Genomic DNA, 55235 nt, shown 5'->3' with positions numbered 1-55235 from the left:
TAGGTCTGGTGTGGAAGCGTGGCGACACGTGGAGCTGACAGATACTAATCGGTCGAGGACTTATCCAATATATTTCTTGACGTCATATTTTGAATAAATATGAAAATATTTCTATTTTGCATTATCTAGTTTTGAGAGAACCTTAATTCTTTCAATGGTATTTTATTAAAAATACCTTATAGTCTGGTGGCGATAGCGAAGAGGTCACACCCGTTCCCATGCCGAACACGGTCGTTAAGCTCTTTTGCGCCGATGGTAGTTGGGGGCTTCCCCCTGTGAGAGTAGGACGTTGCCAGGCATTATTATTCCACAGTAGCTCAGTGGTAGAGCTATCGGCTGTTAACCGATCGGTCGTAGGTTCGAGTCCTACCTGTGGAGCCAATATGGAGAGCTGTCCGAGCTGGCCGAAGGAGCACGATTGGAAATCGTGTAGGCGGCGTAAAACCGTCTCGAGGGTTCGAATCCCTCGCTCTCCGCCAGGTAGTTTTTTGATAATGGCCCGTTGGTCAAGCGGTTAAGACACCGCCCTTTCACGGCGGTATCACGGGTTCGATTCCCGTACGGGTCACCAATTATATGGAGGATTAGCTCAGCTGGGAGAGCACCTGCCTTACAAGCAGGGGGTCGGCGGTTCGATCCCGTCATCCTCCACCATATTTATCTTAATGTAACGACGCGGGGTGGAGCAACGAGCATAACATCGTTGAATGATCTTCGAGTAACATCGACGCATTAACTTCTATGAAATACGAGAAGAGGAAGATCTCTCTTCATTGGAATAACATCATCCGAATACTTTATAACGACGCGGGGTGGAGCAGTCTGGTAGCTCGTCGGGCTCATAACCCGAAGGTCGGTGGTTCAAATCCACCCCCCGCAATTACCATTAATGGTCCGGTAGTTCAGTTGGTTAGAATGCCTGCCTGTCACGCAGGAGGTCGCGGGTTCGAGTCCCGTCCGGACCGCCATTTAATTTTAAAAGTTGGCTCAGTAGCTCAGTCGGTAGAGCAATGGACTGAAAATCCATGTGTCGGCGGTTCGATTCCGTCCTGAGCCACCATTTACTATGCCGGCCTAGCTCAATTGGTAGAGCAACTGACTTGTAATCAGTAGGTTGGGGGTTCAAGTCCTCTGGCCGGCACTCTCGTGACTTGACCTAAAAAATACTGTTCACATATTGACTTTTACGAACATATTTTGTAATATAGGTATTGTGTTTTCGTGGAGGGGTAGCGAAGTGGCTAAACGCGGCGGACTGTAAATCCGCTCCCTCCGGGTTCGGCGGTTCGAATCCGTCCCCCTCCACCATTTATTTTAGGGGTATAGTTTAAAGGTAGAACAAAGGTCTCCAAAACCTTCGGTGTGGGTTCAATTCCTACTACCCCTGCCAAATTCATTAATATGTTGGCGATTGTGGCGAAGTGGTTAACGCACCGGATTGTGATTCCGGCACTCGTGGGTTCAATTCCCATCAGTCGCCCCATAAACATTATATTTTTTGCGTTGGGCTATCGCCAAGCGGTAAGGCAACGGATTTTGATTCCGTCATGCGTAGGTTCGAATCCTGCTAGCCCAGCCAACGCGGAAGTAGTTCAGTGGTAGAACACCACCTTGCCAAGGTGGGGGTCGCGAGTTCGAATCTCGTCTTCCGCTCCATTTTTTGTTTGGCGGCATAGCCAAGTGGTAAGGCACGGGTCTGCAAAACCCTTATCCCCCGGTTCGAATCCGGGTGCCGCCTCCATATATTTCTGCCGTGCCGGGGTGGTGGAATTGGCAGACACACAGGACTTAAAATCCTGCGGTAGGTGACTATCGTGCCGGTTCAAGTCCGGCCCTCGGCACTCTTTTAATTAAATTAATACAACTTTTGCGCCCTTAGCTCAGCTGGATAGAGTGTTTGACTACGAATCAAAAGGTCGGGAGTTCGAATCTCTCAGGGCGCGCCATTATTTGCCGGTGTGGCGGAATTGGCAGACGCGCACGACTCAAAATCGTGTTCCTTCTGGAGTGCCGGTTCGACCCCGGCCACCGGTACCATACATAGAATTAGGTTAAATTTAAAACAGATTATAAACTCAGAAGTGTTGATAAATCAATGTTTCTGAGTTTTTTGTTTTTTAGAGAATAAGTTAGAAACAGATAGAACGCGATTTTTTTTACACGAGATTTTACACATGGCTAATATTTTTTACACAAGTTTTTACACAAAGAAATATGCACCTTTTAATAGGATTAAAAAGTTAAACAAAATAGTAATAAGTGTTTAGCTTAAGGTCCTTTTAGCAATATAATCATAAATTTTATTTAAGAATTAGCAATGGCAATACAATAATAGCTTATCAAGTTAATATCACTTGATAAGCTTTGACCACATCTTTTTTGCTTCATTCACCTTAATCGTATAAACTTTCATACGTTTCATTTGTAATTTTCTCGTCTTCCTCTTCTGATTCTTCTAAAAGATGAATATACTTTTTATAAGTTGTCTCAATATCACTATGACCTAGACGCTTACTCACATAATGTAATCTTGTACCTTTGTGTATCAGTACACTACCGTGAGTATGTCTTAGTCCATGCACACCAATAAGCGGAAGAATGTTTAAGTAAAGTTAAACTTCTTTTAATAACTTATTCGCACGTTCATTTGTGATCACTTTGTACTTAGATTTTGAATTATAGAAGACCAAACGATGTTTATTGTCCGGTAGTGTTTTAAATAAATCTTTAAACACACTCATTGTTTTTATGTTGACGCTAATTATTCTGTCACAGTATGTTCCATTGGACCTCTTCTTGGTACGACCAAATCCCAATTTTTTTCTATTGCTATACCCCCAAGTTTTATTAACATTGATTTTGTTGTTATCAAAGTCAGTCTTCAAAAGTGAGACCAACAAGTTCTGCAAAACGTAAACCTGTTTCTAAACCTAATAATAATAGATAATACACTTTATCTTCATGAAGCCTCTTGAGTAATTCTTTATACACCAACTTGCTATCGTTATAGTTTAAGTGTTTTTCACTTTCAACCTTAGCAAGAACCGTGTAATATAAATTGGTTTTCAGAGTGAAATTACGAGGAATAATTTGTTCTTCTACCGCTTCCTGAACACATTCGCGTATATGGCCATGAAGCTTTTCGACGGTTTCTTTAGCCTTGTTTTCACCAAATTCATTCAGGAATTCCTGGTAAGAATTTTTAGTAATATCTTGCAGTGGTTTACTACCAAAATGTTCTTTAATTCGTTCATAGGTGTATTTATAATGTCTTAGTGTTACATCGGATAGACCTTTTTTGTATAACTGTACCCAGTTATCAAAATATTCATCAATTGGAGCATCCTTTAAATGAGGTACTATCCCCTTATTTAATTTTGCCTCAAGTTCTGTAGCAGCGGCTTTTGCCTCTGTTCTGTTTTTAAATCCACCTTTTCTAAATACCGTTGTTTCACCATTTACTGTGTGACTTACTGTGTATTGAAACGATTTCTTTCCTCTTTGTTGAATACTAGCCATTGTTTCATCTCCTCTTTTAACCCAATGTGAGAGCTTTACAGAATTCTACGTAATAGGTTGCTAATACAATTTTTGAATAAGTTTCCTGGTAGCTATTAGAAACTACTTCTAGGCATCTCTGAGTGTAAAATTTGCATTCAATTTCAGAGCTAATTGTACTTCTGCTTTCGTCTTAAACCCACTCTTTGTATATTCTTTTGTTTTGCCGTTTACTGTGTGACTAACTGTATATCCCCACGTTTCTCCTCTTTTTCGGAAAAACTCGCCATTTTCTAATCACCTCTATGGTTTATTTCTTTAAAATTTTACCCTTTCAAAGAATCAAGGTAAAATTTTCAATAGCATTTTTAATAGTTATGAATTTGCTCTTAAACTCATTTAGAGAATATTTGTTGAAAATGATCATCTAAAAACTTTGCCATCTTGGAGGCTTGAAATGACCACTTTTGCCCTTTTGATTCTGGGTAACGTACAAATCCTCCCTTTTTTACATCAAGAACTTTTCTGAATTTAGAAGGATAAAGAACATTTTCTTTGATCCACTCATGTTTGCGATTTATTCTCTTCTCAAGGTCTTCCATTGTCCACCAGGTACCTGTTAGTTGCTGCTGTTCTAATTCTTGTAATTCAACTCTAGAGATAAGAATATAATCTTCTGGAATTGGTATAATTAAATTTGCTGATAACTGTTGTTGCATTGAACTTCCTCCTCAAACTTAAGAAATAAAATTAGGAAAATAAAAAGCACCCCAGAACATCCTTAAGAATAGAATCTTAATGGAAAAATCTGGCGGTGCTTCCGCTCTTAAAATATTCTTTTAATTATAAGTACTTCAATTTCTATGTAATTGTCATTACAGAATTTTTTATAATTGCAAGTATTTCCCCTTTAAATTAATGCACCTAGTAGGTCTAATGAATAGAGGTTTCTAAACTAAGTGTTAATGCTAGATTAGCACGGATTTTTTGGATTGGATATTAAAAGCGAAAAAAAACTTTTTATTCATCCCAGTAGTTTTTGCTTAAAACTGAGTTATAAAGTGAATTACTAAATACAGATTAGCATGAACAAAATAGGATGGATATTGTAAGTGATAAAAATTCTAAAACTTTTTTTATTCATTCCATGTGAAGATTAATTTATAAAGTAAACTACTAAAATAAGAATATCATGAACTAAATGTGATGGATATTGTAAGTACAAAATTTGTTTTGTTCATTCTCATTCCAAGTAGTTTTTCATGTAAGGCTATTGAGAGATCAATAAACAATGGTAATACATTAGTTTTCCATATACAGGGCCAGATTGTGGATTAACCGTTATATTACGTAGTAGAAAAAAAGTGAAGTAACTGAAAGGATATGAAGAACAATAAAGAAAATTGTCCGCTTTGTAATGCTGATTTGCAAGGAGAATCTATACCGAAAGAACATCAAGATTCTTATAATGCTACACACTTTACTCGAAAAATTGGAATTTCAGATATTGAGAGAGACCGAATTGTGAAATGGAAATGCCCTGATTGTAAAGGAGAGTAGGCTATAAAATAGGTAATATACATTACATTAGATAACTACTGCGCGGTATTAATCCAATTTTCGATAATAGGGAATGATTCCTAAATAAAGGGACGGTTCCTTTTCAATTTTATGATGATATTGTACTATTTTTAGCTTTTTTTTGAGTATATAGTATTAATAGAAATAGGTGGTAAAATAAGTATAAAAGTTTAATTTAAAAATAAATACTGCGTATAGAAGAGGCGATCAAAATGGCAAAAGAACAAGATATTAAATTTTCAGAAGAGCAATTGGTAAGTTTATATGGTTTGTTATTTAAAATAGCTTATGTGGATGGTGAACTTGATAAAGATGAATTAAGAAGAATATTTGAAATGATAAATACAGAAGATTTTTCCGAAAGAGGAAAGCAGAAAGTTCAAAATTACCTAGTAGAGGAGCCTGAAGTTGAAGAAATCATTGCAAAGATAAAGGTTGACATAGAAGAAATGAAATACATTGCCTATCTTAATTGTATCGAAATTTCAATCTGCAATGATGAAGTCAACGGGCTACAGCAAGAGGTTCTAATTCGACTAAAAAACGAGTTTCATATTACGAATGAACAAGATAAAGAGATGAGGAAGTTTGCTCAAACTGCAAAGGATATTGCTGAAAGAGGGATTGACGATGAATATGCAAAAGATACATTGAAGTCAGGGGCTGCTGGATTAGGAGCTGTTGGGGTTCCAATTGCTGCAGTTTACTTTAGTGGCAGTGTCATTGGTTTAAGTGCAGCAGGAATTACAAGTGGTCTGGCAGCAGTAGGGTTAGGTTTTGGGATGATTCCTGGAATTGGGGTTGCTATCTTAGTAGGTTCAGTTATATTCATTGCCTTAACGAAGATCTTTGATGTAGGTGGTAAAAGGAAGAAGAAAAAAGCACAGCTAGAAAAAGAGAGAAGAGCGGAACAAGTAATTCGTAATTTACAAGAAACCATCAATTATTTATTTGAGAAAATTTTAGTATTAGAGGAAAAAGCAAAAGATGCAGAAGCAAATAAAGAAGCGATCAAAAAACTTCAAGATGTTGTTCAGAAGTTAAAGCAGATTCAGAATGCCAAGAAGAAAGTGGCTGTTTAATCATGTTAACGAATGAAGAATTACAGGATATCTCTGTTATTTTAAATGTGCAGCAACATCTAGTAAATCGTCTGAAAAAAAGTGTTGAGGTACTTGAACAATCTTTTTCGACAAATGAGGATACAGCTTTGGAAATAGAGTCGTTACAGCAATTGCTCGATGAAGTATTGGCAGATGTAGACTTACTTTCTGATGAAGACATAGATTTTGCCCAGAAGGAAGCAAAAAGTATCGATTTTATCTATGAAGCGAAACGTGCAGAGATTAAATCAAGTTTAGAAAAAATAGCTTACACGACTTGGAATGATTATGTGGCTCAATGCTATCAATATTCCTTTAAACAGGATATTGATCCATTTTTACCTTATGAAATGTTATTAAGTAAAAAAGATTTAGAAACCATTAAATCAGAGAGTTATGCTAATCAATATAAGTGGGATAAGTGGGATTATTTGTTTGTTGGATTAGCAGGCTTTATTGGCGCCCTTATTGACTTTTTTATAGTGGCAATTCCAAAAGATATGAATACAGGGGTCTATAAAGGACAAAAAGGTAGTCCGTTAACAAAATGGTTACAAGAGTTAAAATTACCTCCAGCGTTGCAAAAGTGGTTAGAGGAAGCAGCAAAGGTTCCATATGATCAGACGGGTGGTTCTCTTCATCGAATAGATACACCTGGACACGATCCGGTATTAGGGTTTGTTTTTGGAGTCATTGATCTAATAAGAGGAACATCCACATCTTTTAAAGATGGAAATATTATCATTGAAAAAGTTGGAGCAGGTATAAATCCATTAGAAGCATTGATCAAACAGTTTCTTCACTTATGTTCAGATGCTTTTACAAAAACAGGACTACCAGTACCTTTTGCCTCAATTTTTAAATTACAAGACATTGGTAGTTTCAAAAGGGCTAATGGCAAAACCGCAACAGTAAGTCAACTTACTACATGGATGTATTATCACGGTTATGATCTGCGACATTTCGTGACGATGAGTGCGACACCAGCCTCTATTGAAATAATTTTGAGATTATATATTATGATTCGCCAATTTGTTGAAAAAGATGATTGGAAATTTAAATTAGCCAACAATCCCAAATATCGTTTAATGTTATTGTCAGCTCATTCCATCGCCTGTGCGACCAATGTAGGAAAAGTATATTTACGAGCAGGAAACCCATTAGCAATTAATTATGCGGAGTGGTTAATGTTTATCCGGTATCTCGTGCCGTCATTGAAATATTGGCTATTTGATCGAGCAGAGCTAGAGCTAAATCATCTAGAAAAAGTAAATGATCAAATTTGGGATGAACTAGTAGAGAACTCAGATAACTTATTAAAAAAATGTGGGCTTGAACAAATGGAAATAGTGAGTTTAGGCTAGTAGAGGTAGAGAGATGGTTTAGAATTACGAAAACTCAACTCGTCTTGTCAAAATTTAAATATCTCCTTGCTAGTACCTTTTCTAGTAATACTAGTTTAAAGATGTAAGCAAATTAACAGTCTTCATTTTCAACAATCTGGACTATTGTTGAAGAAGATCAATTAATAAAAAAACAGTTTCAGCGCAGTACAAGAATACTGTTGAAAAATACCAATCTAAAAGACGATTATGTTCAAAGTGATCGTCTTTTCAAATTTGACAAAATACTGCGTAACAAAGAACTTCATCTTTGGGTGACTTTGTGAAAGAGTGTACTTAAGCTAAGGATCGGAATAGCTGAAGAGGCAATCAAACCACGATTAAAAAAATTTTATCAATTGGAAAGCCACTGTAGTGGCTTTCTGTTTTAGAACTAAACAAGATTCAAACAATTAATTGATAATAACTTTTCAAGGTCACTTAGTTCATCATCCCAAAAATCCAATTCTATTAAAATATCTTTACAGTAACAAAAATTCTCATCGTTTAAAATAATAGTAGCTACAGTAGCTGAATAATCTTTTTGCGGCAAACCTTGTCTAAGTAGAGATTTAAGACCATTAACTATCATATTCTTTCGCCTTGTACTCACATTAACGCCATGGTGATAATCTCTTAATTTGTCTGCAATCTTCTCAATAGAATCTTGAGCTTCATTTCCAATTAGAAATCTACACTGAACTAACCTTTCTGTATCATTTAAATATAATACATCAATGGTATTTTGGCCAATTTGATCGTTTGCTTTTAACCTGTAATTCCTCATGGTAATATGTGTTTTGGGGTCATCTCTACATGGATTAATTATATAGTCATTATTTGGATCGTGTTCACCTTTGTTAGTGTTACATCGTTTACAAGAAGGTAAAAGGTTATCCCAGTCAACTACTAGATTAGGATAATGCTTCTTAGGAAGAAAGTGCTCTACCTCCATATACTTACTTTCCTCTTTTATATTACATTACAGTAGCAGCACTTTTCTTTTGATAGGTCTAGCAATGCCTCTTTAATGAATTTTTTATTCCAAACATTTGAACCAGTAAGTTTAAATTCACTAACTAAAGTCGTAACCAATTGGTCAGTTAACTCGACAGGTTTTGGTGTTCTATTTAGTTTAATCATCCGTGTCACCACCAATAGTGGTTAGTTGAATTTCCAAAATTTTCTTTAAAGGATTCCTTGGGTGTAGCATTAAGTCCAGTATTTCATATGCTTTCTTTGCGCTGGCAATATCTTCCTTATTTAATGCTTCTTCAAACTCTCTTATAACCTTAATATAAGTGTCGGACCGTGTTTCTTGTAACCCCATTACATCTATTAGTATTTCTTCAACAGTCCATCCTTGATAGCCAAAACTGCTGCTTGGCAAGTCGCGTTTATACACTATATTTTCTTCATTTAATCCTAATGAGATTAGTTCATTAGGTTCCGCTACTTGAATCATATGTGGACTATGAGTACTAAGAATTATTTGTGCTTTAGGTACTACTTCTTTTAAAATTTGAATTAAACTTGCCTGCCATTGAGGATGAAGATGTAAATCTGCCTCGTCTATTAAAATTAAACCATCAAAATCATTTACCTTGATGCCAGGATTCTTAAATCTATATTCAATTTGTTTTATTAGACCTAGTAATAAAATTAATACTGATTTATACCCCGAAGATAAATATTCAAAATAAATATCCTTTTCAAAGGCCGATAATAATATTTCGTGTGTATGGTGGTAAATACAGGAAGGTATCTTGATTCAGTGGCTAATTTATATCTAGAAGGTAATGAGTTTTTGAAGTGAAATAAGTATGGGTGTCCTTCGCAGAAAAAAGGTGATGGATGGAATGAAGATAGATGGAGTTGAGCAAGAAGTTGAAGATTTTAAAGATGAAACTCCTGAAAATGTTTTGGTTTTGAACGTTGAAGGTGAGAAAAAAGAAGTTGAAGTCACACCTGCCGATAAACAATACTGAAAACCCCGTTGAAATTAAAATGACAGAGAACTTTGAAATTACTTCTCGTAAAGAAGGAAACTATTTATCTGGTAAAGGAGAATTCGATGGAGCTTGGGTGACTTTGAAAGCGAAAAAATTCAAGCAACCTGAGTTAGCGTCATATTCCAAAGCTTTAAAGGTTGTCGATAGTTATGGAAACTATGAAAAAGTAAATGAATGGATTTATCAATTTATCCAGAATTAGATGAAATGTATGAGTATTACATGACTTCCGATGGTGTGGAATATCATATTTGTGTATTTACAGCTACTGATTCGGATGATATAACAAAGGAAATTGTATTTTATTTTCCTAATGACATCGTAACACCTGAGACAGAAGCTTTGGTAAGAGCAATGGCTTCATCTGTGAAAGTAAAATAAAAAAACAGTCATCCAGGTATTATCCGGTGTTGGAAAGCTTGATAAGAGAAATGACTTTTGGAATTCGGAATAAAAACTTACTGTTAAGTACGAGCACTGCGGTTTTATCGTGGTGCTTTTTCGTCATTGGGTAAAAGGAAGGTGTCTATGCTATATAAGGGGGTGTAATTTGATGAAAAAAGAAGAAGGCTCGTATTATTCCAGTTATGCATTAGTGTTCGTTCCCCTATTTGAAGGGGCTCTTGCAACGGTATTTCCGAATTTCTCAAAGAATATCTTTCTCGTTCACTCATTATGCTAGTAAATATAGGTTGGCTGATCATCTCAAGGGTAAGGAAAAGTCATTTGTGGCAAAATTGGCGAATCATTTGTTTGCATTGTGTATCCTTTTATTCAATTGGAGATATTGGGGACAGCCTTTCTGGTTAGGGATCATACAGACAACTTAATAAAGCCGTTGAAATGGTGTATATAGAGGACAGCATTGGCACTGATACAATGTGTAATATCCCCCCACATTGAATTGGTGTTAGATACTAACACTTCACTTATTTTGTTCGGGAATTCAAACTTTATTCTTGTTAGAAAAAAGCAAAAAGGTAAGTAAAAAAGATCATTTACTGTTTATATTTATTTGTAAATATAAGCCAAATGGCTATGATATTGTTTAAACTAATACAAGAAAGAACGGAAAAAGTTTGTATTTTGCAGAGAATAAGTTCACATCGTTGCAATTAGGAAATGCGAGTTCTGTTGCCAGTATGATGTATCTTGAGCTAGCCATTGCTATTTTGGTTGCGTGGTTTTGGTTAAGTGAATGGACGACCACTTTTGCACTTATAGGGGGAATGATTGCCCTTTTAGGTGTTATCATCGTTAATGGATTAGGTAGGAAAAACCAAAAAACTAAAAAAAGAACTTCAGTGAAAACTGAAGTCATAACTATATGCTAAAGTTCAAATTTTAAGAATCGATCCTATCACAAGCTAGGGTCGATTTCTTTATTTATACTAAATCACCTTTCATAAAAATCAACCTTTATAACTGTTTGGTATAGAAAAAGTTAAAAGGGAAATGGTGTTAATAACAATAGATAGAAAGAAGGGGAAGTTGTTGGAGGTTTGGCATGGTGCAGAGGATTTGCCCATATATGGTTTTATCATAAGGGCTACTATTATTTATGTTTATATTTTTTTTGTGGTTAAAATACTAGGACAACGCTTAATGGTTGCATTTCACCCCATTGACTTTATCTTCGCAGTCATTATAGGGGACGTAGTAGGTGAACCTTTATCAAGTGGTGATATTGCACTCGGTGGACCATTAGCTGCAGCTTCTTTCATCGCAGGGTTACATCTTACGTTATCCTACTTGGCCCTAAAGAATGCAAGGGTTAGGCGTATTGTAGAAGCAGAGCCAATTATTATTATCAATAAAGGACATATATTAGTAGACGAATTACGTAAAGCCAAAATTACTGTAGAATCACTAATGATGGATTTACGGTTAAATCAAGCAAGCGATTTAACAGAAATTGATTACGCTATCCTTGAACCTAATGGACAAATTAGTGTTATAAAGAAGTCTAAATATGATTCACTAACACCTAGTGACTTGATGAAAGATCCCCCTGAAAAAGGATACCCGTCAGTATTAATATTAGAGGGAAAAATCAACAATTCAAATTTAGTTAAATTAGGCCATAGTATTGAATGGTTGCAATTTCAAGTAGAAAGACATGGACATGAGAGCATTAAAGATATCTTTTTATTAACGGTTGATGAAAGAAGCGAAAGGATTTTTGTTAGTGGAGAGAACAAGAAAGAGATAGTGTAGAGTAAGAACTTTTCAGGTAACGGGTACAGTTCTTAAAGAGAAATTGTTAATTAAATGGGTAAATAACATTGTAATTAACATACAAAAAAACTCGGAAAATCCGAGCGTTTTTCACTTTTTTAATTTTTTTGTTCCGTTAAAGCTCCCTTTAGTTTTAAGTTCAACCTTCACAATTTCACCGATTCTTATACAAAAAATCCGAAGGTTCGCTGCGAAAATATCGCAAAACCCTCGGATTGGAAACAAATCGTTAATTTACTTTAGAGACTAGATGGAAGAGAATGCCGAAGCAGCCACTAATCTTAAACTCTTGCTCCCGTTTATTGATATCGTACCTTTTCAACAAGATAAAAAACACTTAATAGAGTTAAGAGAGTATCTTCGTGATGTAGGTTTAGGATTGAACATTACAATAAGAAATGATATGGGTTCTTTTATGGGCAAAGTGACATCATTAGTTGAAAAAAATGAAGTACAACTGCAAATAGAATAAGTTCTTTTCTTATTCAGCGAAACCAGCTAATAGTTTGTCAACATTTTTCAATAAAAAGATTAATAACCTCATGATATACTGAATTTACACATGCTAAATAACCTTCCTTTCAAGTGTTTTTGGAAGGTTTTGTTGTATTTAGTTAGATATAGTTCCTAGGCTATATCTTGGAAAGTAGTTCTGCTTTTTAGTAAGGCATAAATCCAGTGTAAGAGCTTATTTACACAGGCAATAATGGCTACTCTGAAGGGTTTTCCTTCTTCGCGTTTCTTATCGTAAAACTCTCTTAGTCTTTTATTGCGTGCAATGATCTCATCAGTCGTTTTCTTTTTACGTGCATCCCGAATACCACTCTGAACAGCCATATACAAGGCATGACGTAGCCTACAAGAACCTCGTTTGGTAATTCGATTAACGGATGCAGTAAACTTACCAGAAGAGTAAACACTCGGATCTACTCCAGCGAATGCAACGAGTTTTTTGGCATCATTAAACCGATCTATCTCTCCAACTTCAGAAATAATCGTTGCCGCGATTTTTTCTCCGATTCCAGGGATAGATTGGAGTATTTCATATTCTTCAATTTCACTAGCGAGGGCATCTATTTCATCCACAATTTTTGAAAGATGCTCTTGGTATTGAAGAACAATACTAATCAACATTTCAAGATTAAAGATGTGACTTTGGTAAAGGTTGTTTTGAAACGGGTTACGAAGGGCTGCTTCTCTTAACTTTTGTGCCCTTTCGTTTGCCCATAGCTCTGAACGACTCATACATAACGAAGCTATTTTTTCAGTTAGTTCTTTTTCACCTACACTTAAAACAGCCTCAGAAGTTGGAAATGCCAGTAGTGTAAGCAATGATACTTTTGAATACAGACTTCCAAATACACCTCTATACTCAGGGAATACCTGATCTATGAGGGAATGAAGCTGCAACTTAGTCTTTGCTGATATTTCCGCGATGCTTTCCTGTTGTCTTGTTAGATTACGAAGGTTTAAGAGCTGTATTCCTCGTTTTTTATAAGGTTCTAATTCTTCTTTATAAAACAGTTCACAAAGATGATAAGCATCAACGGCATCTGTTTTTACCTTACGCAGACTTGAGCTTTTGGCTCTGTGTGAGATTAGTGGATTCACAATAATATATACATAGTTTTGCTCCTCTAAAAATTGAATAACGGGAGTATGGTAGTGACCAGTTGACTCCAAAACTACTGAAGGTTGGTTACCATTAGTCAATTTTTCAACTTCTTGAAGGAATACTAGTAAATTACCCAACCCTTCAAGATCATGTTTAATACTAAAACTCTTTCTGTATGGTTTGCCTTTATCTAAAAAAGCTTGAACCTGACTTTCCCCTTTTGAAACATCCAGACCAATGACTGGATTCATAAACTATCTCCTCCTAGAATGTAAATTAGTCGGTATCCCCTAAGGCTTCTTGTAATGTCATAGGTTCGCTTGTTAAACGGGATCCATGTCCCAACCAGCCTGAAACATGTTCATACAAGTAGGGGGAGAACAGTTTAGCTAACGGGATCGAGTCCCACGGGAGCTCCGTTCTACCCCGACTACCGATATGATAAAATCATATAAAAAGAGATCAATCAGAAATATCTGGCTAACCTTATATTACGAACGGTAGCTTATGTTGAATTAAGATAGATGTAAAACAACAGAATCATTTGCTGCGTAGTACAAAGATAATACGCATTCAAAACAACATCTATTTGTACTAACTTTGTGAAAGAATTTACTAAATAAGTAAACCAGCTAATAGTTTGTCAACATTTTTCAATAAAAAAATAAAAACATACATGATATACTAAAATTGCTTATGCCAAATAACCTTCCTCTCTACTGTAATTGGAAGGTTTTGTTGTATTTAGTTAGATATAGTCTCTAGGCTATATCTTGGAAAGTAGTTCTGCTTTTTAGTAAGGCGTAAATCCAATGTAAGAGTTTATTAACACATGCAATCACTGCTACTCTAAAGGGTTTTCCTTCTTCGCGTTTCTTATCGTAAAACTCTCTTAGTCTTTTATTGCGTGCGATGATCTCATCAGTCGTTTTCTTTTTACGAGCATCACGAATACCACTTTGAACAGCCATATACAAGGCGTGACGTAGCTTGCAAGAACCTCGTTTAGTAATTCGATTAACGGATGCAGTAAACTTACCAGAAGAGTAAACACTAGGATCGACTCCAGCAAATGCAACGAGTTTTTTGGCATCATTAAACCGATCTATCTCTCCAACTTCAGAAATAATCGTGGCAGCGATTTTTTCTCCGATTCCAGGGATCGATTGGAGTATTTCATATTCTTCAATTTCACTAGCGAGGGCATCTATTTCGTCGGCAATCTTTGAAAGATGCTCTTGGTATTGAAGAACAATGCTAATCAACATTTCAAGATTAAAGATGTGACTCTGGTAAAGGTTGTTCTGAAACGGGTTACGAAGGGCTGCTTCTCTTAACTTTTGTGCTCTTTCGTTTGCCCATACCTCTGAACGACTCATACATAGCGAAGCTATTTTTTCAGTTAGTTCTTTTTCACTCACATTTAAAACAGACTCAGAAGTTGGAAATGCCAATAGAGTAAGCAATGATACTTTTGAATACAGACTTCCAAATACGCCTCTATACTCAGGGAATACCTGATCTATTAGGGAATGGAGCTGTAACTTAGTCTTGGCTGATATTTCCGCAATACTTTCCTGTTGTCTTGTTAGATTGCGAAGGTTTAAGAGTTGTATTCCTCGTTTTTTATAAGGCTCTAACTCTTCTTTATAGAACAACTCACAAAGATGATAAGCATCAACTGCATCTGTTTTCACCTTCCGTAAACTTGAACTTTTGGCTCGATGTGAGATAAGAGGATTAACCATAATATAAACATAATTTTGTTCCTCCAAAAACTGAATAACGGGAGTATGGTAATGCCCAGTTGACTCTAAAACGACCGCAGGTTGATGACCACCAGCTGATTTTTCTACTTCTTGTAGAAATAGTAGTAAATTCCCCAACCCTTCAATAGTATGTTGAATACTAAAACTCTTACGATAAGATTTTCCCTTGTCCAAAAAAGCTTGAACCTGACTTTCTCCTTTTGAAACATCCAGACCAACGACTGGATTCATAATTGAATCTCCTCCTAGAAAATAAATTAGTCGGTAACCCCTAGAGCTGCTTGTAATGTCATAGGTTCGCTTGTTAAACGGGATCAATGTCCCAACCAGCCTGAAACATGTTCATACAAGTAGGGGGCGAACAGTTTAGCTAACGGGATCGAGTCCCACGGGTGCGACGTTCTACCCCGACTACCGTTATCATAAGACCATATAGAAAAAGGTCAACCAGAAAAATCTGGCTAACCTTATATTACGAACGGGTGCTTGAGTTTAATTAAGAGTAATTTAAACCAGGACAGACGTTGGTCCTGGTTTTTAGTGTAAATTGCTGACTAGTTTAGACTTGAACTTTTCGTTGCTCTTTAGCTTTAGCGTATATAGTAGAACGAGGAACACCTGTCATTCTCACAATGTCATTAACGCTCAAACCGTTGGATTCTCTTTCAGCATACAGCTGCAAAGCCTTCTTAACGTCCTTCTCAGCCTTCCCTTTCCCCTGTGCCTTGGCTCTATCGCGTCCTTCAGCTGTTCTCTCGGCAATCAAATCACGTTCAAACTCGGCAATGGCGCCTAGCATAGTAAACATAAGCTAAGAGTAGAAGGTAATTGGATTAAGATTTTTTACGTTTAGAAATCAAACCTATTTCAATGTATTAGAGATGATTAGGTTTGCAGAGAAAAAAGGCATAGTATAACACGATGCCTTTTTTATAATTCGGTAGGTTCTTCCTCTATGCTATTTGAAAAAAGGGGGAAATGGAAATGTATTAGTTTAATGTTATTTCGGTAATGGTATTTGTCGTTTTATTAATACACCGAAAGAAATGATGATTAAAACAAGAACTTTTATTAAAGATCCTTGATTTTCTATTTGTGATTAGCTTGATATTATTATTCATAATGGTCCTACTACGAGGTGGTTCTTGTGTGACGTCGCTGTCTCATATAAGAAGAACGTATCGGAACTTCTTTCATTTAGATAAGCGCTGGCAGTTTAGTGGGATTCGTTTAGCAGAGGATGTGTAATTTCTTTCTGGTTTATATATGAAACAAGAACACATTGAAAATCATTTCAATGTGTTCTATATGTTGTTTTTTACATGTTTGCAAATTATGGTGAATTTATACGCCGAACAAATGACAAAAATTGTAAATCTTGAATCTCTAGAATCTCTTTTCTTGATTAGTCAAATGACACTTTTAAAGTATAGGAGAAAAGGTGACAAGGTATTTTAGACGTAGATCCTTAAATGAACCTATATAAAACTAGTCTTAAAGTCTATGTAATAATTGATAGAATATTTTTAATAGTATAAAAGAACCTGAGGTCTACAAAGGCCGAATTAATGTACACGCCATTTAATCAGCTATTTCTAACTAGGAAAAAACAGGATATGCAACCAAATGACTATTTAACCTCTCATAAAAAATAGATTCCTTGATGAAATAACTAAACCTTTCTTTTAGGTCATCATACTCTATTTTTAAAAAAGGATCGTCTAGATAATAAAATAGCTACAGACTTTTTACATAGTCAGTCATTCGTGAAATATATTCCGAAAATGTGAAATACCTTGATAGAACTCCTTTTATTCTTCTTCCTTTCTACTTTCGATCCTCTTCCTTATACTAGGATAAACATCATTATGGAAGTAAATCTAACTGGGCAGTAAAACCTATAAATGGAAATAGAGGGAAAATTACGGAATATTATCTTACAAGACTACTAGTTTTAGAAAGAAAATAGCGGTATGCTTTTTTTGGGAACACCGCAAGATAAGATTCGCTAAAAAAGGAGGAATTGCTAGTGGCAAGTAGTAATGAAGGGATAAGCCTAACAAGGAGAGACTTTTTAAATCGGGTAGGAAAAGTGGGTGGTGCCGTTGCAGTTTTTGGAGCAATGGATACTCTTGGCCTTTTTGCTTCTCCAGTGTCAGCAAGTTCAAACTTTCAAGCACCTAAGAAGAGTGATCTAACCGGTAAGAAAATAGGCAAGAAGGTAGTGATTTTAGGGGCGGGCATTGCGGGATTGTGTGCAGCCTACGAGTTAAGTAAAGCAGGATATGACTGTCAAATTTTAGAGGCAAGAGATCGCTCTGGTGGGCGAAATTGGACCGTTCGTGGTGGGACAACGGAGACTGAAATCGGTGGTGTAGCACAAACGGCTCGCTTTGAAAAAGGGCAATATTTCAACGCAGGGCCTGCTAGGATTCCACAACACCATATCACCATAGATTATTGCAGAGAATTAGGCGTACCGTTAGAAGTTTTTACAAACACCAATGAAACAGCTTATTACTATCAGGAAAAAGTTGGTGCGCTTGCTAATAAAAAAATACGTAAACAAGAAATTAAAGCGGATATTCGTGGTCATGTATCCGAAATGTTAGCGAAAGCCGTTAATCAATCGGCATTGGACATGCCTTTATCTAGTGATGACGTTGAAAGGTTATTAGGTTATTTACAAAGAGAAGGAGATTTAAATGCTAGTTTCTCTTATACAGGGTCTGGTAGAAGGGGTTACAAAGAACTTCCAGGAGCAGGACTTACTCCAGGAACGCTCGATTCTATTAATTCCTTAAGTGATATTTTGAAATCTGAAATGGCAAATAACATCTCTTCAGAATATAGTTTTGATCAACAAGTACTCATGTTCCAGCCAGTAGGAGGAATGGACGCTATTCCGAAAGCTTTGGAAAGTCAATTACTTGGGAGAATAACGTTTGGTGCTGAAGTTCAGGAAATTAGACAAACGGGTGATGGTGTCCGAATTGTATATAAAGGTAAAGGCAATGGTGGGACAAAAGAAATTGCAGGGGATTATTGTATTTGTACAATCCCACTTCCCGTTCTTAAGAACATTCAAGCTGATTTCTCATCTGAAATGCAAAATGCTATTAAAAGCATTGGGTATGCTACGACAGGGAAAATCGGATTACAGTTCAAGAGTCGTTTCTGGGAAGATGAACGAATTTATGGTGGGATGACAACAACCAATATGGATATCTCACAAATTTGGTATCCGTCTTCTGGATATGGCACGAAGAAAGGCTTGCTTGTCGGCTATTATAACTTTGGAAGAAACGCCGTAACCTATGGGGATATGTCCTTGGCTAAGCGGGAAGCACAAGCCCTTGCACAAGGAGCAAAAATACATGACAAGTATCGTAGTGAGTTTGAAACTTCTTTCTCTTTAGCTTGGCATAAGATTAAGTATAACGAAGGTGGTTGGGCTTCTTATTCAGATTCTGATCGTAGAAACTACTATCCCATTTTAAATAAGCCTCAAGGGCGCATTTACTTAGCTGGAGAACATTTAAGTTATATGACGGGTTGGATGTCTGGTGCGTTTGAATCAGCTCGAATCGCTGTTAGCTCAATCCACGAAGAAGTGGTAAAGGGAAGTGATAGTGTCGCTTCAAAAGTCGGATAATTCATAATAATAGAATAAATAATAGAGGAGTGCAAAGTCAATGAAAAAAACAGCAAAAAAAATAGTCGTATCTGGATTGTTAGTATCTAGTTTAATGGTAGGGGCGACAGTAGGCGCAAGTAGTGAAAAAGCAGAGCTAATGAAAGGAAATGCTGTAAAGTTTTTTGGTAGTGCTGCATCATCCATTTCAAGTTCGGTAGCCATACCTCATAATTATAACACACTCTATTTTAGCGGGACTGTTCCGAGTGTTGTGGACCGTAATGGCGCTACCATTTATGAGCGCTATGGAGATACAGAAACTCAAGCCATTTCAATCTTGGAAAAATTTAAAGCAGATCTAGAGGGAAAAGGATTGTCCATGTCTGATATTACATATCTGCGTGTATACGTTGTACCAGATCCTGCATTAGACGGAAAAATTGATTATGATGGTTGGTTCAGAGCTTATGCTAAGTATTTTAATACAGATGAAAATTCTGTGAAAACAGCTCGTTCCACGGTTGGGGTAGAAGGGCTAGTACATTCTGATTGGTTAATTGAGATTGAAGCGGAAGTCGCTTATAAAGGCGGAAAGTAAGCCAATTGATGAAAAAAAAAGGAGGTACTGCTATGTTTCACAACATTGGAATTCCAGGGTTGGTGTTAATCTTAGTTATTGCTCTAGTTATTTTTGGGCCATCTAAACTGCCTGAAATCGGACGAGCCTTTGGTCGAACATTAACTGAATTCAAAAGCGCGACTAAAGAACTCGTATCAGGAGATTCAGAAGAAGAAACGAAACCAAAGGATGTAAAAAGCTAACAGAAGTGTTCTTTATAAGAAGGTGTAAACGACTGTTTACATCTTCTTATTCTTTAAAAAGGAAGTGATACTTATGGACACAACAGGAATGCAGTTAGAAGGTCACCTTGAGGAACTTAGAAAAAGGATTATTTTTGTATTAGTCACTTTTCTCATCTTAATGTGTATTGGATTTGTATTTGTTGAGGAGATTTATAACTGGATTATAAAAGCTGCAGATCAACCATTAACCATTTTAGGGCCAAGTGATATTCTTTGGATTTATTTTGTGCTAGCGGGTTCGTTTGCTATTATAGCGACAACGCCGATTGCTCTTTTTCAAATTTGGAAATTCATTAAACCAGCGATCTCAAAGGAAGAACAAAAAACAGTTGTTTTTTTTCTACCTTCTATATTAATCTGTTTTATCGTTGGAATTTCATTTGGCTATTTTGTTCTTTTTCCAAGCGTATTTGCATTTTTAAACACTTTAGCAACAGATCAACTTATTACGATGTACACGGCAGAGAAATACTTTAAATTTTTATTAAATTTAACGTTACCGATTGGATTCTTATTTGAGATGCCGATCGTAATTATGTTACTAACAAGATTAGGTATTTTAAATCCATTTATGCTTGCGAAAACGAGAAAAGTGGCTTATGTTATTTTAACTGTCGTGGCAACACTTGTAACACCACCCGATTTCATTTCAGCCATTATTGTCATGGCCCCCTTAATTCTCTTATATGAATTAAGTATATCGATTTCAAAGGTGGTTTATAAAAAACGATTAGTCCTATTAAAAGAAGCAAGTTAAGGGGTTATCCCAAAAGGTCTGTTTATCTCTTAAAGAAAATTTTATATTTTGAACCTTTTTATATCTTTTTCTAATTCTTCCGTTATATTGTTAAGCATAGTAATCGCTGAAGATATTTCTTGCATGGATACCGTTTGCTCTTCGATTGAAGCTGCAACTTGTTGGGTACTTCCTGATGTTTGTTGAGTAATAAGCGCTATGTTTTCAATTAATTTAACCATAATATGTGACTGATAATTTACCTCTATTACAGTACTTGTTACTTCTTGAGTTTGAAGTGATACTGTCTGAATGCCTTTGACGATATCTTCAAATGATTCACCTGTATTATGGACCATAAGGATACCTTTTTCTACTGTTTCTTTTCCATTGAAAGAATAGCGTTTTTTGTTTCATTTTGCATTTCTCTAATCAGCTCTTGAATATTTCCATATTCGATTCTAGATTGTTCAGCTAGCTTCAGGACTTCATCTGCAACCACTGAAAAAACCTTTTCCATGCTCACCTGCTCGAGCTGCTTCAATTGCTGCGTTTAAAGCTAATAAATTTGTTTGATCAGTAATTTGAGTAATGATTCCAATAATATTGCCAATTTATTGGATTTATCACCGAGTCTATTTATTAAACTTGATGTTTCTCTCACAGAATTTTGAATTTCTTTCATCTGCTCAATGATTTCTGTGAATATTTGTACACCACTATCAGCTGTTGTAGCTGATGAAGTACAGAAACTTGCGGAACAATCTCAACCATCTACAAAGAGTATCGCAGAGCTAATCTCATTCATTTAAAATGGTACAGAAGAATCAGCAAAGGTTATGGATGAAGTAGTAACAAATGCAGATGACTAATAACCTAATCACCAGTTATACTTAATAAGCCAAATGTGTATATACTCACCAACACCCCATGTGTTGCCACATACACTCTGGACATGTAGAATGAGGGAACATTATTTATTGGTAAAATGATCGCTGCATGGTTGCAAAAAAATGACCCGTAGAGGTTTTCTACGGGTTTTTCTTCTGAAATATAACTCAAAACCCTAAGGTATCTAAGGGAAATCACCCAATTAATTTGTCACAAAAACAACCACAAAAATTTGAAAAAAGTATTGACTTGACCAATGTTCTATCCAAATGACTATATAGTGATGTATTGATGGAGCTAACTTCATAAAATTTTGTTTGCAATTTTTCGTACTTACGGTAAGATATTATACATCATAGGTATTTAATAATCGTGTGGACAATTACATAACTAGCATTGACTTCTTAGAATAAAATACTTTAGTGACGGGCCTTTGGCGGAATTGGCAGACGCGCACGACTCAAAATCGTGTTCCTTCTGGAGTGCCGGTTCGACCCCGGCCACCGGTATTTATAAAAAGAAATAAACGCTATTATATCAACGTTTCTTACACTATGTAAGGAGCGTTTTTTGTTTTCTCTCAAATACTATTCTCACAAAAATATTTGTGTACTCAAAATCGTGTGCGTACCTGTCTAATAATAAGGAGGGATTAGAGAATGGTAAGAGAACAAATGAATTAACGAATGAGGAATTATCCAGTTATTAACATATCAAAAAGTTGTAAAGGAAATTGATTTCAAAGCAGCCTTATCTTTATTCGTAGATGGTTCTGAAATAAGGAATCTTAGACTACAAACGAGTCAATATTATAAAAATGAGTTGTCGGTGTTTTATAAAATACTTAGGGAACAAGACATTGATCCATCATCAGGTAATATAACTAAAGACCATATTAAAATAAATGTTATCCTTTATATGAAAAAAAGTGAATTGCAGACAGTAACAATTAACACTCGTTTGCGAGCCGTAAGAGCATTTTTTAATTTTCTTCATCGTGAAAGATACATCAAAAATAATCCACTGAGTGATATTAAATTACTCAAAGACCGTAGAAAGGTAGTTGAAACATTTACAAAGGAACAACTTCATGTGTTATTTAATCAACCGAATTTGCGTTCTTTTGTTGGAGTAAGGGATTATACTTTTATGCTATTGCTACTTGAAACAGGTATACGGGTGAGCGAATTAGAGGGAGTTTGTGTACAGGATATACTATGGAATGAGTCAAAACTCCACATAAGGAATACAAAGACATATAAAGAGCGTTTAGTACCTATACAATCAAAGATGAAAACTCAATTACAGAAATACATTCAACTACGTGGAGTAATGGAAACGGATGCTCTATTTGTAACTCTTGATGGTAAACAAAAGTCAAAAAGACAATTCCAAAACAGAGTAACTTTTTATGGGAAACAAGCAGGTATTAAAGGAGTTAGATGCTCTTGCCACACATTTAGACATACTTTTGCTAAACTAAGCGTTAAGAACGGAGCAGGTATATTTGAACAACAGCAGATACTTGGACATACCTCAATGGAAATGGTAAGGGTGTACATCAATTTGTTTAGCGACGATGTAATGGAGAAACATAAAATATTTTCGCCATTAGTGAATCTAAGTGTTAAAATGTAAAGACTTACGGATGCCACTCCGTTGCTCGCTCCTTCCTATGACAATCAAAGAATTGACTGTAAAAAGCTCTTTCACTATTTGTGGAAGAGCTTTTATCATTCATAGTATAAATTGAACGGTAATTTATGCATTAAAACAGGTCATTTTTTACAAACGTGTCGGAATTTCCGCACTGAATTTAAGCATCAAGAGTATTCAGAAGTTATGCATTAAAAAAAAGCAGAGATTACCGAGTATAAAACAAGAGTAAGGAAGCTCATCGGATTAGGAGCACCGAAACAAAAGGCATACGAATGGGGAAATTCAAGGAAGAAATATATGGTCCGAATGGTGTATAGTATGTGAGGCTTGGGACACGAAATTAAACGTAATGAACAAAATAGAATTTATTATCAAAATGTTTATGATACCTATATAGTCATATACATTTAATGAAAGATAACTCATATTCCGTTAACTTTAAATATTGTGAGGGTAGCAAAGGTATTGAGTAGATTCAAAAGGTTAATATCGATAGGAAAGGAGCATCCTATGATACAGAATAATAAAAAATTTCATTTATTAAATACACTACCAACCTATCGATTTACGCTGTTAACGAAAATGATTGTACTAATCTGTGCGTTAATTATTCTTATGCTAGTCTTTTTAGGAATGTATACAAATACAAAGTACTCGGAAACATTGGTCGAGCAAATTGGGATTCGAGCTCTTAATGTTGCCCAATCTGTATCGGAAATACCTGAGGTCAAAGAAGCATTTTTTACCGAACATCCATCTGAAATTATTCAGCCGATTGCTGAAGCGATACGAATAAAAACCGAGTCTGAGTTTATCGTTGTTGGAAATCGAGAAGGGGTACGCTATTCACATCCGCTTAATGGGCGAATAGGGAAAATAATGGTCGGTGATGATAATGAACGTGCGTTATATTTAGGAGAATCATATGTATCAGAAGCGACTGGTTCACTTGGCCCATCTATTCGAGGGAAAGTACCTGTTTTCTCAAACGATGGAGAGATCATTGGTGTTGTTTCAGTAGGATTTTTAATTAATGATATTGAAATGACGATTGGAACTTATGTGACTGAAATTTGGTATTGGATTATCATATGTATCCTTATAGGAATCATTGGAGCAACGTTAATCTCACTTCATGTTAAAAATTCTATCTTAGGCCTTGAGCCTGATGAAATTGGACGACTTTTTCAAGAGAGAGAAGCGATCTTTCAGTCAATCCATGAAGGTATTATCGCTGTCGATAAAAAAGGTCGTGTTACAATGTGTAATCAAAATGCAGCTAAAGTATTGAACATAGATGAGGAGAAAGTCAAAGGTAAAAATATAAAGGATTTAGTAGCTCATACACAAATTATGGAGGTGCTGGAAACAGGACAAGCCCAATATAATCAGGAGTTATGGGTAAATAACGAGCTATTTATCTTAAATCGTGTTCCTGTATACTATGATCAACAATTAAGGGGGGCTGTTTCGACTTTTCGAAATCGAACTGAAATAGAGAAGCTTGCTGATGAAATGTCTAAGGTAAAACAATATTCCGAAGCCCTCCGTGTGCAAACACATGAATTTTCAAATAAATTATATACGATCTCAGGTTTATTGCAATTAGATAAAACCAAAGAGGCCATCGGATTTATCAACAAAGAAAGCAAAAAGCAACAGGAGTGGATTCATTTTTTAATTCATAGTGTGGGAGATTCATATGTGAGTGCGGCTTTATTAGGAAAGCTAAACCGAGCTCATGAACTTGGGATTAAAATGACGATCAATTCTAATAGTGAACTTATTTCGCCACTAACGGAACAACAAAGAGAAGGATTAGTAACGATACTTGGAAATTTATTAGAAAATGCATGTGATGCCGTTAAAGAGTCAGAAAATGAGCCGCATATTACGATCTTTTTTACTGACATAGGTCATGAGATTCTCTTTGAAATTGAAGATAGTGGATTAGGTATCTCTGATGGGGATCTACAAAAGTTTTTTACAAAAGGTTTTACGACAAAAAAAGGTTCACATCGGGGAATAGGGCTGGCTTTAGTTCAGCAAATTTTAAAAGAACTAGACGGTTATTTAACACTAGAATCAAGTGATCTTGGTGGTACTTGTTTTATTTTAACGATTCCTAAAGTGAAGGAACTGGAGGAGGGTAACAATGATAAACAAGCTATATAACGTGTTAATTATTGAGGATGATTTTCGTGTAGCAAATATTAATAAACAGTTTGTAGAAAAGGTTGAAGGCTTTCAAGTTGTTGGAATTGCTAAAACAGGTAATGAAGCACGTACCTATCTTGAAGAGGCTGGTGTGTTACCAAATCTTATTTTATTAGATGTTTATATTCCTGATGTAGAAGGATTGGATCTGATGTGGGATATCCGTAAAAGGTATCATAGTATTGACATAATTATGATTACAGCCGCCAAAGAAGTAGAAACGATTGAACAGACGTTACGCGGTGGAATTCTTGATTATATTATAAAACCAATCAATTTTAATCGGCTTAAGCAAACGCTTGAAAGTTATATAGAAAAACAGAATCGCTTTGAAAGTAAACAAGAAATGACACAAGTGGAACTTGATACTTTGAGAGGAATAACAGCAACAGTTGTAGAAAAAGGTCAAAAAGCTTCTGTACTTCCAAAAGGTATTGATCGACTAACTCTTGAAAAGATCGTTTCTGTGCTGCGAGAAAGTTACAAAGAAGGATTTACTGCGGTGGAAGTCGGAAAAGAAATAGGGGCGAGTCGATCTACGGCGAGGCGCTATTTAGAGTATTTGGTGGCAATCGAACAAGTAAAAGCGGAGTTAATCTATGGTGATGTAGGTAGGCCTGAGCGTCGTTATGTTATAACGTGAACATTATAAGCAAAACGAACTTTTTTGACAGTATTCAATTTATTTCCATATACTTTCAATCTTTACTCCCTCTATGGTAATTTGTTATTGTACTTTGTATCGTACACTAATAGAGAGGTGTGTTAAAGAATGGAAATCCATAATTTAATCGATTCAAAACAGTACTTCGTAGATCAAACAAAAATGAATTATTATGTGGTTTATGAAAAGTTTGAAAACATTCAAGCTATTTTCAAAGACAACAAAGTTGAAGAAAATAATCGAAGAACGGAAGAAATCATCCATATATTCTACGGTAATGATAAAGCGAATTCCCTACGTAGTATATACAGTTATCTGCTCGATCTAAAGAAGAGCTCGATTAATGATACACTTAAGACCATACAAGAACAGCATAAAGAAATATTTAAGTAATAGAAGGATGTAGAATTGGGAGTAGAATAATCTACTTCCAATTTCTTTTATGCTATATAAATGACTTATTTTGACTTCCGTTTCTTTTTTTTAGGATGAAGTCGGAAATGATACAATTTGCATTCAAGTTTAATAACAATCTAGAAAATAAGTTGGAGCGTAACAAGGGCTTGTTTGATCAGTACCTTTAAACAAAAAAAACTTCTCTTGAGTTCTATTTAACTCAAGAGAAGTTTTTTTATATCCCAATAATTCCAATAAAGATTGCAACTGCCAATAATACTAAACTAAAACCCCAAACCCATAGTAGTGAGTAACGAATATGTTTACCCATCTCACATCCTGCTAAGCCAAGTGCTAACCAAAGTGCTGGTGAAAATGGGCTTACAAATGTTCCAATAATATTTCCGATAATCATTGCATAAGCAGCTGAGTACGTATCAACACCATAACTTGTAACAATTTGTTCTACTACTGGTAGTAACGCGAAATAATAGGCATCAGTGTTTAAAATTAATTCAAATGGGACACCGAGTGCACCAATAATAAGGTGTAAATAAGGGATAATAAAAGTTGGTAATATTTTTACCATATCAACAGCAATCGAATCTAGCATTCCAGTACCGCTTAATATTCCTAAAAAAGATCCTGCAGCTAGGATAATACTAGCCATAAGAAGGGCGTTAGATGCATGTGCTTTTATACGATCCATTTGATCACTAACTTTAGGGTAATTTAAAGGTAGAGCGATACTGAGAGCAATCATAAATACAAACCCAGCGGGGATAATTCCCCATACTAACATTACGATCATCCCTAATGTTAATAATAAGTTAACCCATAGTAGCTTTGGTCGTGCTAAGGACTGATCTTTTTCTTGCAAATGTGAATCTTGTACAGTTAGTTCTTTGGCAGCAGCAACCTGCAAATAAACGTCTTTTGTTTCAGTTTGTTTAGCAATACGGCGTTTTTCACGTAATCCTAAAATAAATGCCATCCCTACTAATAAAACAAGTCCAATAATTTGTAATGGAATCAATGGTCTCCATAATTCTGTTGGATCGGTACCGAGTACAGCAGCAGTACGTCCAAGTGGTCCAGCCCATGGAAGCATATTTAAGATACTTGCACTCGTTCCTACTAATAAAAGAAGTAAGTATGGGCTCATGTTTAAGCGTTTATATAATGGCAGTAATGCTGGTATTGTTATGAGGAACGTTGATGCCCCTGAACCATCTAGATGTGCAATTGCGGCAATGATTACCGTCCCAACAGCTACGGCGATCACATTCCCTTTAGAAATGGTAATCATTTTGTTAATAATAGGATCGAATAGTCCTACATCTGACATAATCCCAAAAAAGAGAATAGCGAAAATAAACATAATAACAACATTGATAACTCGATCTATCCCTTCGCTAAAAAAGCCACCAATTTCAGCAATCCCAAAACCTGCTACTAGAGCACCTAATATGGGGACTAGAACTAACCCAATGATCGGAGAAATACGTCCCTTCAGAAGTAGTATGACTATCGTTAAAATTGTTATAAATCCAATGATGCTTAGCATAAATTTCTTCCCCTTTCTTATGAAAAAACGTAAAAAGAAGGAAATAAGAAAACGATTACCTGATGAATGAAACGCTTTCAATAGTAATCAAAAAGTATTCCTCTTTTTCGAAGTCTCTAATATATTTAATAACTTACCATACCAAAATAGGGGGAGATAGTTTATTAAAATAAGTTAAATATTGTTTAAAAAAGTAATATTGTTCATTTTGTTTTCCTGTTATGAAGTTGGAGTTTTTGATAGATTTACAGAAAAAGTGGAGGTTCAAAAGGGTAGAGAATGTTAGAAAACGATAAAAGAAGTTAGTACAATGAAAAATTCGGAAAGATTGTTAATAGTTGAACTAGTAGAAATCTTGTTCAATTGTTGCTAAAAAAAGAGTTGCTCATGGAACAATGTGAACAGCTAGAAGTAAAGTAGCCATACGCTAATGGCCATAAGATACAAAAAACCACGTAGTTCCTACGTGGTTTTTAACTGTTGTGCGCCCAGCATGGCTGCAATCTTTAGGGTGAAAGTCCCGAGCCGTGAAGGCAGAAGTAACGGTTAGCTTAACGCAAGGATTTCCATGGTGACGTGGAATCTGAAGGAAGCGAGCAGCAAACTTCCGGTCTGAGGAACACGAACTTCATATAAGGCTAGGTGTACTTGGGTGAGACTACAACACAAGTCAAAGTCCTTACTGTCAAAGGGTATATAGAGTAAATGAAGCAAGGACATGGGGAGGAAGAATGTGCGCTTACCCTGGGAGGTCTGACAGAGAAGCGATATTCTTATCGTAAGCGGACGTATGAAACATCCGTTGAACTGTCAGAACTCAGCAGAAGCCATAGTACCAGTAAAGCTTGGAAGGGCTGAACCCAAAGGAGTGTGAAATACCCTCAATGTTTATCGTCACTCAAAGAAACAGATGTCTACAAAGAGCTCCATATGGAATAAACAGTGAACCCAGTTGAAAACCGTAGAAGTGTTGAGAGTGGATGATAAGCAAGGAGACAGAAAAGCATAACGGTCAATGAAAGAATACTCATTGACCGTCTGACTTTGGGAACGGCCGTATACGGACCTGTACGTCAGTCTGTCTAACAATTATTAATAATTTTTGTTTTTTTGCATGAAAATGGATGTCTTTTGTCGAATCTCTATATCAAAGGAGATGAGTGTGTATGCCTTATATCGAAGGTGAAGATAGACATCAAATTTATTTACTGTCAAATACGTTGGACGACTTTGTAGATGAAGAAAATCCTGTCCTAGTTATCGATGCTTACGTCGGGGTTATGAGTTACCTTTCAAATGGAATGGAAAACAAAATGGGAAAGAGTATAGGCGTTACACTTGTACAAGCTTCGATATTTGCGGACAAAAAGAGTCCTGCACCTCTGCCAAAGGAGGAAGAGCGATAACTAGATTAAAAGACGAGGAAGTGATCGAACAGATTACGGAAAAAACATGTAGTCAAAGTGATATTTATAAGCAAAGAGCTGCGATAGTTGAGCATCCTTTTGGGACGATGAAACGTCACTGGGGCTATACATACTTTTTAACACGAGGGTTGGCATCAGTAGGTACTGAGACCAATCTAATTTGTCTTGCCTATAATTTCAAGAGAGTGATTAAAATAAAGGGAGTAAAGGAGCTCATACGTCTCATCAGAGACCGAACTCGTACAAAATTTCTATGCACAATGTTTATTCGAGTAAAATTGTATAAATCCCGCTTTACAGCTTGCATAAACAACCAATTGTTAGACAGACTGACGTGCAGCTTTCATCGCATACGGCGTTCCATCTTATCTATGTTTTATTAATCAATAAGTTCCAAATTACTCATTTTACGAAGTTTGTTTACCTTCTCTATCTCAATTGGTTTGAGATGGAGAATTTTTTTAGAGTGCTAATCGTCTCGTGTTGGGTTACGTGAACTAATCTGTGAATTTCCTTGTGAAGAATACATAGGTTATTAAATTTGTCTCTTTCTCCAAGACTTAGCGGTATTTTGTGATGACAGTGAGCTTCATTTGCATGAAGAAAATTACTTGTTAGCTGCTTTTCTATGCTCCCGATGTGCTTTAGAGTTAGTCTTGACTAGAAAAGAAGATATTTAAGAGTTATGAACCTGGTAATTTGATTCACTTTGCATTCCATTCAATAAAAGAAACCTCTGAATGTCGTGCGTTAAATCGCTATATAGGAGGGAGAATAGGAGATAACGAAGTGTTTATGAAAAAGGAATTGAAAGACTTTATTAAAGATAGGGGAATTCAATTAATTGGTTATTGTGATGTGAAGCAACATCTACCAGCCAGTCCATATTTGAAGGATAACGAAAATACTGTAATAGATGAAAAGTAATCTAGATAGTAAGCATTATTATGAACTTCACCAACAAAAAATGTGTTGCCACATGAACTCTCGATACACTGAGTTTTGTGCGTTTATGGAGATAAATAATCAGCAGATGTCTCGAGAACCGTCTACCGGTTCTCGAGACATCTGCTTTTTTTAATGCGATTAATGATCGATTCTTAAGAGTTAGTCGTTAAAATCTATAATTTCAGTAAGTTAACACTAATCATTAATCGGTTTACTAAAGGCATTAATTAATTCATCGTATTTCTCTTTTGAAAGATTTTTCAAGCGATGCAGTTTATTTTGATCTCTGATTTTATTTGATACGCTCGTGTACCTAGTTCGAGTATAGAGGACATTAGATGACAAAGTTAGAAAAGGAAATTTTTTGTGCTAGAATAGTTATGGTAATTGAGGACAAATGAATTTTAGTTAGTTAATTAGGAGCTAAGGCGATTATGTTGCCTTATGTATTAGACTATTACGAAGGGAGTTACAAAAAGTGAACACCACAATACAGTTGTATTTTGATAACCTGAAATCAACAGATAAAGACCTCCAATATGAAGCCTACCAACAAATTATGTTAGCAACTGAAGAAAAGGTAGACTGGGCTTATGATGTTTGGGGACAACTGAAAGAGGATTTAATAGATGCAGACCCTCACAACAGGTCAAGAGCTGCTCAATTTCTTTGTGGTTTGGCGAAAAGTGATCCTGAGAAAAGGATATTGAGCGATTTTTCAGCTGTTTGGGAAGTGACAATGGACAAGAAGTTTGTTACGGCTAGACATAGTCTACAATCAACCTGGAAAGTGGGACTAGCTGGTCCAGAGCAAAAAGAAATGGTTGTACATAAGCTTGTTGACCGGTTTAATCAATGTGCTAATGAAAAAAATCACACCTTGTTTCGTTATGATATCATTCAAGGTCTTAGGAACTTATTTGATCAACTAAAAGACGATGAAATTAAAAACAAAACCTTAGATTTAATTGATCAAGAAGAAGACAGCAAGTATAAAAAGAAGTACGCAGCTGTATGGAAGAAGGCGTAAAGGAAGAGATCGAACAAGATCCTTTCAATACATAACGAATAAATAACAAGGATTCTGAGGAAAATACTACTATAAATATTTAAGAGAGAGTGAAGATTTATGGAAGAAAAACTTTATGAAAAACTTGGTGGGGAAGAAGCAATTGCAAAAGTTGTGGACTATTTTTACTCAGAATTGGTTCTCAGGGATGATACAGTTAATCAGTTTTTTGAAAATACAGATATGGAAAAACAAAAACAACATCAAACAAAATTTATTAGTTTTGCGTTAGGTGGCCCTAATCAATATACTGGACAATCTATGGGAAAAGTGCACAAGGGAATGAACCTGCAGCCAGCCCATTTCGACGCTATTGTAAAACATCTTCATGATGCTCTTGCTCACTTTGAAGTAAATGAAGCGGATATAGACAACGCCTTAAGCAAAGTCGCTTCACTAAGAGACGATATATTATATAAGTAACTGCGTAATTAGTAACTGTAGTTAAACGAACGGTCCGTAATCATCTTTAAAGAGCTGAGGTATATCCCTCAGCTCTTTTTTAATGCTATTACCTTTTTGAGAAGGCATTATATTTATAAATTTGTTAAATGGTAGGAGTTTAGAAGGTTACATGCTTGTGATTAGGTGATGTTCATTTACTAGCTACGGGTTACGGGTGCCACGTTTTAATATTGTTTTTTTGAGTTGTGTTTTGATACTTCCACTGACGGACATAACTGGTAACTGAGATAGAAAAGGAGGGAATACCTTGAAAGACGATAAAGATTTAAACAAGACGAATCAAACTGAAGATACCCTGACGAACAGACAAGGACATCCCGTAACCAATAATCAGAATGTCCGTACAGTTGGGAATCGCGGTCCAACTACGTTAGAAAACTATGACTTTTTAGAGAAGATTAGTCATTTTGATCGTGAGCGTATTCCAGAGCGAGTCGTTCATGCACGTGGTGCTGGGGCACATGGTTATTTTGAGGCGTATGGGACAGTTGGAGAAGAACCAGTGTCTAAGTATACAAGGGCGAAACTATTTCAAGAAAAAGGCAAGCAAACGCCGGTTTTTGTTCGTTTTTCTTCTGTTGTACATGGTGGACATTCGCCAGAGACATTACGTGATCCAAGAGGGTTTGCGGTTAAGTTTTACACAGAGGATGGGAACTGGGATTTAGTTGGTAATAACTTGAAGATATTCTTTATTCGCGATCCATTAAAATTCCCAGATCTTGTACATGCCTTTAAACCAGATCCTGTAACGAACATCCAAGATGGCGAACGTATTTTTGATTTTGTATCCAATTCACCTGAAGCCACACATATGGTTACTTTCTTGTTCTCGCCTTGGGGTATTCCAGCGAACTACCGAATGATGCAAGGTTCGGGAGTTAATACATATAAATGGGTAAACAAAGAAGGGAAAGGAGTTCTTGTTAAGTACCATTGGGAACCAAAGCAAGGAATTCGTAACTTGACTCAAGAGGAAGCAGATGAAATTCAAGCAAAGAATTTTAACCATGCTACTCAGGATTTATATGAGGCCATTGAAAAAGGTGAATATCCAGAGTGGGAGCTTTTTGTGCAAATTTTAAGCGATGATGATCATCCGGAATTAGACTTTGATCCACTTGATCCGACTAAGCTTTGGTATAAGGAAGTTGTTCCTTGGCAGCCAGTTGGAAAAATGGTTTTAAATAAAAACCCAGAAGATTACTTTGCAGAAGTCGAACAAGCTGCGTTTGGAACAGGGGTACTGGTTGATGGTTTAGATTTTTCAGATGATAAATTATTACAAGGAAGAACGTTTTCTTATTCTGATACACAGCGCTATCGTGTTGGCTCTAATTATCTACAACTACCAATTAACTCACCGAAAAAAAATGTTGCAACTAATCAACGTGGTGGGCAAATGGAATATCAAGTAGACAAGGGCCCACATCAAAATCCACATGTGAACTATGAGCCTTCAACATTGGGTGGCTTGAAAGAAGCGAAAAACCCTGGAAAAGAGCATACGCCGTATGTTGAGGGAGAACTTAAGCGTGAGACTATTGATCGGACCAATAATTTTGGTCAAGCAGGAGAGACGTATCGCAGATTTTCTGATTTTGAGCGTGAAGAGTTAATTAAAAACTTAGTTAATGCATTGGCTCCATGTGCGAAGGTAATTAAAGATCAAATGGTTGAGAACTTTACTAATGCTGATCCTGAGTATGGCAAGCGAGTCAAGGAAGGTTTAGCTGCAAAAAAGAAAGAAATGGAATCAGGTCCAATAGGATCAACGAAAACGGAAGAAGCTGTTCAACAGGCTCAAGATATCAGTCATCCATCAGATCCATATTAAAAAACATCCCCAAAACAACGCATCGATACTTATTGATGCGTTGTTTAAGTTGAGCTTACCAAGTTTAGTGGTTATATTGTGTTTTGTGTATATATTTGAGATCTTGTGCAATTATTAATGACTTTATTGCAATTAATTAAAATCTCATGCAATTAGTTACTTTTGCTCTCTCTTCCAATCTTCCTGGTTGTTAATATTGATAAATTCTCTTTGATTATCAGGAAATTGGACCCATTTTACATTTACTTGTTGTAAAAGAGGTCTCATGCTTTTTTTGTTCTGAGAGAGAATCTCCTGCGCAACAGGCAAGCAGCGTTTATGATAAAGAGCGAGCAATGGTTGTTCTTTTTCTCCGGCTATTGGTATAATCGCATCAACAGTGAAATTGTCTGTGTAATTGATTAGCGAACGAACGAGTTTTGATGTAACAAAGGGAATGTCAGCTGCTAAGACAAAGAACCAATCGGCATCTTCAATCGATTCAAGCGCATGAGTTAAAGCATGTAGGGGTCCATTGTGTTTTTGTTCTTCGATTAGAATTGAAGCTACACTGTCGTCAAAAGAAGAGGCAAGTAGCTCATTGGTTACAATATAAATGGATGAAATGCTACTACTATTATTAAGGGCATTTACACTGTGTTGATAAAAGGGTAGGCCTTTATAAAGCTCAAACATCTTTGCTTTCCCATAGCGCAAAGACTGTCCTCCTGCTAAAATAACCCCAACTACTCTCATTTTTTTACTAACTCCTCTACAAAATGGGGGAGGGTAGGTAGAATAAGCTTGTTGATAGCAAGTTTAACGGCATTTGTTGAACCTGGTAGAGCATAAATCGCCGTTGTACCAATATTTCCAGCAACCGCGCGGCTGAATAACGCTTTTGGCCCGATTTCCTCGTAACTTAACATCCGAAAAAGTTCGCCAAATCCATCCATTTTTTTATTTAACAATTCTGTTATAGCTTCATATGTAACATCTCTTGGAGAGAAACCAGTTCCACCATTTAAGATGATTGTTTGTATGGTTGAATCAGCAACCCAATCTTTTATAATTGTTTGAATCAGTGGGAGTTCATCAATTACCACTTTATAATCGATTATTTGATGATTTTTAGATTCAAGTAGGGATTTAATCGTTTGTCCACTGCGATCGTTTTCAAAATTTCTAGTATCAGAAATCGTTAATATTGCAATATTTACACAATTGGAATTAGTTAAATGATGCATACTATTAATTCACCCTTCCTTTTTATGTTAGAATGATTAATTATAACTATACAATGAATCGTTCCAAAAAACACTGAATATGGAAATGAACTAATGGGAAGGGGTGTGAATGGAAATGAAAGATATAAGTGATAAGTACCTGCGACCATTACAAGATTTGCGTATTTCGATAATGGACAAGTGTAATTTCCGCTGTTCCTATTGCATGCCATCAGAAGTATTCGGTGAAGATTATGTGTTTATGAGAGAAGAAGAACTTCTCTCATTCGACGAAATTGAAAGATTAGCAAAGCAATTTACATGCTTAGGAGTCAAAAAGATTCGATTAACAGGTGGTGAACCTCTGCTTCGAAAAAATGTTCCCCATCTCATTAAACGGTTAGCTACAATAAAAGGAATTGAAGACATCGGCTTGACTACAAACGGTGTCTATTTGGTAAAACAAGCGAAGGCATTAAAAGAAGCCGGACTCTTGAGGGTAAATGTCAGTCTTGATGCTTTAGATACTACGATTTTTCAAAAAATGAATGGAAGAAACGTCACATCCACAGTTGTACTAAAAGGGATAGAAGCAGCTTTATCTGCTGGTCTAGAAGTGAAAATTAATATGGTAGTAAGAAAAAATGTTAATGACGGTGAAGTTGTGAAACTGGCAGCTTATTGTAAGGAAAAAAACATCACGCTACGTTTTATCGAATTTATGGATGTCGGTCAGACGAATGGATGGGATTTTTCTCAAGTCGTGACGAAAAGAGAACTGTTGGAAGAGATTTCTAAAATCGCACCTTTAGAAGAAGTAGAGAAAGACTATCTTGGTGAGGTAGCCACTAGATATAGATATCAAGGAACGGACACAGAAATTGGAATCATTTCATCGGTTTCTGATACATTTTGTGGGAATTGTACAAGAGCTCGAATTTCAGCTGATGGAAAGATCTATACGTGTTTGTTTGCTGAAGGTGGATTTGACTTACGTGCTTTAATTCGATCAGGAGCTTCGGATTATCAGATAAAGCAGAAAATCACTGAGATTTGGAGCAACCGTGCTGATAAATATTCAGAAGAACGAACAGAGGAAACTGTGAAAAACAGGAAAAAAATTGAAATGTCTTATATAGGTGGGTAGAATAATGCAAGGGATTAACCCTTGCATTATTCTTAGTTCTTCCTAAAAATACATAGTAAGAGGAGTGTGTCTAATGGTAGAAAAGCGAAAGCCAATTCCGGTTGAAGAAGCCGTTTCAAGAGTGATGAAATACAAGACAATAGCTACTAAAGAGACCGTTGCTATTGAGGATTCATTTGGGAGATGTTTAGCAGAAGATTTAATCGCATCACATGATGTTCCTGCGTTTGATCGATCTCCGTATGATGGTTTTGCCATTCGGGCTGAAGATACAAAAGAAGCTACGGCAGATCATCCTGTTCGATTTGAAGTAATAGGTGAAATCGGAGCTGGGTATGTATTTGAAGAAGACGTTAAGCCTTTTCAAGCCGTTAGAATTATGACAGGTGCTCAAATACCACAAGGCTGTGATGCAGTTGTAATGCTCGAGCTTGTGAAGGAACTTGAAGGAGAACCTACGATTTTAATCAAACGTTTATTAAAAAAAGGAGACAACATTTCTTATCAAGGTGAGGACATGGAAAAGGGAACGGTTTTAATTAAAAAAGGGACGCAGATTAACCCGGGTATTGTGGCTTTGCTTGCTACATTTGGTTATTCAAAGGTACTGGTTGCAAAAAAGCCGGTAATAGGTGTGATTGCAACCGGAACTGAGTTGTTAAATGTCGACGAACCGCTTGCTCCTGGTAAGATCCGCAACAGTAATGCTTATATGATCATGGCACAAATTGAGAGAGCAGGCGGACAAGCTAAGTACTTGGGTAAGCTAAATGATGATTTTGATGCTTGTCTTGCCGCAACAAAACAGGCTCTTTCCGAAGTGGACATGTTAATTACAACAGGTGGCGTTTCGGTGGGTGACTATGATTATGTTCCAGCTATTTTAAAAGAATTAGATGCAGAAGTTCTATTCAACAAAGTAGCGATGAGACCTGGAAGTGTGACAACTGTTGCGAATTTGGGTGAAAAAATGATTTATGGTCTTTCTGGAAATCCATCGGCTTGCTATGTAGGCTTTGAGTTATTTGTCAGACCGATGCTGCGTCAAACTCTATTTAATGATTTTCCACATCTTAAGAAGACGAAAGCAACGCTTGGAGTAGACTTTCCAAAACCGAATCCGTTTATGAGATTAGTTAGATCAAGAGTTGATTATCTAAATGGTCAATTAATGGCTTCTCCTTCAGGCGTTGATAAATCAGGAATTGTTAGTTCTTTAGGTGGTGCGGATTGTTTAATGTTATTACCAGGAGGTACTAGAGGGTATGAAAAAGGAATGGCCATCGATATACTCTTGTTAGAAGATACTCAGGGAAGTGAATGGCCGTGGAACGATATTGTCGCATCTTACAAGTAGTTGGTTACCAAAACAGTGGGAAAACGACGTTAATGGAAAAATTAATAAAAGGTTGCTCAGACAGAGGCTGGCAAGTTGCCTCGATCAAACACCACGGTCATAACATTGCTCAAAAAAGAGAAGGTTCGTTAAAAGATAGTGAAAGACATGAGCAGGCTGGTGCATTTTTGACTGCCGTAGAAGGCGGAGGGTCTTTGCAGATTCATATTAAAGACCAAGAATGGCCATTGCCGAAATTGATTCGATTGTATGAGTCATTTTCTCCAGATGTGATTTTGGTAGAGGGGTTTAAAAAAGAGAACTACTCAAAAGTTGTTTTGTTAAGAGGAGAAGAGGATATAAAGCTCTTAAGAGAGGTCGATCCCATTCTTTGCGCAATTACATGGAAACCTTTTAAGATTGAATCATTGGATTATCCGATCTATAATTTAAATGAATCTGCTAGCTATCTTGAATATATACTAAAAGAAATTGAGTGATAAACATGGATCAACTTCTATTTGAAATACAAGACACCCCGCTATCAATGGAGGAAATCGTTGCTAAAGTGACTCGTAGGGAATGCGGGGCTATTGCGACTTTTATCGGAACGGTTAGAGAACTAACACATGGAAAACGAACGCTTAAATTGGAGTATCAAGCGTATAAGCCGATGGCGATAAAAATGCTAGAGCAAATTGGTCAAGAAGTAGAAGCAAAGTGGCCAGGTGCGATGATTGCTATTACGCATCGCGTAGGTATGTTAGACATATCAGACATTGCTGTGATTATTGCCGTCTCAACTCCGCATCGCAAGGCAGCGTATGAAGCAAATGAATACGCGATGGAGCGCATTAAGGAAATTGTTCCAATTTGGAAAAAAGAGTTTTGGGAGGATGGGAGCAAGTGGATTGGTGATCAACTTGAAAAAACCTCTTACCCAAAAGGGGCACCAGAGATAGGAGGCCAGACCGATGATTAAAATTTTGTTATTTGCTGAGCTTCAGGAAGAAACTGGGGTTGATGAGATAAAAGTCGAGAGGGCTGGTATGACAGTAAGTGATCTAAAGAACTGGCTGTTAGAAGAGTACAATCTAACAACACTTGATAACACGATGATTGCGATTAATGAGAGTTACGCGAGTGAGTCAGACCTGTTAAAAGCTGGTGATACGATTGCTTTTATTCCTCCTGTGAGTGGAGGATGAATTTTCAAAAATCCGCTAACTAGATTGGTTAGCGGATTTTTTATTAAAAGATAGGAAAGTATTGAAATTTTAAATGAATACAGGATGGGTCTCGATGAAGTAGAAAGCCTACTCACGGGTGGCAATGGATCCACATGCTGCGCACCGAACAACAACAAAACCGCTGTCGTTCGGCCCAGTGATTCTAAGAAAAGACGACTAGCGCGATTCTTGTTATTTATCCAAGTAATTTATTTAGTTGTTGATTACGTTTTTCCTGCTCTTCGGATGTAGCTAAATCGTATTTTTTTAAAAGATGGAAAAGTTCATTTAATTCAAGCTGGGTACGTGTTGTTTCAAGAAACTTCTCAGATCGCATGTGAAGATCAGTTGGGAGAAATTCTTTTTGAGAGGTTAGCTTATTTTTAACATCTTCTAATGGATGATCAATCTTACATGAACTCACAAATATCGCTCCTTTTTGTCTAAAATAATTCGTTCAGGGTGAGAGTAAATATTAAAAGACCCACCTCTTATAAAACCTACAGCTGTAATATTTAAATCCTCTGCTAATTTGATCGCTAAATCTGTTGGGGCGGATTTGGATAACACAACCCCGACACCAATTTTAGCTGCTTTTGTTAATATTTCTGATGAGATCCTCCCACTAAAAACAAGAATCTTATCTTTAACAGAAATGCCGTTTAAAAGCGAGTGCCCATATAACTTATCTAGCGCATTATGCCTTCCGATATCTGAACGGCTAACAATTAGATCTTCAGGTGTACATAGTGCTGCGTTATGAACCCCACCTGTATTTTTAAAAACAAGACTATCCTCTTGCATTTTTTTCATCAGGTCTATACATTGTTGACTCGTTATGGTCGTTTTTACCATCGAAGTTTTTGCTGTTCGAACGTCATTTTGAAAGTAAAACTGTCTGCTTTTTCCGCAACATGAACCGATGAATCGTTTTGAGAAGTATTGTTGATTTTTTATTTCCTTTGAATGTAATTCAACATATGCAAAACCACGGTCAGCATCGATCTTCATGTCTTTAATTTCTTTTTTAAAACGAATAACGCCTTCAGAAGCCAAAAAGCCAATCACCATTTCATCAAGGTTTCTCGGACTACAAACCATCGTCGCAAATTCTTCATCATTTATATAAACAGTTAAAGGGAATTCAATGACAATGTCATCTTTTGTCTCGACAAATTGGTCTTGATTGTATCTATAAATAGATTTACTAATACTTAATGGTTCATTCATAAGCAGCCTCCTTCCTCTCTCAATGATTAACATATAATCATAGATTTTGGCTAGTGACAAGTTTTTATACGACTAAACTTCAAGTGTTAGAAAAGATTTAAGTGGCCTGAAAAAAGGCAGTGGCTACCCTCGTCATTTAGAGTATAACTTAGAAATCGAGTCCTAGAAATCTATTGAAAAATAAAAGAAAACAAGCTATGATTTAAATGTATTCATAAATTTGTAACATTTAAGATCAGAGATAGCGAACCTGTCGTCAATTTTATCTGTTACATAGTTGTTGTAAGCGATTTCTATTAGGTTGATAGCAGCGTATCCTGCTTGAAACTAATCGTCGCGCTTTTGGAGATAAGTATACTTATTTTTGGTATGTTGTATTCTTTAGAAGACTAGCGTCGATTTTTTTGTGTATAGAGAAAAAGAGAAAGTGAAAGAAACGGTAAAACGAAGTGAAGGATTTAGCTAGTTAAATGGAAAATGGTGTTACTCCAACTACTTCTTAAAAGTTCATCAAACAAGCTCTAACCACTAAGAACCATTGCATAACATTATTTGTTTGATACACTAAAAGTAATAAGAAGTAAGTGAGGGTAAAAAATGAACAAATATGAAGCCGAATTTAGTAATCTCGTTCGCTCATTTCGAAAAAAGCATATGGGCAAAGGACCTAGCAAGGTGAGTACAACGTTTTGTAAAAATTGGGCGATATGTGAGATGGAAGGCAATCTTTCTCCTGTTGAGAAATTTATTGCAACAGCTGATGAAGGAAGGCAGATGCTCAGAGCCGCTCGTACGGAAATGGTAAAAGACATGTATCGAAAAAATCCACCAGCGGAAATGGAAGAATTCTTACAATGTAAGTTTTTACATCTGTTCGTGGATATTGATATTGATCGTGACTTCGGTATGTCGATCTTTGTGTTTGACGAAGACATTGAAGAAAAATTCACATTAAAAAAATAGTTTGGTTCTGGCACTTGGTAGCGATCCTGCAAAAGACTAAACCACCGGATTATCTCTAGTTTTGCTAGGGATGAACGGTGGTTTTTTTTATAGAAAATGTTTGAAAAGTTGGTTTTTACCTTTTTGAACAATTTCGAAGCAATGAGCTGAGCCATCCATTACATTTCCAACATGTATTAGCTTATTTATTCATAAACATTATAAAAGAGGAGTGACTCAAATGGGTAAAACAAAACACACGGGACCGATTAAACTACCTAGTATGCCAGATCCTAAACTTTGGGCAAGTAAGGTGCCATTTGGTTTAGGTAAAGTAAAACCTAAGCATATTAGAGAAACGATGAAGGTCGTTTGGAATAATAAAGATAATTTAAACTACGCGAAAAACATCATTACAAAAGGCGTTTGTGATGGCTGTGCGCTAGGGGTTGCTGGTCTATATGATCAAACACTAGCAGGGCCTCACGTTTGTACAACTCGTTTAAATGTTTTACGTCTTAATACAATGCCAGCGATGAAAGAGGAAATCGTCCATGCAGATATTGATGAGCTACGTAAATATACGAGTGCAGAGCTTCGTGAACTTGGACGTGTTCCATATCCACTTATTCGAAGACCAGGAGAACGGAGATTCACTCGGATCGAGTGGGATGAAGCAATCGACATAATTGCAAATAAAATGAAGAAGTTAGATCCGAAAAATTATGGTTTCTTCTTAACATCAAGAGGAATTACAAACGAGTCCTATTATGTAGCGGCAAAGGTAGCTAGATTCTTAGGAACGAATAATATTGACAATGCGTCGCGGATTTGTCATTCTCCATCTAAAACAGCGCTGAAGCGTTCTGTTGGGATCGGGGCATCGAGTTGTAATTACAAAGATTGGATCGGCTCTGACGTCATTGTATTCTGGGGTTCTGTTGCAGCGAATAACCAACCAGTCTCAACTAAATATATGTACGCCGCTAAGCGTAAAGGCACGAAGATTATTTGTATCAACCCTTACCGCGAGCCAGCAATGGAAAAGTATTGGATTCCCTCTGTTGGAGAGTCAGCTTTATTCGGCACGAAACTTGCAGATGATTTCTATCAAGTTAATATCGGTGGAGATATCGCCTTTATGCATGGTATTATGAAGCACTGGTTTGAAATGGAAGAAGTTAAGCCAGGCTCTGCTGTTGATCATCATTTTGTACAAGAACATGTGAATGGCTATGGTGAATTAAAAGACAAAGTACAAGAACAATCTTGGGATACAATCGTTGAATCAGCGGGTGTTACTAAAGAAAGAATTGGTGAACTAGCACAAATCCTAGCACATAGTAAATCAGGTGTATTTGTTTGGTCGTTAGGCCTGACAATGCATACATTTGCTTCAGATAACATCTCGCAAGTTGCAAATCTAGCTCTACTCAGAGGCTTCTTAGGCCGTGAACACTGTGGAGTCATGCCAATACGTGGCCACTCTAGTGTGCAAGGAAGTGGAGAAATGGGAGCTGATCCATTCGTCCTTCCGGGTGGAGACTTTGAACCTAATAACATTGAGAGAATAGAGAAACTCTGGAATTTCGAAGTACCTAAATGGCAAGGCGATGTACTAGGTGTTTCACTAGAGAACTGCTTATTACCAGAGGACCATGAGAGAAAGATTAAAATGTATTATTTATCTGGTGGTAACTTCTTAGAAACGATGCCTGATCCTACTTTTGTTGAGAAAGCATTATCAGAGCTTGAGGTTCGCGTTCACCAAGATATCATTTTTAACACATCAACATTAGTAGATGCGAAAGAAGCCGTTATTGTTCTTCCTGCCAAAACTCGTTATGAGCAAGACGGCGGTGGAACATCAACATCAACAGAACGAATGGTTTACTTCTCTCCAACGATTGAGGGTAATAAGCAGATTGTCGAAGAAGCTCGTTCTGAATGGGAGATCTATATTGATCTTGCGAAGCGAGTTAACCCTGAAGAAGCTTATTTAGTTGATTTTAAAGATGGGCAAGCCATTCGTGATGAGATTGCAATCGCGAATCCAAATTACGAAGGTGTTCAACACCTTAAGAAACAAGGCGATGTTTTTCAATGGGGTGGAGCTTGGTTATGTGAAGATGGAATTTGTCCAACACCAGACGGCAAAGGAAATTTAATTCCAGTTGATATTCCAGATCTAAATAAAGTCGATGGAGATTTTTATATAACGACAAGACGCGGTAAACAATTTAACTCGATGGTTTATAGTGAGCATGATTCTTTTAACGGATCCGACCGTTATGATGTGCTAATGAATGAGGAAGATGCAAAAGAGTTGAGTATTACAGAGCGTGAGTTAGTGGTCGTATACAATCAGCATGGTGTATTCACAGGAAAAGCGAGATTTGTTGATATTGCTAAAGGAAATCTAGAGGTCCACTTCCCAGAAGGAAACTTCCTACTTCCAAAAGGAGTTTACGAGAAGTTTTCGAAGATTCCTAGTTATAATGTGGCTGTAAAAGTAGAAAAAGCAGAGCGCTTTAATGCCCGCAAGGATACACAGTATTTAGAAAAGCCTACTGATGATGATTTAGAGATGTCAGCAGAAGGTTAATAGGTAGAGAAAAACACTGTGATTTTTTCATCACAGTGTTTTTCTAGGTGGGTTTGATGTTAAAAGTTGCTCAGTATTGCGTGTTACCCCATCCGCAAGCATTTATAGTTCACTGCTAAACTTTATCTAATGCTGACACTAGCTCTAATCTAATCTTCAACATAAAAAGAAGGAAGGTGACTATGTCTAATAATCACTTTTATAGCCGCTTTATCTGTGGAAGCGGATGGTAACCACACAAAATCACGACGCTTTCTCCATCATACTTACATGACTTCTCTTCCCTAACACACTCACGATCATCACACCAGAAAGCGCAATAACACCACCAATGATTGAAAGTGTGCTTGGTAATTCCTGTAGCCAAATTAAAGCGACGACGATCGCCACAGCTGGTTCTAAGTACATCATACTGCCAACACTACTAGCGTTACTTAGCGATAAGGCAATGCCCCAAGTGACATAAGCAATACCCGCTGGAAAAATACCAGCATAGATCGCAGATAGATGGGCTTCTAGTGTTGCGTGTTGCAACGTCTCAAAAAGTCCAGGAGCAAAGAAGAGAAATGGGATTGTGCCTACCCATGTAAAATAAGCTGCTAATTCAATCGGTCTATAGCGCTGGAAAAGCGGTTTCTGGAATACAAAAAATACCGAGGTCGCAATGGCAGCTATTAAAACCAAAAAGACTCCTTCATCTAGCGTAAAAGATGGTCCAGTTGTGCCCAATGTAATCGTGAAAATCCCCACGAAACCAATAGCAAGCCCAGCCCAACCTATCATTCCTAAGCGTTCTTTTAGAACAATGACTGCAATAATTGAAGTGAAGATCGGCGCTGATCCGATCAGCATACCAGCGGTACCAGCAGAAATCGTTTGCTCTCCAAACGTGACCCCGATGTGATAAATACTAATTCCAATAAATCCAAGGATGAAAATTTTAAGAAGATCTTCTTTTTTCGGTAAACGAAATTTCACACCCGGCCATAAGGCATACGTTGCAAATAATCCCGATGCGATCAAATAGCGAACGAGGACCAAATGACCGGCAGAATAGCCACCATGTAAACTAGCACGAATAGCTGCAAACGTAGACCCCCATATTATAATGGTTATGAATGCCAATATAAAAGCCTTTCTACTCAATGTAATCCCCCCAAACCATTTTCCTAACCTTAAACCTAGCATATTGGATAGGGGTTGTCACCAACCGCAATTTGACAAGGGGGGCTGGATTCCCCCTATAATTATTGTCAAATTGGTGGTACTTTTATCAAAGCATCTCTAGTTGGTGCATGACTGCCCATATTGGAAGCAGACAAATGATATTGAACCGAAATTATTGCCTATTGCAGGGAAAAATGATGATTCAGGTTAAGCGTACCCTTGGATTCCAATCGTAGGGACAATCATTGGTAGTGGGGACTAGGAACAACAGATTATGATACTCTTTTGGAAGGAATCAATTCATTGAATTTATGAATTTTTATCATGGTAGTTGTTGTACTATTGTATATATGTACAAGGGATGAGAAGAGATCAAGTTGAACTATAACAACAATGATATGAGGCAGAAACTCAGCTTAAATCAGGGGGAGTAAGCATGAAGAAAAAATATATTCTTGCTTTGGATCAAGGAACAACGAGTTCGCGAGCAATCCTATTCGATCAAGAAGGAACAATCATTAGCACTGAGCAAAAAGAAATTGAACAAATCTTCCCTAAACCAGGGTGGGTAGAACATAATGCTAATGAGATCTGGGCTTCTATTCTTGCTGTTATTTCAGGCGTGATGTTAAAGGCAAATGTAGATCAGAAAGAAATAGCTGGGATTGGCATAACCAACCAACGTGAAACGACAGTGGTTTGGGATAAACACACAGGAAAACCGATCTACAATGCCATTGTCTGGCAATCAAGGCAAACAGCTGATATCTGTGATGAACTAAAAGAAAAAGGTTACGAGCAAATAGTTCGTGACAAAACAGGGTTACTAATTGATGCCTATTTTTCTGGAACAAAAGTTAAATGGATTCTTGATCACGTAGAAGGAGCAAGAGATAAAGCAGATAAAGGTGATCTTCTATTTGGAACCGTTGATACCTGGTTGATTTGGAAGCTTTCAGGCAGGGAAGCTCACGTAACCGATTATTCAAATGCTTCAAGAACGCTGATGTATAACATTTATGATTTAAAGTGGGATGACGAGTTACTTGCGATGCTTGATGTACCGAGACAGATGTTGCCAGAAGTTAGACCTTCCTCTGAAGTCTATGGTACGACCGTTGATTACCACTTTTTTGGGCAGAACGTTCCAATCGCTGGTGCGGCGGGAGACCAGCAAGCAGCTTTGTTTGGGCAGGCTTGTTTTGAAGAGGGGATGGCAAAGAACACTTATGGAACAGGGTGTTTCATGTTGATGAATACAGGTATGAAAGCGGTTAAGTCAGAGCATGGATTATTGACGACGCTTGCTTGGGGTATTGATGGGAAGGTGGAGTATGCACTGGAAGGAAGTATATTTGTCGCAGGTTCTGCAATCCAGTGGTTACGTGATGGATTGAGGATGTTTAAGTCGGCAGAAGATTCGGAGTCCTACGCCCAAAGAGTAACATCAACAGAAGGTGTCTATGTCGTACCAGCGTTTGTTGGACTAGGAACTCCTTACTGGGATAGCGATGTAAGAGGGGCTGTTTTCGGACTAACACGTGGATCGGAAAAAGAACATTTTATTAGAGCAACACTTGAGTCATTAGCCTATCAAACGAAGGATGTGTTAACCTCCATGGAAGCCGACTCAGGCATTTTAGTTAAAACCCTTCGAGTTGATGGTGGAGCGGTTTCCAATAACTTCCTCATGCAATTTCAAAGTGACATGTTGGGAGTTCCAGTTGAACGGTCTCAAGTGCAAGAAACAACAGCGCTTGGGGCCGCTTATTTAGCGGGACTTGCAGTAGGCTTTTGGAAGGATAAAAAGGTGATTAAGACGCAGTGGGCCCTTGATCATCGCTTTGAAGCAAGCATGGTGAAAGAGGAACAAGAGTCCCTATATAACGGCTGGAAAAAGGCTGTGAAGGCTGCTCAAATGTTTAAGTAGGTCTTGAAAAATAATGAGAAAAGGATATAATTGTAAGTAAGTTAATCATTCGGTCAGAGATTTAAAGAAGACCACAACACTCTTTTAGCAAATATTGTTATAGGGCTGTTGTGGTCTTTTTTCTCCAAAAGCTGCTATTTTATTATTGATATCTTTTTTGGAGGTTTTATTTATCTCACTTACACCTACATTTAAGGGGAGATGAAAATGGGGAATTTTTCTAGTTTTAATCGTCAAACAAAATTAGAAGAAATGAGTAAGAATACATTAGATTTACTTGTGATTGGTGGAGGGATTACCGGAGCTGGGATTGCTCTTGATGCGCAAGTAAGAGGGATAGATACAGGATTAATTGACATGCAGGATTTTGCTGGGGGTACATCAAGTCGTTCAACGAAACTGGTTCACGGAGGACTTCGCTATTTAAAACAATTTGAAGTAAAGTTGGTCGCTGAAGTGGGCAAGGAACGAGCCATCGTCTATGAAAATGCACCACATGTAACAACACCAGAGTGGATGCTGCTCCCGCTGATTAAAGGTGGTACTTTCGGGAAGTTCACTACTTCTATTGGGTTAAGAGTTTATGATTTTCTAGCCGGCGTTCGAAAACATGAACGTAGAAAAATGTTAAGACGAAAAGACGTTTTAAAGAAAGAACCATTGGTTAGAAGAAAAGGCTTAAAAGGTGGAGGTATCTATGTTGAATACCGAACTGATGATGCTAGGTTAACGCTTGAAGTTTTAAAGGCAGCGGTCGCAAGAGGAACAAAGGCCACAAATTACACGAAGGCTGAGGGTTTTATTTATAAAGATGGAAAGGTCGTGGCCGTTAACGTGAAAGACCTCTTATCTGGGAAGACGTATGCTATTTATGCCAAAAAGATTGTAAACGCCGCAGGCCCTTGGGTGGATAGGCTTCGTAAACAAGATGGTTCTAAACAAGGAAAGTATTTGTATCTAACAAAAGGTGTTCATCTCGTCATTGATCAAAGTCGCTTTCCCTTGAAGCAAGCTGTTTATTTTGATACGGAAAAGGATGGTCGAATGATTTTTGCCATTCCACGTGATGGGAAGACTTATGTAGGTACGACAGATACATTTTATAATGAAGATATTGTACATCCTAAAATGACAGTAGCAGATCGGGATTATATTACCGATGCTGTCAATTACATGTTTCCGACCGTAAAACTAACAGCAAAGGATATTGAATCAAGCTGGACTGGGTTGCGTCCGCTTATTCACGAGGAAGGAAAGAGTGCTTCAGAAATTTCAAGGAAAGACGAAATCTTTTTTTCAAATACAGGTCTCATTTCTATTGCAGGTGGAAAGCTGACCGGATACCGAAAAATGGCTGAGCGCATTGTCGATTATGTCGCAAAAGACTTAGGAAATAGAAAGACTTGTACAACTGATCGTATTCCATTATCAGGTGGAAAAGTAGGAGGGTCTTTGACATTTGAAACATTTGTAACGATTAAGACAAATGAAGGAATCGTTCTAGGGCTCTCTAATGAAGAAGCAGAACGAGTAGTAAGATTATATGGTTCTAACATTGATCAGGTGTTCGAGTTCTTGCGTACGAATAAACGAGAGGCCATTCAACATCGTTTACCGGCCCTGCTTTTAGCTCAGTTGCAATATGGGATGGAAGAGGAGATGGTTTCTACACCCACCGACTTTTTTAATCGCCGGACGGGAGCTCTCTTCTTCAATATTAATTGGGTGTTTAAATGGAAAGACGCAGTGACTGATTATATGGCAAAAAAGAACAATTGGACGCGTGAAGAAAGAGACCGACATTTAAATGACTTAAAGACCGAACTTCATTTCGCCCAAAATCCACTTGATGCAGAACAAAATCAAAGTAAGGTAGGATAGTTAACGATCTAACAATAGGAGTTATCACTGTGACAACTCCTATTTAAAAATCAGTTATAAAAATTATTGATCTTATGGTCTAACTAATAAATCACCCTTTAGAATATTTTCGATGCTAACAAGGAAAGAATGTGTAAAAAGGGTCACGAAAAAAATGTTAAATAAACGTTTGATTAAAAGAGCTTGTTCAAAAAGGTTAGTTTGTTAAAACTATGCTTGAGCAGCGAACCAAATTAGATATATTTTTATGGTTTTTTAGAGTATCCAATTTGGGAAGTGTTATAATATTGATATACTTTAGGTAAAGGGTGATGATATGCTAGGTGATAAATTATTAAAAGGGCTAAATGATCAAATGAATTTTGAATTTTATGCGGCACATTCTTATTTAGCTATAGCTGCTTATTGTTCGGCAGAAAGTTATGATGGCTTTGCTAATTTCTTTTTGGTACAAGCAGAAGAGGAACGCTTTCATGCTATGAAATTTTATGATTTTATTAATGCACTAGGGGAAAGGGCTACGATTCGAGAATTAGCAGAACCTAATAATGAATTTAATTCAATTCTTGATGCCTTTGAAAAAGCCTTGCTACAAGAAAAAGATGTTACGAAGAAAATCTATCATTTATCGGATTTAGCTCTTGATGATAGAGAACATGCGACAATCAACTTCCTAAAATGGTTCATTGAAGAACAAGTTGAAGAAGAGGACATGTTTGATAGTATTATTCATAAACTTAAGCGTATAGATGATGATAGTAATGCATTTTTTATGTTAGATGAGGAATTCTCGAAACGCAGTTTCACACCAAAAGCTGAATAAACAAAAGCAAGAAAGAGGACCATCACGGAAAGAGTCGTGTGATCCTCTTTTTTATAGGGTGAAAGAGTGAATACAGCGTAGGTTTCAAGGCAGTATGAGAGCCTAATTAAAGAAAGCTGCAACTCCTCTCATTGCTTCTAAGAAAAGACCGCTCTGCGTTTTTTTATTTTAAGAATGAGCGAAGCATCCAGTTATGCTTCTCTAACGATTGGTGAATAGCTAGTAGCATGTCTGCAGTCGTTTCATCACCAAGTGAATCAGCGGCTTCCATACCTTCCTTTAATTCATCAATTAATGTATTGAAATCTTCTACAAGTTCGCCTACCATTGCCTCAGCATCTTGACTGCCGCTAGCTTCTTTTACAGATGCAGTTTCTAAGAACTCCTTCATTGTTGCGACAGGATGTCCTTTAAGTGCTAAAAGACGTTCAGCTAGTTCATCAATATGTGTAGACGCTTCGTTATAAAGCTCTTCGAACTTTGCATGTAGGGTGAAGAATGATGGTCCTTTTACGTACCAATGATAATTGTGTAGCTTGATAAATAAAACACTCCAGTTAGCAATTTGTTTGTTTAAGATTGTTGGGACTTTTTCTTGATTCATAGGATAACCTCCTCAGTTTCTTTCATTTTACTATTTCCCATTTCAAGAAAATTATAAACCGAAACAGTCTTTTTGATGTGATGAAAATGTGGCAATTACTCAATTCGCTAAACAAGTCTATGTCAAAACTCACTTATGCCAATGGTTACCAATTGTGCTTACATGTGACAATTTTATGGATGAAGTTCCCACCATGAATTTGCGTGAACATTTTACCTGCTGCCTGAACTAATTTAAATGTCTCTTCCGTTTCCATTGATGGACGTAAGTAAAAAAGATGTAGGGCAGATGTTGTCTCAGCTGTTACTTTTGTACGGAGAGAGTCAACTATAGGGCTCCCAAAAGCTCCTTTGGAATCTGCGCTCACTAATTTACCAATCATGTCATTTACCCTTCCATTTACCCCTTCATAGGAGTCGCTTTCGTTTCCTAGGCGAAGAGTGACATCTCCTTTGATCTTATCAAAGTCGTAAATGCCCAAGGGAATACTGTATTGCAATGAAAAGAATGTATTTAAGTCAACCGCAGAATGAACGAGTGGTAATGGATTTCCTTGTTTAATTCGTCTTATAAGGGCTTCATGAGAAGGACGATATCTTCCAGGGTTTATTCCTAACGCTTTAAATGTTTGACGCCATTCGGCAATGCCTTCAAATTCTGTTATTTCTTTTGTGTCGAGTTCGAGCCTTAATGTTTCTTGAAAAAATTGTAAACGCCCCTTTAACATTTGAGGTGAATCGCTAATCACGATATTATGGTACAGGACACCCCCTATTTTAAATTGAGGGACACTAGATGAAACGGATTCATCTATCGATATGTTAACCATGGGTAGAACCTCCAAATACATGTTTTTTTTAATTATAGCATAACAAAAGGTAGAAGAAAGGTGGTGAGCCTATGGCACTTGCCCAGTTAAAGGATGAGCTTATTGCATATAGTAAAACAATAGGAGTCGATAAAATTGGTTTTGCATCAGCTGACCCGTTTGTACAATTAAAAGATCGGCTGCTTACTCAGCAAGAATTGGGGTATCAATCTGGTTTTGAGGAACCAAATATAGGGAAACGAGTTGAACCTGAGAAGCTGCTTCAAGGAGCTAGGACGATCATATCGATTGCACTCGCTTATCCTTCTAAATTGTCGAATCCTCCTAAAAGCACGAAAGAAGAACGGAGAGGGATTTTCTGTCGTGCTTCATGGGGCAAAGATTATCATGATGTTTTAAGAGAACGCTTGAAAAAGATTGAGCAGTTCTTACAAGAGCATGCTCCAGAAGCTAGAACGATTTCAATGGTTGATACAGGAGAACTTTCAGACCGTGCTGTTGCAGAGCGCTCAGGGATTGGCTGGAGTGGGAAGAACTGTGCGATTATCACACCGGAATTTGGAAGTTATGTGTACTTAGGAGAGTTAGTCACAACCATTTCCTTTGAACCAGATACTCCTATTACCGAACAATGTGGAACGTGTACGAAATGTATTGATGCATGTCCTACTGATGCGCTTATACAGGGAGGACAATTAGATTCGAGTAAATGTATAGCTTTTTTGACACAAACAAAAGATTTCCTACCAGATCAATATCGCAAAAAATTAGGGAATCGACTTTATGGTTGCGATACCTGTCAACAAGTGTGTCCAGAAAACAAAGGAAAAGATTTTCATCTACATCCTGAAATGGAGCCAGATCCAGAAATTTCTAAACCTAAATTAATTCCATTACTAACGATGAGTAATCGAGAGTTTAAAGATAAGTTTGGGCATGTATCTGGTTCATGGCGTGGGAAAAAGCCGATTCAGAGAAATGCCATTATTGCACTTGCTCACTTTAAGGATCGGCAAGCACTACCAGTTTTAATGGATTTATTAAAAAAGGATCCGCGCCCTGTGATTAGAGGTACAGCTGCGTGGGCCATTAGCGTAATTGGAAGCTTAGAAGAGAAAGAACTGCTTAATCAGGTGAAAAATACAGAAAAGGAAGAAGAAGTTCTTCGAGAGATCGAAAAAGGGCTGAAAATCCTTGAAAATAAGCATTAGTTCTCTAGCATAAATTTGGATTGATAATGTAAGATAAGGAAAAGATTGGACAATCGGAAGGAAGGGATTACATGACAGCGCAAATCACTCATTATGTCAAGGAAATGAATAGTCCCGTAGGTAGACTTACGATCGTTGCAACAGACAAGGGCGTTTGTCATATTCATTTTGGAGAACTAGTTAAATGTATGGCATCATTAAAAGCCTGGTTAAAAAAACAAGGTAGAAAAGGTGAAGTTGTTCAATGTGACGAAACGCTGAGGCCTATCTGTCAGCAATTAGAAGAATATTTCTCAGGTGAAAGAAAAAACTTTGATGTATCTTTAGATTTATGCGGAACGGAATTTCAAAAAAAGGTTTGGAATACGTTAAGTGAAATCGAGTATGGAGAAACGAAATCATATAAAGAGATTGCACAAAGCATTGGAGCTCCTAAAGCCGTTCGAGCGATAGGGGGAGCTAATAACCAAAATCCAATCCCTATTATTATTCCATGTCATCGTGTGATTGGGAGTAATGGAAACATGGTAGGGTATGGTGGTGGATTAGATAAAAAGGAACTTCTGTTAAGTCTAGAAGGCGCTATTGAAAAGATCTCGTAGGTAAGAGTGACTGTGTCACTCTTTTTTTTGTGAGAAATACTATAAATTCGAATGATTCAGGATGAGTTTGATAAGGGGGAAAGCCTACGCGAAGAAAAGAGCGCTCTGGGGGTTTCCTTTTAAAAGAGGGGGTGTATTAAAACTCTCTTGATGTTGATGTTCGACAATAAACGCATGAATTGGATTAATAAAGACTGTACTATTGAACAAAAAATGACGGTATTTCCACTTAAATCTCTCCCATTTCTAAATGCAGTCTGCTTTGCATAGGTTTTAAGTGGAGGGGGGAAGTGAAAGATGAGGGAGAAAGTAGTAAAGCAACTACATGAACACATTGAAAGAAGAAATAAGCAATTTGTAGAAATGAGTAGAGAGGGGGAGATAGATGAATTAGTTGATAGAAAAAAAAACATGCATAAAGACAGAGGAGCAGAAATCGTCAGAGTATCTGTACAAGGAGATATTATTCGTTCAACTAGTTTAGATAATCAGTTATTAGTTGATTATTGCATACGAAATGAATTTTTAATTCAGATAAAAAATCAACTATATATAGAAGAAGAAAGAGAAAATCGTAGAGCTATATTTACAAATGAAGAGTTGATTGAAGATGGGTTGCATCAAAGTTTTGAGGAGGAACGAGGGTCAGTTATTCAGGCGGCTACAAGAATGAATCAACGTGACCGTTCAAGAGCTTATAATCGATTAGAAGCGGTTAAATACGCTGAACGTTGGTGGGATGATTACAACCCAGAGTATCGAAAGTTTACAAATAACTGTACAAATTTTATTTCACAATGCTTATACGCTGGTGGTGCAGAAATGACGGTACATTCTAATCGCGCCAAAGGATGGTGGTATCGTTCTGACAACTGGAGTTTTAGTTGGGCAGTTGCTCATGCCTTTAGGTGGTATTTAAGCGGGGCTCAGAATGGATTGCGTGGAGTAGAGAAAGAAAGTGCGTCAGAACTTCAGTCTGGTGACGTTATTTGCTATGACTTTGACGGAGACGGTCGGTGGCAGCATTCAACCATTGTCGTCGCAAAAGACCCAAATGGGGAGCCTCTCGTCAACGCCCAGACATCAAATAGCCGAATGCGTTATTGGAAATATGAAGATTCCACTGCGTGGACTCCAAATATTAAATATAAATTTTTCCATATTATAAGTTAACTTTTGGGATGGCTCAAAAATAAACTACTGCCTTAGCTACAAAGAATAGTTGTCAGTTGAGGAGTAGAAAACTTAGTAAGAGTCATCCTTATTAGATTTATTCTTTCAACGAGAGGTGATATAATGAATTTTGTCGTAGGGATAATGCTTTACGGACAAAGAATTAAAAGAAATTGAGGTGTATGCACGTGGGCTTACATATCGTGCTTTATCAGCCAGAAATTCCTGCTAATACAGGAAATATAGCTAGAACATGTGCGGGAACGAATACAACGTTGCATTTAATTCGTCCTCTTGGTTTTTCGACGGATGATAAAATGCTCAAAAGAGCGGGTTGTGATTACTGGCCAAGTGTTTCGATTAAGTATTATGATTCTATGGACGAGCTGTTTGCCTCGTATCCTGAGGGTCAATTTTATTATATAGAAACAGTGGGAACAAAAAATTATAGTGAGTTTGATTACTCGGATGAAGTGGTTGATCATCTATTTGTATTTGGCAGAGAAACAACGGGTATTCCACAAGACATTATAGAAAAGAATAAAGATCGATGTTTTCGAATCCCCCAAACAGAGAAAATTCGTTCTTTAAATGTATCAAATACAGCAGCTATTGTGATTTATGAAGCTATTCGTCAACAAGGCTTTCCAAACTTAACTTGACAAAAGAAATCGACCATCTCTAATGAGTATGGTCGATTTCTAAAAAAGTTATAAAGAGGTTCCAATTAGTTCTTGTGCGGATTGTCTTCGTAACCTGCAGTGAAAATTGCAGTGAAAAAAACAATGCTAACAGCAAGGATGAGTAATGTACCCATGTTTATTCCTCCTTGTCACAAATCATAAATTCATTATAAAGCAATTCGATTAAGAAAGAAATGAAAAGAACATAATTGTGAAGGAATAGTCAAATTTAGTTTCAAGCATGGAGCTAGAAATAAATCAAAATAGTAAGAAAAGAATGGGAGACCTCTCAGTTGACAAATCGCTATATCACAAGTCACTTTCCACTTGTATCCATCCTTTTGTATAGCCTAGCATTTGCTATTTTTTTTCAAGGCTTTATATTAAGTCAGTTGGTTGATTTAGGGATCTATAATGGAATGAGGGAATTTATATCAGAAAGCGGAATTAAACTAACGTTGCTTTTTTTGTTGCAATTATTCTTTTTTATGGTATTGTCGGCGTTGAAATTAATCTCAGATACAATAATTGAACTCTCGATGTTGTTTTTCTCAAAGGATGAAGAAGGCAATGAATTGAATAAGGTAAGGGCAGGATCATGGATTTATCTTGTCTCAAGTATTCTTGCCCTTTTACTAGCTCAGAACGTTTTATTAATTGTTGTTTTGTTTCTCGTAGCAAGTTTAAGTTATTTTATTTATCTTGTATATAAGATTAGTAATATCTTAACTCCAGTAGGATTAATTGGTTTTATCTTTTTTCAGGTAATCTTTTGGAGTGTGTTTATACTGGCAGTCATTCTAGCATTAGTAAAACTGTATAACAGTTTTATAGCTAGTTTGCCGTTTTAGATAAAAAAGAGCAATCGCTCCCCATTAATGGAGGGTGGTTACCCCTAAAAGTTAGAGTTTTTATTATGCAGCTGATTGGCTGGGTTGAGTTCGGTATTCGACTGGACTTAAACCAGCCAATTTTTCTTTTGATCGTTCATGGTTGTACCAGTAGATATATTCTTCAATCCGTCTTTTTAATTCTTCATAGTTTACTAATTCTTCCCCATAAT

The 55235-nt window shown here is 36.9% G+C and carries 56 protein-coding genes, 17 tRNA genes, 1 rRNA gene and 3 pseudogenes; 55 read left to right on the top strand and 22 right to left on the bottom strand.

Going from position 1 to position 55235, the window contains the following annotated elements:
- Positions 1-182 precede the first annotated feature (182 nt).
- The 18 genes from rrf to LDX58_RS22755 all read left to right on the top strand — a co-directional run bounded on the left by rrf (position 183) and on the right by LDX58_RS22755 (position 2037).
- Positions 183-298: ribosomal RNA gene (gene rrf, locus LDX58_RS22840) — 5S ribosomal RNA — on the top strand.
- 8 nt (positions 299-306) lie between these two features.
- Positions 307-381, top strand: a tRNA-Asn gene (locus LDX58_RS22835).
- Between the two features lie 4 nt (positions 382-385).
- Positions 386-479 (top strand) — tRNA-Ser (locus LDX58_RS22830).
- A 17-nt stretch (positions 480-496) separates the two neighbouring features.
- Positions 497-571 (top strand) — tRNA-Glu (locus LDX58_RS22825).
- Positions 572-578: 7 nt separating this feature from the next.
- Positions 579-654 (top strand) — tRNA-Val (locus tag LDX58_RS22820).
- A 152-nt stretch (positions 655-806) separates the two neighbouring features.
- Positions 807-880, top strand: a tRNA-Met gene (locus LDX58_RS22815).
- A gap of 11 nt (positions 881-891) precedes the next feature.
- Positions 892-968, top strand: a tRNA-Asp gene (locus tag LDX58_RS22810).
- Between the two features lie 16 nt (positions 969-984).
- Positions 985-1060, top strand: a tRNA-Phe gene (locus LDX58_RS22805).
- An 8-nt stretch (positions 1061-1068) separates the two neighbouring features.
- A tRNA-Thr gene (locus LDX58_RS22800) sits at positions 1069-1141 on the top strand.
- 82 nt (positions 1142-1223) lie between these two features.
- Positions 1224-1308, top strand: a tRNA-Tyr gene (locus LDX58_RS22795).
- An 8-nt stretch (positions 1309-1316) separates the two neighbouring features.
- A tRNA-Trp gene (locus LDX58_RS22790) sits at positions 1317-1390 on the top strand.
- A 17-nt stretch (positions 1391-1407) separates the two neighbouring features.
- Positions 1408-1483 (top strand) — tRNA-His (locus LDX58_RS22785).
- Between the two features lie 21 nt (positions 1484-1504).
- Positions 1505-1579, top strand: a tRNA-Gln gene (locus LDX58_RS22780).
- A gap of 2 nt (positions 1580-1581) precedes the next feature.
- Positions 1582-1656: transfer RNA gene (locus LDX58_RS22775), tRNA-Gly, on the top strand.
- Between the two features lie 10 nt (positions 1657-1666).
- A tRNA-Cys gene (locus LDX58_RS22770) sits at positions 1667-1741 on the top strand.
- 14 nt (positions 1742-1755) lie between these two features.
- A tRNA-Leu gene (locus tag LDX58_RS22765) sits at positions 1756-1841 on the top strand.
- Positions 1842-1869: 28 nt separating this feature from the next.
- A tRNA-Arg gene (locus tag LDX58_RS22760) sits at positions 1870-1946 on the top strand.
- Between the two features lie 6 nt (positions 1947-1952).
- A tRNA-Leu gene (locus tag LDX58_RS22755) sits at positions 1953-2037 on the top strand.
- Between the two features lie 356 nt (positions 2038-2393).
- Here LDX58_RS22755 and LDX58_RS22750 read toward each other — a convergent pair.
- The 4 genes and pseudogenes from LDX58_RS22750 to LDX58_RS22735 all read right to left on the bottom strand — a co-directional run bounded on the left by LDX58_RS22750 (position 2394) and on the right by LDX58_RS22735 (position 4217).
- Entirely contained in the window at positions 2394-2582 is a 189-nt protein-coding gene (locus LDX58_RS22750; RefSeq protein ID WP_227939713.1) for a tyrosine-type recombinase/integrase, read from the bottom strand.
- Between the two features lie 292 nt (positions 2583-2874).
- Positions 2875-3519 carry a tyrosine-type recombinase/integrase gene (locus LDX58_RS22745; protein ID WP_227939711.1) on the bottom strand — a complete coding sequence of 215 codons (645 nt, stop codon included), beginning with the start codon at positions 3517-3519 and terminating at the stop codon, positions 2875-2877.
- Between the two features lie 108 nt (positions 3520-3627).
- Positions 3628-3765, bottom strand: a pseudogene (locus LDX58_RS22740) (Arm DNA-binding domain-containing protein); the annotation flags it as partial.
- Between the two features lie 128 nt (positions 3766-3893).
- Complete coding sequence (locus tag LDX58_RS22735; protein ID WP_227939709.1) at positions 3894-4217, bottom strand: DUF771 domain-containing protein; 324 nt, start codon at positions 4215-4217, stop codon at positions 3894-3896.
- A gap of 1074 nt (positions 4218-5291) precedes the next feature.
- On the opposite strand from LDX58_RS22735, the gene LDX58_RS22730 reads away from it, so the two are divergent.
- Both LDX58_RS22730 and LDX58_RS22725 read left to right on the top strand, forming a co-directional pair.
- Positions 5292-6161: a tellurite resistance TerB family protein gene (locus LDX58_RS22730; RefSeq protein WP_227939708.1), complete on the top strand. Its 870-nt coding sequence runs from the start codon at positions 5292-5294 to the stop codon at positions 6159-6161.
- 2 nt (positions 6162-6163) lie between these two features.
- Positions 6164-7546: a hypothetical protein gene (locus tag LDX58_RS22725; RefSeq protein WP_227939706.1), complete on the top strand. Its 1383-nt coding sequence runs from the start codon at positions 6164-6166 to the stop codon at positions 7544-7546.
- A 412-nt stretch (positions 7547-7958) separates the two neighbouring features.
- On the opposite strand, the gene LDX58_RS22720 is transcribed toward LDX58_RS22725, so the two are convergent.
- The 3 genes from LDX58_RS22720 to LDX58_RS27060 are packed head-to-tail and all read right to left on the bottom strand — an operon-like array spanning position 7959 to position 9269.
- Positions 7959-8519, bottom strand: coding sequence for an HNH endonuclease (locus LDX58_RS22720; protein ID WP_227939704.1), 561 nt, complete (start codon positions 8517-8519; stop codon positions 7959-7961).
- Between the two features lie 17 nt (positions 8520-8536).
- On the bottom strand, positions 8537-8707 hold the full coding sequence (locus LDX58_RS22715) for a hypothetical protein (protein ID WP_227939702.1): 171 nt from the start codon (positions 8705-8707) through the stop codon (positions 8537-8539).
- Entirely contained in the window at positions 8700-9269 is a 570-nt protein-coding gene (locus LDX58_RS27060) for an AAA family ATPase (RefSeq protein WP_227939721.1), read from the bottom strand. The genes LDX58_RS22715 and LDX58_RS27060 overlap by 8 nt, the downstream gene beginning before the upstream one ends.
- Positions 9270-9423: 154 nt before the next feature.
- On the opposite strand from LDX58_RS27060, the gene LDX58_RS26190 reads away from it, so the two are divergent.
- From LDX58_RS26190 to LDX58_RS22685, 6 genes are all read left to right on the top strand, one after another.
- Entirely contained in the window at positions 9424-9552 is a 129-nt protein-coding gene (locus tag LDX58_RS26190; RefSeq protein WP_265416812.1) for a hypothetical protein, read from the top strand.
- Positions 9521-9778 carry a hypothetical protein gene (locus LDX58_RS22705; RefSeq protein WP_227939700.1) on the top strand — a complete coding sequence of 86 codons (258 nt, stop codon included), beginning with the start codon at positions 9521-9523 and terminating at the stop codon, positions 9776-9778. The genes LDX58_RS26190 and LDX58_RS22705 overlap by 32 nt, the downstream gene beginning before the upstream one ends.
- Positions 9751-9957 (top strand): hypothetical protein, encoded by a 207-nt coding sequence (locus LDX58_RS22700; protein ID WP_227939698.1) that lies wholly within the window; start codon positions 9751-9753, stop codon positions 9955-9957. The genes LDX58_RS22705 and LDX58_RS22700 overlap by 28 nt, the downstream gene beginning before the upstream one ends.
- A 698-nt stretch (positions 9958-10655) precedes the next feature.
- Positions 10656-10910 carry an EamA family transporter gene (locus tag LDX58_RS22695; RefSeq protein ID WP_227939696.1) on the top strand — a complete coding sequence of 85 codons (255 nt, stop codon included), beginning with the start codon at positions 10656-10658 and terminating at the stop codon, positions 10908-10910.
- A gap of 157 nt (positions 10911-11067) precedes the next feature.
- Entirely contained in the window at positions 11068-11793 is a 726-nt protein-coding gene (locus LDX58_RS22690) for a YetF domain-containing protein (protein ID WP_227939694.1), read from the top strand.
- A gap of 271 nt (positions 11794-12064) precedes the next feature.
- A complete protein-coding gene (locus LDX58_RS22685) occupies positions 12065-12286 on the top strand; it encodes a hypothetical protein (protein ID WP_227939692.1) in 222 nt (73 codons plus the stop codon).
- Between the two features lie 155 nt (positions 12287-12441).
- Here the strand turns inward: LDX58_RS22685 and LDX58_RS22680 are convergent, their stop codons facing one another.
- From LDX58_RS22680 to LDX58_RS22670, 3 genes and pseudogenes are all read right to left on the bottom strand, one after another.
- Entirely contained in the window at positions 12442-13680 is a 1239-nt protein-coding gene (locus LDX58_RS22680; RefSeq protein WP_227939683.1) for an IS110 family RNA-guided transposase, read from the bottom strand.
- 510 nt (positions 13681-14190) lie between these two features.
- A complete protein-coding gene (locus LDX58_RS22675) occupies positions 14191-15429 on the bottom strand; it encodes an IS110 family RNA-guided transposase (RefSeq protein ID WP_227939681.1) in 1239 nt (412 codons plus the stop codon).
- Positions 15430-15757: 328 nt separating this feature from the next.
- Positions 15758-16009: pseudogene (locus LDX58_RS22670) on the bottom strand (recombinase family protein); the annotation flags it as partial.
- A 1218-nt stretch (positions 16010-17227) separates the two neighbouring features.
- Here LDX58_RS22670 and LDX58_RS22665 point away from each other — a divergent pair.
- From LDX58_RS22665 to tatC, 4 genes are all read left to right on the top strand, one after another.
- Positions 17228-18853: a flavin monoamine oxidase family protein gene (locus LDX58_RS22665; protein WP_308017598.1), complete on the top strand. Its 1626-nt coding sequence runs from the start codon at positions 17228-17230 to the stop codon at positions 18851-18853.
- 40 nt (positions 18854-18893) lie between these two features.
- Positions 18894-19433, top strand: a complete 540-nt coding sequence (locus LDX58_RS22660) for a RidA family protein (RefSeq protein ID WP_227939679.1) — start codon at positions 18894-18896, stop codon at positions 19431-19433.
- Positions 19434-19465: 32 nt separating this feature from the next.
- Positions 19466-19657 (top strand): twin-arginine translocase TatA/TatE family subunit, encoded by a 192-nt coding sequence (locus tag LDX58_RS22655; RefSeq protein ID WP_227939677.1) that lies wholly within the window; start codon positions 19466-19468, stop codon positions 19655-19657.
- A gap of 73 nt (positions 19658-19730) precedes the next feature.
- Complete coding sequence (gene tatC / locus LDX58_RS22650) at positions 19731-20456, top strand: twin-arginine translocase subunit TatC (RefSeq protein ID WP_227939675.1); 726 nt, start codon at positions 19731-19733, stop codon at positions 20454-20456.
- Between the two features lie 41 nt (positions 20457-20497).
- Here tatC and LDX58_RS22645 read toward each other — a convergent pair whose 3' ends face one another.
- The 3 genes from LDX58_RS22645 to LDX58_RS26860 are packed head-to-tail and all read right to left on the bottom strand — an operon-like array spanning position 20498 to position 21019.
- Positions 20498-20794 carry a hypothetical protein gene (locus tag LDX58_RS22645; protein ID WP_227939673.1) on the bottom strand — a complete coding sequence of 99 codons (297 nt, stop codon included), beginning with the start codon at positions 20792-20794 and terminating at the stop codon, positions 20498-20500.
- A gap of 14 nt (positions 20795-20808) precedes the next feature.
- Entirely contained in the window at positions 20809-20955 is a 147-nt protein-coding gene (locus tag LDX58_RS26310; protein ID WP_289623536.1) for a methyl-accepting chemotaxis protein, read from the bottom strand.
- A complete protein-coding gene (locus LDX58_RS26860; protein WP_372459281.1) occupies positions 20924-21019 on the bottom strand; it encodes a methyl-accepting chemotaxis protein in 96 nt (31 codons plus the stop codon). The genes LDX58_RS26310 and LDX58_RS26860 overlap by 32 nt, the downstream gene beginning before the upstream one ends.
- Positions 21020-22058: 1039 nt before the next feature.
- On the opposite strand from LDX58_RS26860, the gene LDX58_RS22635 reads away from it, so the two are divergent.
- From LDX58_RS22635 to LDX58_RS22620, 4 genes are all read left to right on the top strand, one after another.
- Positions 22059-22964: a tyrosine-type recombinase/integrase gene (locus LDX58_RS22635; RefSeq protein ID WP_227939716.1), complete on the top strand. Its 906-nt coding sequence runs from the start codon at positions 22059-22061 to the stop codon at positions 22962-22964.
- 531 nt (positions 22965-23495) lie between these two features.
- Entirely contained in the window at positions 23496-25160 is a 1665-nt protein-coding gene (locus tag LDX58_RS22630) for an ATP-binding protein (protein WP_227939671.1), read from the top strand.
- Complete coding sequence (locus tag LDX58_RS22625) at positions 25141-25845, top strand: response regulator (RefSeq protein ID WP_265416810.1); 705 nt, start codon at positions 25141-25143, stop codon at positions 25843-25845. The genes LDX58_RS22630 and LDX58_RS22625 overlap by 20 nt, the downstream gene beginning before the upstream one ends.
- Positions 25846-25974: 129 nt before the next feature.
- Positions 25975-26259: a hypothetical protein gene (locus tag LDX58_RS22620; RefSeq protein ID WP_227939669.1), complete on the top strand. Its 285-nt coding sequence runs from the start codon at positions 25975-25977 to the stop codon at positions 26257-26259.
- A gap of 238 nt (positions 26260-26497) precedes the next feature.
- Here LDX58_RS22620 and LDX58_RS22615 read toward each other — a convergent pair whose 3' ends face one another.
- Positions 26498-27829, bottom strand: coding sequence for a CitMHS family transporter (locus tag LDX58_RS22615; protein WP_227939667.1), 1332 nt, complete (start codon positions 27827-27829; stop codon positions 26498-26500).
- A gap of 1166 nt (positions 27830-28995) precedes the next feature.
- Between LDX58_RS22615 and LDX58_RS26185 the strand changes: the two genes are divergently transcribed.
- From LDX58_RS26185 to katX, 6 genes and pseudogenes are all read left to right on the top strand, one after another.
- Positions 28996-29235, top strand: coding sequence for a hypothetical protein (locus LDX58_RS26185; RefSeq protein ID WP_265416809.1), 240 nt, complete (start codon positions 28996-28998; stop codon positions 29233-29235).
- Positions 29163-29639 (top strand): annotated as a pseudogene (locus LDX58_RS22610) (transposase); the annotation flags it as partial. The gene LDX58_RS26185 and the pseudogene LDX58_RS22610, both read left to right, overlap by 73 nt.
- Before the next feature lie 406 nt (positions 29640-30045).
- On the top strand, positions 30046-30183 hold the full coding sequence (locus LDX58_RS22605) for a hypothetical protein (protein WP_227939664.1): 138 nt from the start codon (positions 30046-30048) through the stop codon (positions 30181-30183).
- A gap of 499 nt (positions 30184-30682) precedes the next feature.
- Positions 30683-31234, top strand: coding sequence for a hypothetical protein (locus LDX58_RS22600; RefSeq protein ID WP_227939662.1), 552 nt, complete (start codon positions 30683-30685; stop codon positions 31232-31234).
- Positions 31235-31333: 99 nt separating this feature from the next.
- Positions 31334-31696, top strand: coding sequence for a group I truncated hemoglobin (locus tag LDX58_RS22595; RefSeq protein WP_227939660.1), 363 nt, complete (start codon positions 31334-31336; stop codon positions 31694-31696).
- A gap of 289 nt (positions 31697-31985) precedes the next feature.
- Positions 31986-33575 carry a catalase KatX gene (gene katX / locus LDX58_RS22590; RefSeq protein ID WP_227939658.1) on the top strand — a complete coding sequence of 530 codons (1590 nt, stop codon included), beginning with the start codon at positions 31986-31988 and terminating at the stop codon, positions 33573-33575.
- A 156-nt stretch (positions 33576-33731) separates the two neighbouring features.
- Here the strand turns inward: katX and mobA are convergent, their stop codons facing one another.
- Both mobA and LDX58_RS22580 read right to left on the bottom strand, forming a co-directional pair.
- Complete coding sequence (gene mobA, locus LDX58_RS22585) at positions 33732-34310, bottom strand: molybdenum cofactor guanylyltransferase (protein WP_227939655.1); 579 nt, start codon at positions 34308-34310, stop codon at positions 33732-33734.
- Positions 34307-34801: a MogA/MoaB family molybdenum cofactor biosynthesis protein gene (locus tag LDX58_RS22580; RefSeq protein WP_227939653.1), complete on the bottom strand. Its 495-nt coding sequence runs from the start codon at positions 34799-34801 to the stop codon at positions 34307-34309. Before LDX58_RS22580 ends, mobA begins: the two co-directional genes overlap by 4 nt.
- Positions 34802-34910: 109 nt before the next feature.
- On the opposite strand from LDX58_RS22580, the gene moaA reads away from it, so the two are divergent.
- From moaA to moaD, 5 genes are all read left to right on the top strand, one after another.
- Positions 34911-35927: a GTP 3',8-cyclase MoaA gene (gene moaA, locus LDX58_RS22575; protein ID WP_227939651.1), complete on the top strand. Its 1017-nt coding sequence runs from the start codon at positions 34911-34913 to the stop codon at positions 35925-35927.
- A gap of 73 nt (positions 35928-36000) precedes the next feature.
- Positions 36001-37284 (top strand): molybdopterin molybdotransferase MoeA, encoded by a 1284-nt coding sequence (locus tag LDX58_RS22570; RefSeq protein ID WP_227939649.1) that lies wholly within the window; start codon positions 36001-36003, stop codon positions 37282-37284.
- On the top strand, positions 37248-37763 hold the full coding sequence (mobB, locus tag LDX58_RS22565; protein ID WP_227939647.1) for a molybdopterin-guanine dinucleotide biosynthesis protein B: 516 nt from the start codon (positions 37248-37250) through the stop codon (positions 37761-37763). The genes LDX58_RS22570 and mobB overlap by 37 nt, the downstream gene beginning before the upstream one ends.
- 5 nt (positions 37764-37768) lie before the next feature.
- Positions 37769-38245: a molybdenum cofactor biosynthesis protein MoaE gene (locus LDX58_RS22560; RefSeq protein ID WP_227939645.1), complete on the top strand. Its 477-nt coding sequence runs from the start codon at positions 37769-37771 to the stop codon at positions 38243-38245.
- Positions 38238-38471: a molybdopterin converting factor subunit 1 gene (gene moaD, locus LDX58_RS22555; RefSeq protein ID WP_227939643.1), complete on the top strand. Its 234-nt coding sequence runs from the start codon at positions 38238-38240 to the stop codon at positions 38469-38471. The genes LDX58_RS22560 and moaD overlap by 8 nt, the downstream gene beginning before the upstream one ends.
- A 217-nt stretch (positions 38472-38688) precedes the next feature.
- On the opposite strand, the gene LDX58_RS22550 is transcribed toward moaD, so the two are convergent.
- Both LDX58_RS22550 and fdhD read right to left on the bottom strand, forming a co-directional pair.
- Positions 38689-38916: a group-specific protein gene (locus LDX58_RS22550; protein WP_227939641.1), complete on the bottom strand. Its 228-nt coding sequence runs from the start codon at positions 38914-38916 to the stop codon at positions 38689-38691.
- Complete coding sequence (gene fdhD / locus LDX58_RS22545; protein ID WP_227939640.1) at positions 38913-39722, bottom strand: formate dehydrogenase accessory sulfurtransferase FdhD; 810 nt, start codon at positions 39720-39722, stop codon at positions 38913-38915. Before fdhD ends, LDX58_RS22550 begins: the two co-directional genes overlap by 4 nt.
- A gap of 597 nt (positions 39723-40319) precedes the next feature.
- Between fdhD and LDX58_RS22540 the strand changes: the two genes are divergently transcribed.
- Positions 40320-40685 carry a Na-translocating system protein MpsC family protein gene (locus tag LDX58_RS22540; RefSeq protein ID WP_227939638.1) on the top strand — a complete coding sequence of 122 codons (366 nt, stop codon included), beginning with the start codon at positions 40320-40322 and terminating at the stop codon, positions 40683-40685.
- Between the two features lie 220 nt (positions 40686-40905).
- Positions 40906-43269, top strand: coding sequence for an FdhF/YdeP family oxidoreductase (locus tag LDX58_RS22535; RefSeq protein WP_227939636.1), 2364 nt, complete (start codon positions 40906-40908; stop codon positions 43267-43269).
- 243 nt (positions 43270-43512) lie between these two features.
- On the opposite strand, the gene LDX58_RS22530 is transcribed toward LDX58_RS22535, so the two are convergent.
- Positions 43513-44415: a DMT family transporter gene (locus LDX58_RS22530; protein WP_227939634.1), complete on the bottom strand. Its 903-nt coding sequence runs from the start codon at positions 44413-44415 to the stop codon at positions 43513-43515.
- Positions 44416-44872: 457 nt separating this feature from the next.
- On the opposite strand from LDX58_RS22530, the gene glpK reads away from it, so the two are divergent.
- From glpK to LDX58_RS22515, 3 genes are all read left to right on the top strand, one after another.
- Positions 44873-46366 carry a glycerol kinase GlpK gene (gene glpK / locus LDX58_RS22525; protein WP_227939632.1) on the top strand — a complete coding sequence of 498 codons (1494 nt, stop codon included), beginning with the start codon at positions 44873-44875 and terminating at the stop codon, positions 46364-46366.
- A 207-nt stretch (positions 46367-46573) separates the two neighbouring features.
- Entirely contained in the window at positions 46574-48247 is a 1674-nt protein-coding gene (locus tag LDX58_RS22520) for a glycerol-3-phosphate dehydrogenase/oxidase (RefSeq protein WP_227939630.1), read from the top strand.
- Positions 48248-48563: 316 nt separating this feature from the next.
- Complete coding sequence (locus tag LDX58_RS22515) at positions 48564-49070, top strand: ferritin (RefSeq protein ID WP_227939624.1); 507 nt, start codon at positions 48564-48566, stop codon at positions 49068-49070.
- A 163-nt stretch (positions 49071-49233) separates the two neighbouring features.
- Here LDX58_RS22515 and LDX58_RS22510 read toward each other — a convergent pair whose 3' ends face one another.
- Both LDX58_RS22510 and LDX58_RS22505 read right to left on the bottom strand, forming a co-directional pair.
- The gene (locus tag LDX58_RS22510; protein WP_227939622.1) at positions 49234-49674 is read right to left on the bottom strand and encodes a Dps family protein; all 441 of its coding nucleotides are present in this window, start codon (positions 49672-49674) and stop codon (positions 49234-49236) included.
- A 145-nt stretch (positions 49675-49819) separates the two neighbouring features.
- On the bottom strand, positions 49820-50503 hold the full coding sequence (locus tag LDX58_RS22505) for a B3/B4 domain-containing protein (RefSeq protein WP_227939620.1): 684 nt from the start codon (positions 50501-50503) through the stop codon (positions 49820-49822).
- A 71-nt stretch (positions 50504-50574) separates the two neighbouring features.
- Between LDX58_RS22505 and queG the strand changes: the two genes are divergently transcribed.
- From queG to LDX58_RS22480, 5 genes are all read left to right on the top strand, one after another.
- Complete coding sequence (gene queG, locus LDX58_RS22500) at positions 50575-51714, top strand: tRNA epoxyqueuosine(34) reductase QueG (protein WP_227939618.1); 1140 nt, start codon at positions 50575-50577, stop codon at positions 51712-51714.
- Positions 51715-51785: 71 nt separating this feature from the next.
- Positions 51786-52316: a methylated-DNA--[protein]-cysteine S-methyltransferase gene (locus LDX58_RS22495; protein WP_227939616.1), complete on the top strand. Its 531-nt coding sequence runs from the start codon at positions 51786-51788 to the stop codon at positions 52314-52316.
- Between the two features lie 297 nt (positions 52317-52613).
- Positions 52614-53489, top strand: coding sequence for an amidase domain-containing protein (locus tag LDX58_RS22490; RefSeq protein ID WP_227939614.1), 876 nt, complete (start codon positions 52614-52616; stop codon positions 53487-53489).
- A 188-nt stretch (positions 53490-53677) separates the two neighbouring features.
- Entirely contained in the window at positions 53678-54151 is a 474-nt protein-coding gene (gene trmL, locus LDX58_RS22485) for a tRNA (uridine(34)/cytosine(34)/5-carboxymethylaminomethyluridine(34)-2'-O)-methyltransferase TrmL (protein WP_227939612.1), read from the top strand.
- Positions 54152-54465: 314 nt separating this feature from the next.
- Entirely contained in the window at positions 54466-55023 is a 558-nt protein-coding gene (locus LDX58_RS22480; RefSeq protein ID WP_227939610.1) for a DUF5366 family protein, read from the top strand.
- A gap of 63 nt (positions 55024-55086) precedes the next feature.
- Here the strand turns inward: LDX58_RS22480 and LDX58_RS22475 are convergent.
- On the bottom strand, positions 55087-55235 hold a 149-nt coding region (locus tag LDX58_RS22475), incomplete at its 5' end, for an IS3 family transposase (protein WP_227937813.1).

This window comes from Alkalihalobacillus deserti, from assembly GCF_020734105.1.
GTDB classification, from domain to species: Bacteria; Bacillota; Bacilli; order Bacillales; family Bacillaceae_D; genus Halalkalibacter; species Halalkalibacter deserti.
This window is presented reverse-complemented; position numbering and strand designations above follow the sequence as displayed.

Coding starts and splice junctions, on each gene's coding strand:
- LDX58_RS22745 (WP_227939711.1), bottom strand. CDS start 3,519: ATGGCTAGTATTCAACAAAGAGGAAAGAAATCGTTTCAATACACAGTA.
- LDX58_RS22735 (WP_227939709.1), bottom strand. CDS start 4,217: ATGCAACAACAGTTATCAGCAAATTTAATTATACCAATTCCAGAAGAT.
- LDX58_RS22730 (WP_227939708.1), top strand. CDS start 5,292: ATGGCAAAAGAACAAGATATTAAATTTTCAGAAGAGCAATTGGTAAGT.
- LDX58_RS22725 (WP_227939706.1), top strand. CDS start 6,164: ATGTTAACGAATGAAGAATTACAGGATATCTCTGTTATTTTAAATGTG.
- LDX58_RS22720 (WP_227939704.1), bottom strand. CDS start 8,519: ATGGAGGTAGAGCACTTTCTTCCTAAGAAGCATTATCCTAATCTAGTA.
- LDX58_RS22715 (WP_227939702.1), bottom strand. CDS start 8,707: ATGATTAAACTAAATAGAACACCAAAACCTGTCGAGTTAACTGACCAA.
- LDX58_RS26190 (WP_265416812.1), top strand. CDS start 9,424: ATGAAGATAGATGGAGTTGAGCAAGAAGTTGAAGATTTTAAAGATGAA.
- LDX58_RS22700 (WP_227939698.1), top strand. CDS start 9,751: ATGGATTTATCAATTTATCCAGAATTAGATGAAATGTATGAGTATTAC.
- LDX58_RS22685 (WP_227939692.1), top strand. CDS start 12,065: ATGGAAGAGAATGCCGAAGCAGCCACTAATCTTAAACTCTTGCTCCCG.
- LDX58_RS22680 (WP_227939683.1), bottom strand. CDS start 13,680: ATGAATCCAGTCATTGGTCTGGATGTTTCAAAAGGGGAAAGTCAGGTT.
- LDX58_RS22675 (WP_227939681.1), bottom strand. CDS start 15,429: ATGAATCCAGTCGTTGGTCTGGATGTTTCAAAAGGAGAAAGTCAGGTT.
- LDX58_RS22660 (WP_227939679.1), top strand. CDS start 18,894: ATGAAAAAAACAGCAAAAAAAATAGTCGTATCTGGATTGTTAGTATCT.
- LDX58_RS22655 (WP_227939677.1), top strand. CDS start 19,466: ATGTTTCACAACATTGGAATTCCAGGGTTGGTGTTAATCTTAGTTATT.
- tatC (WP_227939675.1), top strand. CDS start 19,731: ATGGACACAACAGGAATGCAGTTAGAAGGTCACCTTGAGGAACTTAGA.
- LDX58_RS22645 (WP_227939673.1), bottom strand. CDS start 20,794: ATGGTCCATAATACAGGTGAATCATTTGAAGATATCGTCAAAGGCATT.
- LDX58_RS26310 (WP_289623536.1), bottom strand. CDS start 20,955: ATGGAAAAGGTTTTTTCAGTGGTTGCAGATGAAGTCCTGAAGCTAGCT.
- LDX58_RS22630 (WP_227939671.1), top strand. CDS start 23,496: ATGATACAGAATAATAAAAAATTTCATTTATTAAATACACTACCAACC.
- LDX58_RS22625 (WP_265416810.1), top strand. CDS start 25,141: ATGATAAACAAGCTATATAACGTGTTAATTATTGAGGATGATTTTCGT.
- LDX58_RS22620 (WP_227939669.1), top strand. CDS start 25,975: ATGGAAATCCATAATTTAATCGATTCAAAACAGTACTTCGTAGATCAA.
- LDX58_RS22615 (WP_227939667.1), bottom strand. CDS start 27,829: ATGCTAAGCATCATTGGATTTATAACAATTTTAACGATAGTCATACTA.
- LDX58_RS26185 (WP_265416809.1), top strand. CDS start 28,996: ATGCCTTATATCGAAGGTGAAGATAGACATCAAATTTATTTACTGTCA.
- LDX58_RS22595 (WP_227939660.1), top strand. CDS start 31,334: ATGGAAGAAAAACTTTATGAAAAACTTGGTGGGGAAGAAGCAATTGCA.
- mobA (WP_227939655.1), bottom strand. CDS start 34,310: ATGAGAGTAGTTGGGGTTATTTTAGCAGGAGGACAGTCTTTGCGCTAT.
- LDX58_RS22580 (WP_227939653.1), bottom strand. CDS start 34,801: ATGCATCATTTAACTAATTCCAATTGTGTAAATATTGCAATATTAACG.
- moaA (WP_227939651.1), top strand. CDS start 34,911: ATGGAAATGAAAGATATAAGTGATAAGTACCTGCGACCATTACAAGAT.
- LDX58_RS22570 (WP_227939649.1), top strand. CDS start 36,001: ATGGTAGAAAAGCGAAAGCCAATTCCGGTTGAAGAAGCCGTTTCAAGA.
- mobB (WP_227939647.1), top strand. CDS start 37,248: ATGGCCGTGGAACGATATTGTCGCATCTTACAAGTAGTTGGTTACCAA.
- LDX58_RS22560 (WP_227939645.1), top strand. CDS start 37,769: ATGGATCAACTTCTATTTGAAATACAAGACACCCCGCTATCAATGGAG.
- moaD (WP_227939643.1), top strand. CDS start 38,238: ATGATTAAAATTTTGTTATTTGCTGAGCTTCAGGAAGAAACTGGGGTT.
- fdhD (WP_227939640.1), bottom strand. CDS start 39,722: ATGAATGAACCATTAAGTATTAGTAAATCTATTTATAGATACAATCAA.
- LDX58_RS22540 (WP_227939638.1), top strand. CDS start 40,320: ATGAACAAATATGAAGCCGAATTTAGTAATCTCGTTCGCTCATTTCGA.
- LDX58_RS22535 (WP_227939636.1), top strand. CDS start 40,906: ATGGGTAAAACAAAACACACGGGACCGATTAAACTACCTAGTATGCCA.
- glpK (WP_227939632.1), top strand. CDS start 44,873: ATGAAGAAAAAATATATTCTTGCTTTGGATCAAGGAACAACGAGTTCG.
- LDX58_RS22520 (WP_227939630.1), top strand. CDS start 46,574: ATGGGGAATTTTTCTAGTTTTAATCGTCAAACAAAATTAGAAGAAATG.
- LDX58_RS22515 (WP_227939624.1), top strand. CDS start 48,564: ATGCTAGGTGATAAATTATTAAAAGGGCTAAATGATCAAATGAATTTT.
- LDX58_RS22510 (WP_227939622.1), bottom strand. CDS start 49,674: ATGAATCAAGAAAAAGTCCCAACAATCTTAAACAAACAAATTGCTAAC.
- LDX58_RS22505 (WP_227939620.1), bottom strand. CDS start 50,503: ATGGTTAACATATCGATAGATGAATCCGTTTCATCTAGTGTCCCTCAA.
- queG (WP_227939618.1), top strand. CDS start 50,575: ATGGCACTTGCCCAGTTAAAGGATGAGCTTATTGCATATAGTAAAACA.
- LDX58_RS22495 (WP_227939616.1), top strand. CDS start 51,786: ATGACAGCGCAAATCACTCATTATGTCAAGGAAATGAATAGTCCCGTA.
- LDX58_RS22490 (WP_227939614.1), top strand. CDS start 52,614: ATGAGGGAGAAAGTAGTAAAGCAACTACATGAACACATTGAAAGAAGA.